This window comes from Mesorhizobium sp. IMUNJ 23033, from assembly GCF_044778005.1.
Classification (GTDB): domain Bacteria; phylum Pseudomonadota; class Alphaproteobacteria; order Rhizobiales; family Rhizobiaceae; genus Mesorhizobium; species Mesorhizobium amorphae_A.
On the sequence record NZ_JBJACT010000025.1, the window covers coordinates 56061 to 110282 of the forward strand.

At 65.1% G+C, this 54222-nt stretch carries 59 protein-coding genes, 1 tRNA gene and 1 pseudogene (2 of these 61 running past the window's edge); 38 read left to right on the top strand and 23 right to left on the bottom strand.

Annotated elements, in window-relative coordinates:
- From ACFX5Q_RS24215 to ACFX5Q_RS24240, 6 genes are all read left to right on the top strand, one after another.
- Positions 1-404, top strand: the 3' portion of a protein-coding gene (locus ACFX5Q_RS24215) for an SDR family NAD(P)-dependent oxidoreductase (protein WP_404282095.1). It extends 364 nt beyond the left edge of the window; 404 of the gene's 768 nt are visible here — the last part of the coding sequence; the start codon falls outside the window, past its left edge; it ends in the stop codon at positions 402-404.
- Positions 401-1345, top strand: coding sequence for a 2-dehydro-3-deoxygalactonokinase (locus ACFX5Q_RS24220; protein WP_404282097.1), 945 nt, complete (start codon positions 401-403; stop codon positions 1343-1345). Before ACFX5Q_RS24215 ends, ACFX5Q_RS24220 begins: the two co-directional genes overlap by 4 nt.
- Positions 1342-1980, top strand: coding sequence for a 2-dehydro-3-deoxy-6-phosphogalactonate aldolase (locus ACFX5Q_RS24225; RefSeq protein WP_404282099.1), 639 nt, complete (start codon positions 1342-1344; stop codon positions 1978-1980). Before ACFX5Q_RS24220 ends, ACFX5Q_RS24225 begins: the two co-directional genes overlap by 4 nt.
- Positions 1980-2855: an SMP-30/gluconolactonase/LRE family protein gene (locus ACFX5Q_RS24230; protein WP_404282101.1), complete on the top strand. Its 876-nt coding sequence runs from the start codon at positions 1980-1982 to the stop codon at positions 2853-2855. The genes ACFX5Q_RS24225 and ACFX5Q_RS24230 overlap by 1 nt, the downstream gene beginning before the upstream one ends.
- A 112-nt stretch (positions 2856-2967) precedes the next feature.
- Entirely contained in the window at positions 2968-4035 is a 1068-nt protein-coding gene (locus tag ACFX5Q_RS24235; RefSeq protein ID WP_404282103.1) for a D-alanine:D-lactate ligase-like protein, read from the top strand.
- Between the two features lie 113 nt (positions 4036-4148).
- Positions 4149-5405 carry a low temperature requirement protein A gene (locus tag ACFX5Q_RS24240; protein WP_404282105.1) on the top strand — a complete coding sequence of 419 codons (1257 nt, stop codon included), beginning with the start codon at positions 4149-4151 and terminating at the stop codon, positions 5403-5405.
- Positions 5406-5509: 104 nt separating this feature from the next.
- Here ACFX5Q_RS24240 and ACFX5Q_RS24245 read toward each other — a convergent pair whose 3' ends face one another.
- The 3 genes from ACFX5Q_RS24245 to ACFX5Q_RS24255 all read right to left on the bottom strand — a co-directional run bounded on the left by ACFX5Q_RS24245 (position 5510) and on the right by ACFX5Q_RS24255 (position 9080).
- Positions 5510-5875: a DUF1850 domain-containing protein gene (locus tag ACFX5Q_RS24245; RefSeq protein WP_404282107.1), complete on the bottom strand. Its 366-nt coding sequence runs from the start codon at positions 5873-5875 to the stop codon at positions 5510-5512.
- Positions 5872-7962: a TRAP transporter permease gene (locus tag ACFX5Q_RS24250; protein WP_404282109.1), complete on the bottom strand. Its 2091-nt coding sequence runs from the start codon at positions 7960-7962 to the stop codon at positions 5872-5874. The genes ACFX5Q_RS24245 and ACFX5Q_RS24250 overlap by 4 nt, the downstream gene beginning before the upstream one ends.
- Positions 7963-8120: 158 nt before the next feature.
- Entirely contained in the window at positions 8121-9080 is a 960-nt protein-coding gene (locus ACFX5Q_RS24255) for a TAXI family TRAP transporter solute-binding subunit (protein WP_404282110.1), read from the bottom strand.
- A 315-nt stretch (positions 9081-9395) separates the two neighbouring features.
- On the opposite strand from ACFX5Q_RS24255, the gene ACFX5Q_RS24260 reads away from it, so the two are divergent.
- The 3 genes from ACFX5Q_RS24260 (at position 9396) to ACFX5Q_RS24270 (ending at position 11494) form a co-directional block, all read left to right on the top strand.
- On the top strand, positions 9396-9764 hold the full coding sequence (locus ACFX5Q_RS24260; protein ID WP_404282112.1) for a YciI family protein: 369 nt from the start codon (positions 9396-9398) through the stop codon (positions 9762-9764).
- A 117-nt stretch (positions 9765-9881) separates the two neighbouring features.
- Positions 9882-10235, top strand: coding sequence for a YciI family protein (locus ACFX5Q_RS24265; protein WP_404282113.1), 354 nt, complete (start codon positions 9882-9884; stop codon positions 10233-10235).
- The gene (locus ACFX5Q_RS24270) at positions 10235-11494 is read left to right on the top strand and encodes an RNA polymerase sigma factor (RefSeq protein ID WP_404282115.1); all 1260 of its coding nucleotides are present in this window, start codon (positions 10235-10237) and stop codon (positions 11492-11494) included. Before ACFX5Q_RS24265 ends, ACFX5Q_RS24270 begins: the two co-directional genes overlap by 1 nt.
- Positions 11495-11508: 14 nt before the next feature.
- Here the strand turns inward: ACFX5Q_RS24270 and ACFX5Q_RS24275 are convergent.
- From ACFX5Q_RS24275 to hrcA, 6 genes and pseudogenes are all read right to left on the bottom strand, one after another.
- Positions 11509-12133: pseudogene (locus tag ACFX5Q_RS24275) on the bottom strand (glutathione S-transferase family protein).
- Between the two features lie 266 nt (positions 12134-12399).
- The gene (gene cysK, locus ACFX5Q_RS24280; protein WP_006205370.1) at positions 12400-13380 is read right to left on the bottom strand and encodes a cysteine synthase A; all 981 of its coding nucleotides are present in this window, start codon (positions 13378-13380) and stop codon (positions 12400-12402) included.
- Between the two features lie 347 nt (positions 13381-13727).
- Complete coding sequence (locus tag ACFX5Q_RS24285) at positions 13728-14345, bottom strand: LysE family translocator (RefSeq protein WP_404282117.1); 618 nt, start codon at positions 14343-14345, stop codon at positions 13728-13730.
- An 85-nt stretch (positions 14346-14430) separates the two neighbouring features.
- Complete coding sequence (locus ACFX5Q_RS24290; protein WP_404282119.1) at positions 14431-15786, bottom strand: PQQ-dependent sugar dehydrogenase; 1356 nt, start codon at positions 15784-15786, stop codon at positions 14431-14433.
- Positions 15787-15882: 96 nt separating this feature from the next.
- Complete coding sequence (locus ACFX5Q_RS24295; protein WP_192179437.1) at positions 15883-16080, bottom strand: hypothetical protein; 198 nt, start codon at positions 16078-16080, stop codon at positions 15883-15885.
- A gap of 142 nt (positions 16081-16222) precedes the next feature.
- A complete protein-coding gene (gene hrcA / locus ACFX5Q_RS24300; RefSeq protein ID WP_404282121.1) occupies positions 16223-17305 on the bottom strand; it encodes a heat-inducible transcriptional repressor HrcA in 1083 nt (360 codons plus the stop codon).
- Between the two features lie 135 nt (positions 17306-17440).
- Here hrcA and rph point away from each other — a divergent pair, with 135 nt between their 5' ends.
- From rph to ACFX5Q_RS24330, 6 genes are read left to right on the top strand one after another with little or no spacing between them, the layout of a single operon-like run.
- Positions 17441-18157 (top strand): ribonuclease PH, encoded by a 717-nt coding sequence (gene rph / locus ACFX5Q_RS24305; protein ID WP_192179438.1) that lies wholly within the window; start codon positions 17441-17443, stop codon positions 18155-18157.
- Between the two features lie 7 nt (positions 18158-18164).
- Positions 18165-18575 (top strand): VOC family protein, encoded by a 411-nt coding sequence (locus tag ACFX5Q_RS24310; RefSeq protein WP_404282123.1) that lies wholly within the window; start codon positions 18165-18167, stop codon positions 18573-18575.
- Positions 18575-19237: an RdgB/HAM1 family non-canonical purine NTP pyrophosphatase gene (gene rdgB / locus ACFX5Q_RS24315; protein ID WP_404282125.1), complete on the top strand. Its 663-nt coding sequence runs from the start codon at positions 18575-18577 to the stop codon at positions 19235-19237. Before ACFX5Q_RS24310 ends, rdgB begins: the two co-directional genes overlap by 1 nt.
- Positions 19238-19247: 10 nt before the next feature.
- Entirely contained in the window at positions 19248-20426 is a 1179-nt protein-coding gene (hemW, locus tag ACFX5Q_RS24320) for a radical SAM family heme chaperone HemW (protein ID WP_404282127.1), read from the top strand.
- Positions 20427-20485: 59 nt separating this feature from the next.
- Complete coding sequence (locus tag ACFX5Q_RS24325; protein ID WP_404282128.1) at positions 20486-20809, top strand: low molecular weight protein tyrosine phosphatase family protein; 324 nt, start codon at positions 20486-20488, stop codon at positions 20807-20809.
- A gap of 25 nt (positions 20810-20834) precedes the next feature.
- Positions 20835-21272, top strand: a complete 438-nt coding sequence (locus ACFX5Q_RS24330) for an EamA family transporter (RefSeq protein ID WP_192179443.1) — start codon at positions 20835-20837, stop codon at positions 21270-21272.
- 73 nt (positions 21273-21345) lie between these two features.
- On the opposite strand, the gene ACFX5Q_RS24335 is transcribed toward ACFX5Q_RS24330, so the two are convergent.
- Positions 21346-21549, bottom strand: coding sequence for a hypothetical protein (locus tag ACFX5Q_RS24335; RefSeq protein ID WP_404282130.1), 204 nt, complete (start codon positions 21547-21549; stop codon positions 21346-21348).
- Positions 21550-21702: 153 nt separating this feature from the next.
- On the opposite strand from ACFX5Q_RS24335, the gene rsmI reads away from it, so the two are divergent.
- Together rsmI and ACFX5Q_RS24345 are read left to right on the top strand one after the other, a co-directional pair.
- Complete coding sequence (gene rsmI, locus ACFX5Q_RS24340) at positions 21703-22611, top strand: 16S rRNA (cytidine(1402)-2'-O)-methyltransferase (RefSeq protein ID WP_404282132.1); 909 nt, start codon at positions 21703-21705, stop codon at positions 22609-22611.
- Entirely contained in the window at positions 22583-22981 is a 399-nt protein-coding gene (locus ACFX5Q_RS24345; protein ID WP_404282134.1) for a YraN family protein, read from the top strand. Before rsmI ends, ACFX5Q_RS24345 begins: the two co-directional genes overlap by 29 nt.
- Before the next feature lie 88 nt (positions 22982-23069).
- Here ACFX5Q_RS24345 and ACFX5Q_RS24350 read toward each other — a convergent pair whose 3' ends face one another.
- Complete coding sequence (locus ACFX5Q_RS24350; RefSeq protein WP_192179447.1) at positions 23070-23876, bottom strand: undecaprenyl-diphosphate phosphatase; 807 nt, start codon at positions 23874-23876, stop codon at positions 23070-23072.
- Between the two features lie 161 nt (positions 23877-24037).
- On the opposite strand from ACFX5Q_RS24350, the gene ACFX5Q_RS24355 reads away from it, so the two are divergent.
- From ACFX5Q_RS24355 to ACFX5Q_RS24405, 11 genes are all read left to right on the top strand, one after another.
- Complete coding sequence (locus tag ACFX5Q_RS24355; RefSeq protein ID WP_404282136.1) at positions 24038-24730, top strand: glutathione S-transferase family protein; 693 nt, start codon at positions 24038-24040, stop codon at positions 24728-24730.
- Positions 24711-25871 carry a tRNA epoxyqueuosine(34) reductase QueG gene (queG, locus tag ACFX5Q_RS24360; protein WP_404282138.1) on the top strand — a complete coding sequence of 387 codons (1161 nt, stop codon included), beginning with the start codon at positions 24711-24713 and terminating at the stop codon, positions 25869-25871. The genes ACFX5Q_RS24355 and queG overlap by 20 nt, the downstream gene beginning before the upstream one ends.
- Entirely contained in the window at positions 25868-26776 is a 909-nt protein-coding gene (locus ACFX5Q_RS24365; protein ID WP_404282140.1) for an SDR family oxidoreductase, read from the top strand. Before queG ends, ACFX5Q_RS24365 begins: the two co-directional genes overlap by 4 nt.
- A gap of 70 nt (positions 26777-26846) precedes the next feature.
- Positions 26847-27938 (top strand): penicillin-insensitive murein endopeptidase, encoded by a 1092-nt coding sequence (gene mepA, locus ACFX5Q_RS24370; RefSeq protein ID WP_404282142.1) that lies wholly within the window; start codon positions 26847-26849, stop codon positions 27936-27938.
- A gap of 85 nt (positions 27939-28023) precedes the next feature.
- Positions 28024-29043 (top strand): glucokinase, encoded by a 1020-nt coding sequence (locus tag ACFX5Q_RS24375; RefSeq protein ID WP_404282144.1) that lies wholly within the window; start codon positions 28024-28026, stop codon positions 29041-29043.
- Positions 29044-29213: 170 nt separating this feature from the next.
- Positions 29214-31025 (top strand): ABC transporter ATP-binding protein, encoded by a 1812-nt coding sequence (locus tag ACFX5Q_RS24380; RefSeq protein WP_404282146.1) that lies wholly within the window; start codon positions 29214-29216, stop codon positions 31023-31025.
- Positions 31022-31843 (top strand): 4-hydroxy-tetrahydrodipicolinate reductase, encoded by an 822-nt coding sequence (gene dapB, locus ACFX5Q_RS24385; protein ID WP_404282148.1) that lies wholly within the window; start codon positions 31022-31024, stop codon positions 31841-31843. Before ACFX5Q_RS24380 ends, dapB begins: the two co-directional genes overlap by 4 nt.
- 33 nt (positions 31844-31876) lie before the next feature.
- A complete protein-coding gene (locus ACFX5Q_RS24390; RefSeq protein WP_404282150.1) occupies positions 31877-32497 on the top strand; it encodes a 2,3-bisphosphoglycerate-dependent phosphoglycerate mutase in 621 nt (206 codons plus the stop codon).
- Between the two features lie 311 nt (positions 32498-32808).
- Positions 32809-32893 (top strand) — tRNA-Leu (locus tag ACFX5Q_RS24395).
- A gap of 151 nt (positions 32894-33044) precedes the next feature.
- The gene (locus tag ACFX5Q_RS24400; RefSeq protein WP_404282152.1) at positions 33045-34724 is read left to right on the top strand and encodes an FAD-dependent oxidoreductase; all 1680 of its coding nucleotides are present in this window, start codon (positions 33045-33047) and stop codon (positions 34722-34724) included.
- The gene (locus tag ACFX5Q_RS24405) at positions 34724-35032 is read left to right on the top strand and encodes a UBP-type zinc finger domain-containing protein (protein ID WP_404282154.1); all 309 of its coding nucleotides are present in this window, start codon (positions 34724-34726) and stop codon (positions 35030-35032) included. Before ACFX5Q_RS24400 ends, ACFX5Q_RS24405 begins: the two co-directional genes overlap by 1 nt.
- Before the next feature lie 50 nt (positions 35033-35082).
- On the opposite strand, the gene ACFX5Q_RS24410 is transcribed toward ACFX5Q_RS24405, so the two are convergent.
- From ACFX5Q_RS24410 to ACFX5Q_RS24440, 7 genes are all read right to left on the bottom strand, one after another.
- The gene (locus tag ACFX5Q_RS24410) at positions 35083-35262 is read right to left on the bottom strand and encodes a hypothetical protein (protein WP_192179457.1); all 180 of its coding nucleotides are present in this window, start codon (positions 35260-35262) and stop codon (positions 35083-35085) included.
- A 108-nt stretch (positions 35263-35370) separates the two neighbouring features.
- Positions 35371-36192 carry an Asp/Glu racemase gene (locus ACFX5Q_RS24415; protein WP_404282156.1) on the bottom strand — a complete coding sequence of 274 codons (822 nt, stop codon included), beginning with the start codon at positions 36190-36192 and terminating at the stop codon, positions 35371-35373.
- A gap of 22 nt (positions 36193-36214) precedes the next feature.
- On the bottom strand, positions 36215-37456 hold the full coding sequence (locus tag ACFX5Q_RS24420) for a D-amino acid dehydrogenase (RefSeq protein ID WP_404282158.1): 1242 nt from the start codon (positions 37454-37456) through the stop codon (positions 36215-36217).
- A 103-nt stretch (positions 37457-37559) separates the two neighbouring features.
- Complete coding sequence (locus tag ACFX5Q_RS24425) at positions 37560-38741, bottom strand: cystathionine gamma-synthase (protein WP_404282160.1); 1182 nt, start codon at positions 38739-38741, stop codon at positions 37560-37562.
- Positions 38738-40177 (bottom strand): pyridoxal-phosphate dependent enzyme, encoded by a 1440-nt coding sequence (locus tag ACFX5Q_RS24430; protein WP_404282162.1) that lies wholly within the window; start codon positions 40175-40177, stop codon positions 38738-38740. Before ACFX5Q_RS24430 ends, ACFX5Q_RS24425 begins: the two co-directional genes overlap by 4 nt.
- A 264-nt stretch (positions 40178-40441) precedes the next feature.
- Entirely contained in the window at positions 40442-41785 is a 1344-nt protein-coding gene (locus ACFX5Q_RS24435) for an FAD/NAD(P)-binding protein (RefSeq protein WP_404282164.1), read from the bottom strand.
- Between the two features lie 25 nt (positions 41786-41810).
- Positions 41811-42287: an RrF2 family transcriptional regulator gene (locus tag ACFX5Q_RS24440; RefSeq protein WP_404282166.1), complete on the bottom strand. Its 477-nt coding sequence runs from the start codon at positions 42285-42287 to the stop codon at positions 41811-41813.
- A gap of 836 nt (positions 42288-43123) precedes the next feature.
- On the opposite strand from ACFX5Q_RS24440, the gene tauA reads away from it, so the two are divergent.
- The 5 genes from tauA to ACFX5Q_RS24465 all read left to right on the top strand — a co-directional run bounded on the left by tauA (position 43124) and on the right by ACFX5Q_RS24465 (position 47028).
- Positions 43124-44137, top strand: a complete 1014-nt coding sequence (gene tauA / locus ACFX5Q_RS24445) for a taurine ABC transporter substrate-binding protein (protein WP_404282168.1) — start codon at positions 43124-43126, stop codon at positions 44135-44137.
- Positions 44138-44220: 83 nt separating this feature from the next.
- Positions 44221-44994, top strand: a complete 774-nt coding sequence (locus ACFX5Q_RS24450) for a taurine ABC transporter ATP-binding protein (protein WP_404282170.1) — start codon at positions 44221-44223, stop codon at positions 44992-44994.
- A complete protein-coding gene (locus tag ACFX5Q_RS24455; RefSeq protein ID WP_404282172.1) occupies positions 44991-45851 on the top strand; it encodes an ABC transporter permease subunit in 861 nt (286 codons plus the stop codon). Before ACFX5Q_RS24450 ends, ACFX5Q_RS24455 begins: the two co-directional genes overlap by 4 nt.
- 21 nt (positions 45852-45872) lie before the next feature.
- Complete coding sequence (locus ACFX5Q_RS24460) at positions 45873-46049, top strand: hypothetical protein (protein WP_404282174.1); 177 nt, start codon at positions 45873-45875, stop codon at positions 46047-46049.
- Between the two features lie 49 nt (positions 46050-46098).
- Entirely contained in the window at positions 46099-47028 is a 930-nt protein-coding gene (locus ACFX5Q_RS24465) for a TauD/TfdA dioxygenase family protein (protein ID WP_404282203.1), read from the top strand.
- Positions 47029-47152: 124 nt separating this feature from the next.
- Here ACFX5Q_RS24465 and ACFX5Q_RS24470 read toward each other — a convergent pair whose 3' ends face one another.
- A complete protein-coding gene (locus tag ACFX5Q_RS24470; protein ID WP_006205332.1) occupies positions 47153-47338 on the bottom strand; it encodes a hypothetical protein in 186 nt (61 codons plus the stop codon).
- A gap of 308 nt (positions 47339-47646) precedes the next feature.
- Between ACFX5Q_RS24470 and ACFX5Q_RS24475 the strand changes: the two genes are divergently transcribed.
- The 4 genes from ACFX5Q_RS24475 to ACFX5Q_RS24490 all read left to right on the top strand — a co-directional run bounded on the left by ACFX5Q_RS24475 (position 47647) and on the right by ACFX5Q_RS24490 (position 50925).
- Positions 47647-48006: a septal ring lytic transglycosylase RlpA family protein gene (locus ACFX5Q_RS24475; protein ID WP_404282176.1), complete on the top strand. Its 360-nt coding sequence runs from the start codon at positions 47647-47649 to the stop codon at positions 48004-48006.
- 233 nt (positions 48007-48239) lie between these two features.
- Positions 48240-49517, top strand: a complete 1278-nt coding sequence (locus tag ACFX5Q_RS24480; protein ID WP_404282178.1) for a polyhydroxyalkanoate depolymerase — start codon at positions 48240-48242, stop codon at positions 49515-49517.
- A gap of 192 nt (positions 49518-49709) precedes the next feature.
- Entirely contained in the window at positions 49710-50327 is a 618-nt protein-coding gene (locus ACFX5Q_RS24485; RefSeq protein ID WP_192179472.1) for a transglutaminase-like cysteine peptidase, read from the top strand.
- A gap of 358 nt (positions 50328-50685) precedes the next feature.
- A complete protein-coding gene (locus tag ACFX5Q_RS24490) occupies positions 50686-50925 on the top strand; it encodes a hypothetical protein (RefSeq protein WP_404282180.1) in 240 nt (79 codons plus the stop codon).
- 108 nt (positions 50926-51033) lie between these two features.
- On the opposite strand, the gene ACFX5Q_RS24495 is transcribed toward ACFX5Q_RS24490, so the two are convergent.
- The 4 genes from ACFX5Q_RS24495 to ACFX5Q_RS24510 form a co-directional block, all read right to left on the bottom strand.
- Positions 51034-51402 (bottom strand): helix-turn-helix domain-containing protein, encoded by a 369-nt coding sequence (locus ACFX5Q_RS24495; RefSeq protein ID WP_006205327.1) that lies wholly within the window; start codon positions 51400-51402, stop codon positions 51034-51036.
- A gap of 24 nt (positions 51403-51426) precedes the next feature.
- Complete coding sequence (locus ACFX5Q_RS24500) at positions 51427-51948, bottom strand: Smr/MutS family protein (protein WP_006205326.1); 522 nt, start codon at positions 51946-51948, stop codon at positions 51427-51429.
- Positions 51945-53051 carry a murein transglycosylase A gene (locus tag ACFX5Q_RS24505; RefSeq protein ID WP_404282183.1) on the bottom strand — a complete coding sequence of 369 codons (1107 nt, stop codon included), beginning with the start codon at positions 53049-53051 and terminating at the stop codon, positions 51945-51947. Before ACFX5Q_RS24505 ends, ACFX5Q_RS24500 begins: the two co-directional genes overlap by 4 nt.
- Before the next feature lie 128 nt (positions 53052-53179).
- A complete protein-coding gene (locus ACFX5Q_RS24510; protein WP_192179476.1) occupies positions 53180-53884 on the bottom strand; it encodes a Tim44/TimA family putative adaptor protein in 705 nt (234 codons plus the stop codon).
- A 199-nt stretch (positions 53885-54083) separates the two neighbouring features.
- Between ACFX5Q_RS24510 and ACFX5Q_RS24515 the strand changes: the two genes are divergently transcribed.
- On the top strand, positions 54084-54222 hold the 5' portion of the coding sequence (locus ACFX5Q_RS24515) for an FxsA family protein (protein WP_404282205.1). It continues 362 nt past the right edge of the window; 139 of the gene's 501 nt are visible here — the first part of the coding sequence; the start codon lies at positions 54084-54086; the stop codon falls past the right edge of the window.

The window sequence follows — 54222 nt, forward strand, 5'->3', positions numbered from 1 at the left end:
TGCGCCCGCATTTCTTTACCGCGCAGGCGGTAGCGCCGGGCATGAAGCGGGCCGGCGGCGGCTCGATCATCAACTTCACCTCGACGTCCTATCTGATCAACCACCCGGACATGCCGGCCTATACGGCCGCCAAGGCCGGCATCCTTGGCCTCACCAAGGGGCTCGCCGGCAAGCTCGGCGCCGACCGCATCCGCGTCAACGCGCTGGCGCCCGGCTGGGTGATCACCGAACGGCAGAAGGAACTCTGGGTCACCGAGCAAGGGCTCGCCGCCCATGTCGCCAAGCAGTGCATCAAGGAGGTCATGCAGCCGGACGACATCGTCGGCACGGTGCTGTTCCTGGCATCCGACGCCTCGCGCATGCTGACCGCGCAGATGCTGATCGTCGATGGAGGCTTCCTGTGAGCGCGCTACCGGCGGTCGCGGCCGTCGACTGGGGCACGACCCGCATGCGGGTCTGGCTGATCGATGAAACAGGCAAGGTTCTTGCTGAGCGTCGCGGCGACGACGGGCTGATCACCGCGCAGCAGAAAGGGTTTTCCCCCATCCTCGAAGGGCATCTGGCGGCTCTCGGTGCGCCGGAAGCACTGCCGGTCATCGTCTGCGGCATGGCCGGCTCCCGCCAGGGCTGGCTCGAGGCGCCCTATGTCACCGTGCCGGCGCCGATCGGCGCCATCCTTGCAGGCGCCGCCCAAATTCCCGGCCAGCGGCGGGATATCCGCATCGTGCCCGGCCTCGCGCAGCGCCTCACCGATGCGCCCGATGTCATGCGCGGCGAGGAAACCCAGCTTGCCGGCTCCGGTTTGCCGGCAAAGGGCCGCCATCTCGTCTGCATGCCGGGCACGCATTCGAAATGGGTCCTGGTCGAGGACGGCGCGGTTGCCGGCTTCGGCACCTGGCCGACCGGCGAATTGTTCTCGGTGCTGGCGGCGCATTCGATTCTGCGCCATTCGCTGGGCGAGCAGCCGAAGCCCGTCGCGCCGGACAACTCGTTCTTCCAGGACTGGTGCCGCACGGCGCTGGCCGAAGGCGGCGATGTCACCTCGAAACTGTTTTCGATCCGCGCCGCCGGCCTGCTGCAAGACCTGAAGCCCGACGATGCCGCCGCCTGCCTGTCCGGCCTGCTGATCGGCGGCGAGATCGCCTCGGCAAAGCGCCGCTACGGCGCCGGTACAGCGCCCGTCGTGCTGGTCGCTTCCGGCGCGCTTGCCATGCTCTATGGAGCAGCGCTCGGCCTTGCCGGACTCGCAGTAAGAGCTGTCGACGCCGACGAGGCGGTGCGGGCCGGCCTGGTCGAGGCCGCGCGCGAAAACGGCATGATCGCCAGAAGTGGAGTTGCAGCGTGACCCGGACCGCACCGTTCCCGAAGGTCAAGCGCGGCCTGGTCGCCATTCTGCGCGGGTTGAAGCCCGAAGAGGCGGTGGCCATCGGCACGGCGGTCTTCGAGGCCGGCATCGAGGCGATCGAGGTACCGCTCAATTCGCCGGACCCGTTTTCGTCGATCGCCGGCATCGCCGAGGCGCTTCCGCCTACCGCGCTGGTCGGCGCCGGCACGGTGCTGACACCGGCCGATGTCGACGGCTTGCACAAGGCCGGCGGCAGGCTGCTGGTCAGCCCCAACGTCGACGCCGATGTGATGCGCCGCGCCATGGACCACGGCATGGTGACAATGCCTGGCGTCTTCACGCCGACCGAAGCCTTCCAGGCCATCCGGCTCGGCGCCTCGGCGCTAAAATTCTTCCCGGCCAGCGTGCTCGGTGCGAGCGGCATCTCGGCCGTCCGCGCGGTGCTGCCGGCGGACACGCTGATCGGTGCCGTCGGCGGCGTCTCGGAAAAAGATTTTGCCGGCTATAAAGCTGTTGGCGTCACTGTCTTTGGCCTCGGCTCCAGCCTGTTCAAGCCGGGCATGCGCGTCGACGAGGTGGCGACCCGCGCCCGTGCCGCGGTGGTGGCCTGGGACATGGCTTTCGGGGGCGCATGATGGACACTGTTTCGGTCTTTTGCGACCACATCTGTCAGCTCGGCGAGGGACCGAGCTATGATCCCGGCACCGATGCTCTGTTCTGGTTCGATATCGTCAATGGCCTGCTGTTGGAGAAGGGCGTTACCTCCGGCGCGCTGAAGATCCATGCGCTAGGCCTGATGGCCAGCGCCATCGCCATCATCGACGACCAGCGCCAGCTGATCGCCACCGAAACCGGCCTGCATGTCCGCGATGTCGCGACCGGCAGCCTGACGCTGCACACGCCGATCGAGGCCGACAATCCGCTCGCCCGTTCCAACGATTCCCGCGTCCATCCCTGCGGCGCCTTCTGGGTCGGCACGATGGGCAAGGGTGAAGAGAAAGGCGCAGGCTCGATCTATTGGTTCTTCAAGGGCGAGTTGCGCAAGCTGTATTCCGACATCACCGTATCGAACTCGATCTGCTTTTCCGAGGACGGAACGGTCGCCTATTACACCGACACCGGCACCGGGCTGCTGATGCGCGTCGCCTGTAACCCGGCGACCGGCCTGCCCGTCGGCGAGCCGAAGGTCTTCGTCGACCATCGCTCGTCCAAGGGCTATGTCGACGGCTCCGTCGTCGACCGCGACGGCGTGCTGTGGAACGCCGTCTGGGGCGGCAAGGCGGTCAAGGCCTATGCGCCCGACGGCACGCTGCTGCGCGAGGTATCGATGCCGGTGACGCAGCCCTCTTGCCCTGCTTTTGTCGGCGCGAAGGCCGACAGGCTGGCGGTGACCTCGGCGTGGAAGGGCAAGGACGACAAGCAGCGCAAGCTCGACCCGCAGGCCGGCATGACCTTCCTGATCGATATTCCCGTCAACGGCCGCTTCGAGCCGCGCGTGCTGATCGCCTGAATCTCCTGATCGGCGGACGCTGTCACGCAACCGTCCGGAGCAGTCGGTTTCGCGAAAGCCGTTGGCAGGCGCCATGCGAAGGTGGGCGCATTGCCCGGGAGCGCGTTGATCAATGTCGAGCCGCCAACCAAAACTGATCCTTGTCCACGAGCCGGAAAAGGCCTGTTTCCATCGGCTCGTCGCCGATGGTCATGCGCCGGAACGCGCCGCCGAGATTTCGTCCTATCTGGCGCAGTCGACCGATCTCGTTCGCGAATTCGATGCGCTTGCCGCCGCCTGCCACAAACGCGGCCTCGCCTTCGTGCCGGTGGCGCTCGACGATGCGACAGGTGTGCTCGCGGGAGCCGATCCCGACACCACGCTGGTATGGACGCTGACCGACGGCATTGCCTATTTCCGCGGCGGCGCGGCCCCTGCGCTGGCGCGGCTGAACGGCCTGGGGACGATCGGCGCCGACGACGCGCTGTTCGCGCTCTGCCAGGACAAGTTCCGCTCCGGCGCCGTGCTCGCCGCGCTCGGCCTGCCGGTGCCGCAGGCCGGCCTGGCGCGCGACGGAAGCTGGCTGGTCGAGCCGCCGGCTTCGGCGGACGGCTGGTTCGTCAAGCCGAACCGTCTCGGTGCCAAGATTGGCATCTGGCCGGATTCCCGCTGCCATGATCTCGGCCACGCGCTGGAGCTTAGCGGGCGTGTTTTTACCGCCTATCGCGATGATGTCGTCGTCCAGCCCTATGTCTCCGGCCGCAATGCTCGCGCCAGTTTCCTTGGGCTGAAGCCGGAGACCGGCGTCGAGGCGCTCGGCATCGCCTTTGTCGATTCAGGTGGCGATTTCCAGACCATGGAAGACAGTCTGGCGCTCTATGGCGAGACCGGCGAGGCGGCGAAGGCGACAGGACGCTATGCCGAACCGGTGCTTGTCCCGGTTGGAGCCAGCCAGCCGGGAGCCGACGCAAAAATCCGCCGTATCGCCGAGAGGCTGATCGTTGGACTTGGCCTGCGCGATGTGTTTTCCATCGATTTCAGGATCGAGGCCGACGACCGCGTCCATCTCATCGAGTTCGAGGTCTGTCCCGGCTTGCCCTGCTTCGATTTTCGCGACTATTGCCGCCAGCAATGGGGCTTGAGCCTGGCCGATGCCATGGCCGAGACGGCGGCGCGCCGGTTGCCTGGCCAGACCGTTTAAACGGCACGGACCTACAAACCCGCCGGGCTTGGTAGCGTGCGGCCGGCTGCGCGCCTTGACGCTTTCTGCCTTGTCTCTAGTGTCGGTCGACGAGGCCCAACGAAGAGCGCGCGATGAATACCAAGCCCGTCAGTTCCGAGACGCTCCATCATCATGTCAGGCGCATGGCTGGACGCCATCCGCATGAGGAGCATCGCGTCGCAACCCCGCTCGAACTTCTGTTCGACCTTACTTTCGTAACAGCTTTCGGCCTTGCCTCATCCCAGCTCGCGCATGCGCTGGCTGAGGGCCACTATGCGGCGGCCCTGCTGGGCTTCGGCTTCGCAAGCTTCGCCATCTGCTGGGCCTGGGTCAATTTCTCATGGTTCTCCTCGGCCTACGACACCGACGACTGGATTTTCCGCCTTGTCACCATGGTGCAAATGATCGGCGTGCTGGTGCTGGCAATCGGCCTGCCGCGCATGTTTGCCTCGATCGAGCATGGCGAACATCTCGACAATTCGGTCATGGTGCTTGGCTACGTCATCATGCGCGTCGCCATGGTGTTCCAGTGGCTACGCGCGGCCAGGCAGGACCCTGATCGGCGCCGGGCCTGCCTGACCTACGCCACAGCGATCTCGGTGGCCCAGGTCGGTTGGGTGGTGCAGATCCTCGCCGATTTCTCGGTCGGCGTCAGCCTTATACTCGCCTGCGTCCTCGCATTGGTCGAATTGGCGGGGCCGGTGATCGCCGAACGCAGGGATGGCGGCACGCCCTGGCATGCCCATCACATCGCCGAGCGTCACAGCCTGTTCGCCATCATCGCGCTGGGCGAGGGTGTCGTCGGCACGCTCGCGTCGCTGTCGGCCGTGGTCGAGGAGCAGGGCTGGACCATGGATGCGGCTCTGGTTTGCATCGCCGGCACCGGGCTGACCTTCGGCATGTGGTGGATCTATTACATACTGCCTTCGGCGCGGATCCTTCATGCCCACCGCGATCGCGCATTCGTGTGGGGTTATGGGCAGATGCTGGTCGTGACCGCCATCGTTGCGACCGGCGCCGGGCTCCACGTCGCGGCCTATTTTATCGAGCACAAGGCTCACATCGGCCCGCTTGCGACGCTGCTTACCGCCGCTATTCCCGTGGGTATCTTCCTGGGGCTGATCTATGCGCTCTACTATTACCTTGTTCCGCGCTTCGATCCGTTTCACATCTGGCTGCTGCTCGCGACCGCGGCGGTCGTCGCGCTCGCCGTTTTCGCCGCGCTTGCCGGCGTCGACATGGCGGTCTGCCTCATCATTCTAATGCTCGCACCGGCCGTGACTGTCGTCGGCTACGAAGCGCTCGGACACCGCCACCAGACGGAAGCGCTCGCAAGCGACGAGCACTGAGGCAATTCGGACCTGGACGTCGATTGCTGGATGGGTCGCGCGCCGGCCAGATATTGGTTGTTGTCAAACGGCTCCGGCCGGTTGTCGGCTAAAAAAGTTCGGGATCATGGTCTGGCGCACGATTCCAGCACGATCGTGTCGCCAGCCGCCTTGCCAAGTTCGCGGCAGCCCTGATCCGTGCACAGCGTCCAGCCTTCGCCGGTCGCGCCGGATGCGGCGAGCACGAGGCGCGGCTGTGGCCCGATCCCGGGCGTGTAGGTCCACCAGCCGTCCCGCAAAACCGCGCCCTCGGGCGGCTCCATGCCTGCGCCGGACCCTTTGACGCGTGCTTCGACGACCTGCAGCCCGGATGGCAGCACGGTCCAGTCTTCCTGCCAGCGCGTCCTTTCCACCGAGTGCGTCCAGGACAGGGTGAAGGCGGCGACAGCGAGCTTGACCGTCTTGCCGGCGGCGAGGATGCAGAGGCTCATGCGGCGCTGGATGCCTGGCGCGCGCGCCAGACATGCCAGCCGATCCACAGCAGAGAGAGCGCCCAGCCGGCCTCGTCGGTGAGCGGAAGTGTCGCGACCAGCAGCACGCCGGCGGCAAAGGCGACCAGGCGTTCCCACCAGACCATGCGCCGGACGACGAAGCCGACGGCGGCCGCACCCCAGAGCACAATGCCCATGCAGGCCTTGACGACGACATAGGCGACTTCGACCGGATAGCCGAACTGCGCGGCGAGCGGGCCGGCATCCTGCAGCATCAGCGCCGGAGTGTAGACCGCCATGAACGGCACGACGAAGCCGGCGATGGCTAGCTTGGTCGCCTGGACGCCGATCTTGAGGCCGCTTTCCTTGGCCATGGGTGCGGCGGCAAAGGCGGCCAGCGCCACCGGCGGGGTAAGGTCGGCCATGATGCCGAAGTAGAAGACGAACATGTGACTGACCAGCAGCGGCACGCCGAGCTCCAACAGTGCCGGTCCGGCCAGCGACGAGGTGATGATGTAATTGGGGATGGTCGGGATGCCCATGCCGAGCACCAGGCAGGTGAGCATGGTCAGCACCAGCGACAGGAACAGATTGTTCTCGCCGATCGAGATGATCCAGCCGATGAAAGTCGAGGCAATGCCGGTCAGCGTCAGCGTGCCGATGACGATGCCGACGATGGCGCAGGCGATGCCGACCGGCAGTGCGTTCTTGGCGCCTTCGGCAAGCGAGTCGACGCATATGGCAAGCGTCTCACGACCGCCCTTGAAGGTGACGCAGGCGACGATGAGCGCGGCGATGACGAGGCTGAGGATATTGACGCCGAACTTCATGAAGGACGCTGCAGCAAGCCCCAGCGCCAGCCAGAAAACGATGCGGAAGGCCAGTGGATCGATCAAGGCAGCCAAAGGCGTGCCGAGGATGAGCACGATGGTCAGCGCCAAGCCCATTGTGCCGGCGAAGATTGGCGTGTAGCCGGCAAACAGAAGATAGACCAGCGCGGCGAGCGGCAGCACCAGCGGCCAATGCTGTCTCACCGCGTCCCAGGGATTGGGCAACTCCGCCTTGGCCATGCCGTGCAGATTCGCCTTGCCGGCCTCCAGATGCACCTGCCAGAAGCAGGCGCCGAAGTAGAGCAGGGCCGGGATGATCGCCGCCTTGACCACCTCGGCATAGGGGATGTTCAGCGTCTCGGCCATGATGAAGGCGACCGCGCCCATCACCGGTGGCATGATCTGGCCGCCCATGGAGGAGGTCGCCTCGACGGCGCCGGCGAAGGCCGAGCGGAAGCCGAAGCGCTTCATCAGCGGGATGGTGAACTGGCCGCTGGCCACCACATTGGCGACGCCGGAGCCGGAGATGGTGCCCATCAGCGCCGAGGACAGCACGCAGACCTGCGCCGGTCCGCCGCGCCACGAGCCGACCAGGCCCAGCGCGAAATCGTTGAACAGGGCGATCATGCCGGCGCGTTCGAGAAAGGCCGCGAAGACGACGAAGATGAAGATATAGGCGGCCGAAACATAGACCGGCGTGCCGTAGATGCCTTCGGTGCCGAAGGCGAAGGTGTCGATCAGCTGGGCGAAATCATAGCCGCGATGGATGAAGGGCGGCGGCAAATGATTGCCGACGAAGCAATAGGCGAGGAAGACGAAAGCGATGACGGCAAGCGGCAGCCCCATCAGCCGCCTAGCGGTCTCGAAAACCAGCACCACCAGCAGCGAACCGACGATCAAGTCGGGCGTGGTGAGGAAGCCGGAACGGCGAATCAAGTCGGCATAGAAAACCCAGTTGTAGAGGCCGGTGCCGAAGCCGAGCAGGCCGAGAACCCAGAAAACGGCTTTCGCCGGCAGGCTGCTGGCGCGCAGATTGGCGATCAGGGCGAAGCCGAGCAACAGCAGGAAGCCGACATGCATGGCACGCACCACCTGGCTGGGCAGGCTGCCATAGGCGGCGACATAGATCTGGAAGACGGAAAAGGCGACGGCGATGAGGAAGGCCGCCTTGCCGGCGAGGCCTTCGCCGAAGCCCGCCGGCAGGACTTCGATGGGCTCTTCGACGGCAGGGGAAAGAACGGTCGGGGTTTCGGTCATTGGCGGGTTCCTGGTGGCATCCCTCCCCCTTGAGGGGAGGGTGCGGAGCGAAGCGAGGCGGGTGGGTCGGTCCGGGCAGCGCGCGGCATGAACCCGACCCCACCCGTCATCCGCCTTCGGCGGCTGTCCACCCTCCCCTCGAGGGGGAGGGAAGGCGCTTACTTCACCAACCCCTTTTCCTTGTAGTAGCGCTCCGCACCCGGATGCAGCGGCACCGGCATGCCGTCGAGCGCCTTGGCCGGGTCGATCGCCTTGGCGGCGGCGTGGGCGGCGGCAAGCTGGTCGAGATGCTCGAACATCAGCTTGGTCATCTGATAGGCGGTCTCGTCCGAGACGTCGGCGCGGGTGACGAGGAAATTGCCGACGGCGGCGGTAGCGACATCCTCGGTCTGACCTTCATAGGTGCCCTTGGGGATAACCACCGAAAGATAGGGCGAGCCGATCTTGGCGACGGCATCCGCCGGCACGGCCACGACGTTGATCGGGACAGAGGTGGCGAGGTCGCGGATCGAGGCGACGCCGAGGCCGGCCGATTGCAGCGTGGCGTCGAGCTGGCGGTTCTTGATCAGCTCGACCGATTCGGCAAAGGGCAAATATTCGACGCGGCCGAGGTCTTCATATTTCAGGCCGGCGGCCGCGAAGATGGCGCGGGCGTTGAGCTCGGTGCCGGAGGCCGGCGCGCCGACCGACAGGCTCTTGCCCTTCAAATCGGCGAGCGTCTTGATGCCGGACTCCTTGCTGGCGACGATCTGGATGTAGTTGGGGTAGATGGCGGCGATTCCGCGCAGCTTATCGAGCTTGCCCGGGAAACCGGCTTCGGTGTTGCCCTCGGCGGCGAGCTTGACGGAGTCGCCGAGCGCGAAGGCGATCTCGCCCTTGCCCTGCTGCAGCAGGTTGAGGTTCTCGACCGAGGCTTTCGTCGCCTGCACCTGGGTGCGGGCGCCCTCGATGCCCTTGCCGTAGATCTCCGACAGCGCGACGCCGAGCGGATAATAGACGCCCGAGGTGCCGCCGGTCAGCACGTTGATGAATTCCTGCGCCCCGGCCGGCACCGCGCCAAGGCCAAGCGACAGCGCCATTGCGCCGACAGCAACAAATTTCGTCCTAAAACTGAACATCACATCCTCCCTGAAATAGTGGTCGTCGTACCGTCTCCCGGCACGAACCGGGGCGAGTTTAGACGGCAGGCGACAAATGCCAACCTGCAATTGCATGCCTTCTATTTGACCATGATCCTTTCCAAAAACCGGCTTCCACTTTTTGGGATCATGGTCTGGGACGAACGGTTGAGTGATGCCACGGTGGGCGCCGGCTTGCGCAGGATGCGACGAAGGCCGAAAGATTTTTCCGGAACCTGTCGAAATCGGCCGAGACCGCACGACATAGGGTCGGCCCGCAACGGAGCGGGCCGTTCGAAAAAGCGGGAGAAGACCATGCGATACATGCTTTTGATCTACAATGACGAAGCCGCGACGGCGAATGCGCCGCGCGAGAGGACCGAGCAGATCCTCGCGGCCTATGGCGCCTATACCGAAGCGTTGAAGACATCAGGCGCATGGCTGGCCGGCGACCGGCTGCGCCCGACCCAGGCGGGCGCCTCGGTGCGGATGGCGGACGGCAAGACCAACGTGCTCGATGGCCCCTATGCCGACACCAAGGAGCAACTTGCCGGCTTCTACATGATCGAAGCGACGGACTTCGACACGGCCAAGAAATGGGCTGAACGGTGTCCGGCAGCCAGCACCGGCACGGTCGAGGTGCGCCCGATCTGGGAAATGACCGAGTACCTGTCTGAGAAATGATCGAAACGCCATGACGAAGCCGAAAGGATTTTCGCGGCGCCTATCGAAATCGGCCGATGTCACGCGACATAGGGTCGGCCAGCAACGAAGCGGCCTTCGAGAAAACGGGAGAAGACCATGCGATACATGCTTTTGATCTACGTCAACGAAGCCGCGATGGCGGCCGCGCCGACCGAGAAGACCTACGAGATCAGCGCGGCCTACGGCGCCTATACCGAGGCGTTGAAGAAGTCCGGCGCCTGGCTCGCCGGCGACCGGCTGAAGCCGACCCAGGCCGCCACTTCGGTGCGGATGGCCAACGGCAAGACCAACGTGCTCGACGGTCCCTATGCCGACACCAAGGAGCAGCTCGCCGGCTTCTACATGATCGAGGCCGAGGACGCCGATGCCGCGATCGCCTGGGCGGCGCGCTGCCCCGCCGCCAGCGCCGGCACGGTCGAGCTGCGGCCGATCTGGGAACAGACCATGTGATGGAAAATGGCCTGGAGATCGCGCGGGCGGCGGCGGAAGCGGCCGCCCGGCAGAGCTACGGCAAGCTGGTCGCCTGGCTCGCCGCTCGCACGCGCGATGTCGCCGGCGCCGAGGACGCGCTGGCCGATGCCTTCGCGGCGGCGCTGGAGCGCTGGCCAAAGGCCGGCGTGCCAGACCGGCCGGAAGCCTGGCTGCTTGCGGTGGCACGGCGGCGCCGGGTCGACGCGATCCGGCGGCGGCTGACCGGCGAGGCGGCCCGCGACCATCTCAGGCTGGTCGCCGAGGAAATGGAGGCGAACATGAATGACGACGAGCTGCCCGACGAGCGTCTGCGGCTGATGTTTGCCTGCGCCCATCCGGCGATCGAACCCGGCGTACGCGCGCCGCTGATCCTGCAGACCATCCTCGGCTTCGATGCGGCGACGATCGCCTCGGCATTTCTGGTGTCGCCGGCAACGATGAGCCAGCGCCTGGTGCGCGCCAAGAGCCGCATCCGCGAGACTGGCATACCCTTCCGCGTGCCCGAACGGGCCGAGCTTGGCGAGCGGCTCGACGCGGTATTGGAAGCGATCTATGCGGCCTTCGCGGAAGGCTGGTCCGATCCGGCCGGCACCGAGACGCAGCGGCGCAACCTCGCCACCGAAGGCATCTGGCTCGGCCGGCTGGTGGCCTCGCTGATGCCGGAGGAACCCGAAGCGCTGGGCCTGCTTTCGCTGATGCTGTTCGCCGAGGCCCGCCGCGCGGCGCGGCGCAGCCCCGAAGGCGATTTCGTGCCGCTTGCCGAACAGGACATCGCGCTGTGGGACGACATGCTGATCGACGAGGCGGAAGCGCTGCTCGGGCGCGCCGCGGCCAAGGCGGTGATCGGCCGCTACCAGCTCGAGGCCGCCGTGCAATCGGCGCATACGGCGCGGCGGCGGAACGGCCGCACCGACTGGGCGGCGATCCGCCAGCTCTACGACGCCCTGCTGGCGATTGCCGGCTCGCCAGTGGTGGCGATCAACCGCGCCGTGGCGATTGCCGAGGCCGAGGGCGCTGCAGCGGGATTGGCAGCACTATACGTGCTGGGTGACGACAAGCGGCTTGCCGACTACCAGCCCTATTGGGCGGCGCGTGCGGGCCTGCTGGCCAGGCTCGGCAACACCAGCCAAGCCGTCGAGGCCTACGACCAGGCGATCGGTCTGGAACGCGACCCGGCCGTGCGTCGCTTCCTGCAGCAACGGCGCGCGGAACTCGGCAACGACGCGACGAAGCACTGAGTCTTCAGTGCGGCTCAGGCCGGCCACATGTCATGCGCAGCGTTCAGCTTCCGCATCAACTCATGATCGCGCAACCTGGCCCACAGCCGCTCGATATCAGGCCAGGCGGCGCGAGCTTTCTCGACCTCGGGGTGCCAGGCCACCAGCATGATGAGATAGATATCGGCCACCGAAAGCCGCTCGCCAACCAGCCAGTCGCGGCCAGCAAGAGCCTTGTCGAGGATAGCAAAGCCGCGATCCATCTCGGCGACCGCTGCCTGCTTCACTGCTTTCACCCCCTCCGCGTCGACCGTGTAGCGATGGGCGTAGTAGAGCCGCAGAATCGCCGGATAGACCGCCGCCGAGATGAAAGCCATCCAGCGCAGGAAGTCGGCGCGGGCGGGCGAACCGGCGGCCGGAGCCAAGCCCGCCTCCGGGTGGCGCTCGGCGAGCAGGATGCAGGTCGCCGCCGATTCGGTGATCGAGCTGCCGTCCGGCAAGGTCAGCACCGGAACCTGGTTCAGAGGGCTGATGTCGAGGAAGGCCGGATCTGGCGGGTCCTTCTTCGGCACGTCGATCTGGTCGAACGGAGCCGGCTAGAGCCAGCGCTGCCTCGACGACGAAGCCGCCGCTGCCGGGGCGTGTGTAGAGCTTGTACATGAGGTCCCTCCGCCAGCCCGAATCTGGCCGGCGGCGATTTGAACCGGAAGCAGCGCGCCGCTCAAGCGGTTGGCGGACGCCACGGGTGCTTTTTCAGCGGTCCAGGGCCGACGCGCAACCTTTTGATGCGGCGGGATAGCGCCCCCCTTTCAAAACGGCTTTCATTTCTGCACCGCGGTATTCCTCGGCCGCGGTCACGGCATGGATCCAGGGGCTGCGCTCCGCTTCGCGTTCGCTCCGCCCTGGGATGACGAAGCGTCGGGGAGCTAAGCCCCCAGCCCGTCGAACAAAATGGTCGACAGATAGCGCTCGGCGAAGGAGGGGATGACCACCACCAAATTCTTGCCCTTGTTCTCCGGCCGCGACCCGACGACGATCGCCGCCTGAAGCGCCGCGCCGGATGAAATCCCGACCGGCACGCCTTCGAGGCGGGCGACGAGGCGCGCATTGGCGACCGAATCCTCGTTCGAGACCTTGACGATCTCGTCATAGATCGAGGTATCGAGGATCTTTGGCGCGAAGCCGGCGCCGATGCCCTGGATCTTGTGCGGGCCGGGCTGGCCGCCGGACAATACCGGCGAGGCTTCCGGCTCGACAGCCACGACATGCACCGAGGGCTTGCGCTGCTTCAGCACCTGGCCGACGCCGGTGATGGTGCCGCCGGTGCCGATGCCGGCGACGAAGATATCGACCTCACCCTGGGTGTCGTTCCAGATTTCCTCGGCCGTGGTGCGGCGGTGGATCTCCGGATTGGCCGGGTTCTCGAACTGCTGCGGAATGATGGCGTCGGGCAGAGTCGCGGCCAGCTCGTCGGCCTTGGCGATGGCGCCCTTCATGCCCTTGGGACCTTCGGTCAGCACCAGCTCGGCGCCGAGCAGCGCCAGCATTTTCCTGCGCTCTACAGACATGGTTTCCGGCATGGTCAGGATCAGCTTGTAGCCCTTGGCGGCGGCGGCGAAGGCGAGCGCGATGCCGGTGTTGCCGGAGGTCGGCTCGATCAGCGTCGTCCTGCCGGGGGCGATCCGGCCCGATGCCTCCAGCGCCTCGATCATGGCGACGCCGATGCGGTCCTTGACCGAAGCGATCGGGTTGAAGAATTCGAGCTTGGCCAGGAGATTGGCGACAACGCCCTTCTCCTTGGCGAATTTGTCGAGCCGCACCAGCGGCGTGTCGCCAATCGTCTCGGTGATCGAATTGTAGACGCGGCCGCGGCCGGGCACGCGCGTGGAAGAGACGGGCTTGTTCATTGGTTTCGCTCCCAGAAGTCAGGCAATTGACATGGTCGGACTAACATAGGCGGACAGAATAGGGCTTTCGGTCGCGCAAGATAGGCTGCAGCTTGAAAATATCCGAGTGGGGCGCTTGCTGAAAACTGCCCTGTCCCGGAAACGCATTTTCCGGATAGGCCGATTTGCGGAATGGATTGGCCGAGAGAAGGCTGATCGTGCACCAAGGTGTATTGAGATTCAGGTCAGGCCGAGCCGAAAATGCTGGCTTGCGAGAACCGGAGCGGAGCGTACTTTTGGGTACGTGAGCGCCGGAAGCGCAGCAAGTCAGCGTTTGCAGGCCGGCATCACCTGAATATCAATGCACCTTACTGGCGGGCGGCAATCGCTGCGGCGGCGCCGACCATGAAGCCGGCGGCGGTGCGGTTCAACGCCTTCAGCGCCCTTGGCGACTTGAGGAACCAGCGCGCCTTGGCGGCGAGCGCCAGATAGGGCACCAGCACCACCAGGAGCACGACGACGGTGAGCGCGACGAGAATACCGTAGTCGACCAGCGTGATGGTCTTCAGGTCGACGATGGTCGGCGTGATGGCGAGATAGAAGATCATCGTCTTCGGGTTGCCGATCGTGACGGTGAGGCCGGCGAGGAAGCTCGCCAGCAATCCGCCCTTGCCCCTCGTCGCCTCGACAGTCTCGGGCGTGATGCCGCTGGTCCAGAAACGCCAGCCAAGGAAGGCGAGATAGGCAACGCCCAGCCATTTGATCGCCAGGAAGACCATGCCGAAGGTCTGAGCGACGAAGGCAAGGCCGAGCACGACGGCGGTGAGATAAATGAGGTCGCCGAGCATCAGACCGAACGACATTGCCAGCGACGAGCGGAAACCGGAACCGAGCGCACGCGCCACAAGCGCGGTGACGCCAGGCCCGGGAATGGCAGCGGCGATGCCGAGGGCGGCGCTGTAGGCGATGAATCCGGTGAGGGTCATAAGTCCAGCCTTGAATGAAGGCGCCTTTTCGCACGAAAGCGCCCAGGCTGTGAACCGGATTCGATTGCGCCAGAGGGCGAACGCCTCAGGTCGGGCCGTCGTTGTAAGTGACGCGCCAGATGGTGCCGTTGCCGTCTTCGGTGACGATCAGCGAACCGTCTTTGGCCACCGCAATGCCGACCGGCCGACCCCAGACCGCGTCGTCGGCGATGACGAAGCCGGTCATGAAATCCTCATACTCGCCGGTCGGCTTGCCGTCCTTGAATTTCAGCCGCACCACCTTGTAACCCGTCCTGATGTCGCGGTTCCAGGAGCCGTGCAGGGCGACGAAGGCATCGCCCTGATACTCGGCGGGGAAGCTGTTGCCGGCATAGAAGGCGATGTTGAGCGGCGCCGAATGCGCCTGCATCAGCACGTCGGGCACGGTCACCTTGCCGGCGAGGTCGGGACGCTCGCCCTGGTGGCGCGGATCCTCGTTGTTGCCGATGTAGTACCAGGGCCAGCCATAGAAGCCGCCATCCTTGACCGTCGTCGCATATTCGAACGGGACATTGTCGCCGAGTTCGTCGCGCTCGTTGACGACGCACCAGAGCGCGCCTGTGGCTGGCTGAACGGTCATGCCGGAACAGTTGCGCAGCCCGGTGGCGAAGCTGCGTCGGTTCTTGCCGTCGGGATCGAAGGCAAGAACATCGGCGCGGCCTTGCTCGGAGCCCCAGACCGCGCCCAGCGGCTGCGATTTCACCCATGGCTCGAGCCCGCCCTCCGGTTCCTTGCCGATACCCTCGGCAACATTCGAGCCGGAGCCGACCGACAGATAGAGCGTCTTGCCGTCGGGCGAGAAGGCGATGTCGCGGGTCCAGTGGTGGCTGGAGGGGATGTCGGCGACAATGGACTCCGGCTCGCCGGCGGCCTTCAGGTCGCCGTCGCGATAGGCAAAGCGCACGACGCTGTTGCTGTTGGCGACATAGACCCATTGCGGCTTGTCGCCCGGCGGGTAGAAGGCGATGCCGTAGGGCCGGTTGAGGCCTTTGGCAAAGGTGGTTTCCTCGGCAGGCTTGGCGCTGCCCTCGGTGAGACGGTAGACGCGTATCTGGTTTGCCTTGCTGTCGGCGACGAAGAGGTCGCCGTTCGGGGCGACGCGTACGACACGCGGACTGTCGATGCCGGAGGCAATCAGCTCTACCGAAAAGCCCGGCGGCAGAATTGGCTTGGCGTCTTCGGGACGGTCGGCCAGGCCGGCTCCGTTGGACGCGGATTCGGTGAGGTAAGGGGCCAGCATATCATCAGGCCTGATCAATCGACGCACCCCCGGCCTGTCGGCCTTCCAGTCGCCGAAGGCGGCTTTCCCCGTCAGCACCGGCTGGTCCGCCTGCTGCGCGAAGCTGGTGGTGGCGACAAACAGAGCCGCGACAACGACCGCCGGACCGAACAATCGGATCATTGTAGTCTCCGGATCACCTTGACCAGCGAAACGGGCAGACCCGCCTGCTTGTTCCGAGCAGGGCCTCGGCACATAGGGATTTGAAGGATCGCCGGTTCAGGTCCCGGCAGCGTAGAAATCGTCGTCGAGACGCTTTTCCAGTTCAACGAGATCGGCCGGCAGCGGCAGGCCCATGGCGCGCAGCTCCCTCAGCTTTTCGCGCAGCTGCTCCTGTACTTCGTGCTGGTCCTCGGGCTGGTTGACCATTTCCTCGAGCAACAGGCTGATCTGGGCTTTTAGCGATTCCAACGCCATTCTTTTTCTCCTCGGCCGCCTGTTTCTTCCAAGGTGTGTTGAGATTCGGGTCAGCACCGGAGTCGAAGACGGGCGCGAAGCGACCAACATGGTGGTTTTCGACCCGCGTTTGCAGGCCGGCCTCACCTGAATACCAATTCACCTAGCGCAGCATGCGCGAAATAAGCTGCGCCGTATAGTCGACCATCGGCACTATGCGGGCGTAGTTCAGGCGCGTCGGGCCGATGACGCCGAGTGCACCGACGACGCGGGCGTCCTTGTCGCGGTAGGGCGCGACGACCAGCGACGAGCCGGACAGCGAAAACAGCTTGTTTTCCGAGCCGATGAAGATGCGCACGCCCGGTCCTTCCTCGGCAAGGTCGAGCAGCTGGACCAGCCCGTCCTGCGTCTCCAAGTCCTCGAACAGATGGCGCAGCAACTCGATGTCGGCCTGGGCGGTGACGTTTTCCAAGAGATTGGCGCGCCCGCGCACGATAAGACGCGCCGGCAGGCCACTGTCGGCGCCGGCCCACACCGCCAGACCCTTCTCGACCAGGTCCTGCGACAGCGTGTCGAGGGCTGCCCTGGTCTCTTCCTTGATGCGGGCGATCTCGATGCGCGCCTCGGCCAGCGTGCGGCCACGGATATGGGCGTTGAGGAAGTTCGAGGCCTCGTGCAATTGCGAGACGGTGATGCCGGCGGGCAGGTCGACGACGCGGTTCTCGACATCGCCGTTCTGCGACACCAGCACGGCCAGCGCCTTGGTCGGCTCGAGCTGGATGAATTCGATGTGCTTGAGCGCTACCTCGTTCTTGGCGGCGAGCACCAGGCCAGCGCCGCGCGACATGCCCGACAGCATCTGGCTGGCCTCGGTCAGCATTTGCTCCAGCGTCGCGCCCGAGCCGGAGGCGCGCACCTGCGCCTCGATGATGCGGCGCTCCTCGTCGGAAAGGTCGCCAAGCTCCATGAAGGCGTCGACGAAGAAGCGCAGGCCGGTCTGGGTCGGCAAGCGGCCAGCCGAGATATGCGGCGCATAGATCAGGCCGAGATGTTCGAGGTCGCTCATCACGTTGCGGATGGTGGCCGGCGACAGCGACGACGGCAGGATGCGCGACAGGCTGCGCGAACCGACCGGCTCGCCATCCCTCAGATAGGAATCGACGATGCGCCGAAAAATGTCGCGCGAACGCATATCCAGTGACTGGAGCACCGGCGACTGCGACGCGGGATCGACTGCCTTGGTCATTCGGGCCAAAAACCTCCGGTTCAAATATAGACTTAGGCCGTGCCGGCGCAACCCGGTCCATTTTCCTTTGCGCCATGGGCCGCATGCGTCTACAAGCCGCCCACGATTCCGGAAAACCAGAAGAAAGAGGCCTGAATGCGCCCCTCCAAACGCCAAGCCGACGAAATGCGCGCCATCTCCTTCGAGCGCGGCGTCTCCAAACATGCCGAAGGCTCGTGCCTGGTGAAGTTCGGCGATACGCACGTCCTGTGCACGGCGAGCCTGGAGGAAAAGGTGCCGGCCTGGATGCGCAATTCCGGCAAGGGCTGGGTGACGGCGGAATACGGCATGCTGCCGCGTTCCACCGGCGAGCGTATGCGCCGCGAGGCTTCCGCCGGCAAGCAAGGCGGCCGCACGCTGGAAATCCAGCGGCTGATCGGCCGTTCCTTGCGCGCCGTGGTCGACCTGCAGGCGCTGGGCGAGCAGCAGATCACCGTCGACTGCGACGTCATCCAGGCCGATGGCGGCACCCGCACCGCCTCGATCACCGGCGGCTGGGTGGCGCTTTACGATTGCCTGCGCTGGATGGAAGCGCGGCAGATGGCCAGCGTCGCCAAGGTGCTGAAGGACCATGTCGCGGCGATTTCCTGCGGCATCCATGACGGCCAGCCGGTCATCGACCTCGACTATATCGAGGATTCTTCCGCCGGCACCGACGCCAATTTCGTCATGACCGGCAAGGGCGGCATCGTCGAGATCCAGGGCACGGCCGAGGGCGAACCCTTCTCGGAAGACCAGTTCGCCGCGCTGATGGGCCTGGCCAAGAAGGGCATCCAGCGCCTGGTCAGCCTGCAGCAGATGGCGGTCGTATAGGTTTTCCATGAGACCTTCCGCCATCCTCGAATCGGCCCTCTACGTCACCGATCTGGCTGCCGCGGAAGCATTTTACGCCGACGTGCTCGGGCTCGAGGTGCTCGGCAAAGTCGAGGGCAGGCATGTGTTCTTCCGCTGCGGCGATGGCGTGCTGCTGCTCTTCAACGCCGAGGCGACCAAGGTGCCGCCCGCGCCCGATGCGAGACTAAAAGTGCCGCCGCATGGCACGGTCGGCGATGGCCATCTCTGCTTTGCCGCGAGCACGGACGAAATCGCCGACTGGCGACAACATCTCCAGTCGAAAAATATCGCCATCGAAAGCGAGTTCGAATGGCCGCAAGGCGGGCGTTCGATCTACATACGCGACCCCTCCGGCAATTCGATCGAATTCGCCGAGCCAAGGATCTGGGGCCTCTGATGCATCAACCAACTTTTCATTCCCTTGAGGGACAAAAGATCGTCGTCGCCAGCCACAATGAAGGCAAGCTGCGCGAATTCTCCGACCTGATGGCGCCGTTCGGCTTCGAGGCGAAGTCGGCCAAGGAGTATGGCCTGCCGGAACCGGACGAGACCGGCACCACCTTCGAGGAGAACGCCTACATCAAGGCCTTTGCCGCCGCCAAGTCGACCGGACTGCCGGCGCTGTCGGACGATTCGGGCCTCTGCGTCGATGCGCTCGACGGCGCGCCTGGTGTCTACACCGCCAACTGGGCCGAAACCCCGGACGGTTCGCGCGATTTCGGCATGGCTATGCAGCGCACGGAAGTGGCGCTGCAGGAAGTCGGCGCGGTCGATCCAGCACAGCGCAAAGGCCGATTCGTCGCCGTCATCTGCCTGGCCTTTCCCGACGGCGATGCCGAATATTTTCGCGGCGAGGCCGAAGGCACGCTGGTGTGGCCGCCGCGCGGCACGCTCGGCTTCGGCTACGACCCGGTGTTTTTGCCAAACGGTTTCGAAAAGACCTTTGGCGAGATGACGGCGCAAGAAAAACATGGCTGGAAGCCCGGCCAGCCGACGGCGCTGTCGCACCGCGCCCGCGCCTTCCAGAAGTTTGCGCGCGCCAGGCTTGGTTCGGAATGATGGGCGCGGCATGATTGGGCACGGCACGACCATGCAGCTCGACCGCAGCCCCGGCTTCGGTGTCTACATCCATTGGCCGTTCTGCGCGGCGAAGTGCCCCTATTGCGACTTCAACAGCCATGTCCGCCACCAGCCGGTCGACCAGGAGCGTTTTGCGCGCGCCTTCGAGACCGAGCTGGCGACGATGCGTGCCCGCACCGGGCCGCGCGAGGTGACCAGCATTTTTCTCGGCGGCGGCACACCGTCGCTGATGAAGCCGGAAACCGTGGCGACGGTGCTCAACGCGGTGGCAAAGAACTGGACGGTGCCTGAAGGCATCGAGGTGACGCTGGAAGCCAATCCATCATCGGTCGAGGCGGAGCGCTTTCGCGGCTATCGCGCGGCCGGTGTCAACCGGGTGTCGCTCGGCGTGCAGGCGCTGAACGACAAGGATTTGCGTTTCCTTGGCCGGTTGCACAATGTCGACGAGGCGCTGCACGCCATCGGGCTCGCGCGGGAAATATTTCCCCGCCTCTCGTTCGACCTGATCTATGCGCGGCCGGACCAAACGCCGGACGCGTGGCAGGCGGAGCTTGAACAGGCAATCGGCCATGCCGCCGACCATCTGTCGCTCTACCAGCTGACCATCGAGGAAGGCACGCCCTTCCATGCGCTGCATGCGGCGAAGAAATTCGCCATTCCGGACAACGACCACGCCGCCGACCTGTACGCGCTGACGCAGGAGGTGACATTGGCGCATGGCTTGCCGGCCTACGAGATTTCCAACCACGCCAGGCCAGGCGCCGAAAGCCGGCACAACCTGACCTACTGGCGCTATGGCGAATATGTCGGCGTCGGCCCCGGCGCGCATGGCCGCTTCGTCGAGCACGGCCACCGCGTGGTGACGATCACCGAGCGGATGCCGGAGACCTGGGCCAATCTGGTCGAAGCCAAGGGCCATGGCGTTACCGGCGGTGAGATCCTGACGCGCTCGGAAGAGGCCGACGAGTTCCTGCTGATGGGGCTGCGGCTGGCCGAGGGCATCGACCTTTTCCGCTACGAGGCATTCTCCGGGCGTGGCCTGTCGAGCGCGCGGCTGTCGGTGCTGCAGGGCGAAGGACTGGTGGCGCCGATCGGCAATGCCCGCCTGCGCGCCACGCCAGCTGGCATGATCGTGCTCGATGCGGTGGTGGCGGACCTGGCGCGGTAGAGCATGATCCTGAAAAGTGGGTGCCGGTTTTCGGATAAGATCATGCTCGAACAATGCACTTGAAGAACGTCCTCTTCGTCTGCAGCCAGAACCGCTTGCGCAGCCCGACGGCGGAGCAGGTGTTTTCCAGGCGCGGGGACATTGAGGTTGCCTCGGCCGGCACCAATCATGATGCCGACACGCCGCTGACGCATGAACTGGTGGCGTGGGCCGACATCATCTTCGTCATGGAAAAGGCGCACCGCACCAAACTGCAGAAGAAGTTCAAGGCGAGCCTGAAGAAGGCCCGGGTCATCTGCCTCGATATACCTGACAACTATGAATTCATGGATCTGGAGCTGACTGACCTTCTGAAGGCACGCGTTTCGCGCTATCTCGGTTGAGACCGCCGCTCGCGAGGCCACCCCAATGAACCTGACCGTATCTTCCTGGCAATTCTGGGCGCTGCTGTCGGCGGCGTTCGCGGCGCTGACGGCGATCTTCGCCAAGGTCGGCATCGAGAACATCAATTCCGACTTCGCGACCTTCATCCGGACGGTCATTATTCTGGTCGTGCTCGCGGCCATTCTCGCCGCCAGCGGCCAGTTCCAGCCGCTGGGCTCGATCTCCGGAAAGACCTGGCTTTTCCTCGGCCTATCCGGCCTGGCCACCGGCGCGTCGTGGCTGTGCTACTTCCGCGCCCTGAAACTCGGCAATGCGGCGCAGGTGGCGCCGATCGACAAGCTAAGCGTCGTGCTTGTGGCGGTGTTTGGCGCGGTCTTTCTCGGCGAGCGCCTCTCCGGAGCGAACTGGCTTGGCGTCGCTCTTATCGCGGCGGGCGCGGTGCTGGTCGCCTATCGGGTGTGATGGGACGCCTTCTCTGGCGCTTTTCGTTTCAAGACGGGTGATGAAGATATCGAAGCGATTGGGCATCGTCCGGTCAGTGCTCCGTCGTGCTGTCGGTTTCGGTCTCGATCTTGGTTCTAGGCTCGGCCAGCAGGCGGCGCAAAAGCCGCTGCCTGACCTCCGCGCTATCGGCATCGTTTTGAGCTTCGACCGGCTGGCTTTTGTCGCGCCGCGCGGCAAAGCGCTTGCGCCCGGCATAATAGGGCTCGAAAACGTCCTGTATCTTCAGGCTGTCCATCCTGTCCTCCTCCCGAGACTCAGGGTAATTCGCCGAGCTTGGTTTCGTTCCGCACTGTGGCAAAGGCATGGCGGCCGCATTACATCGTCGTCACGTTTTGCAACCGGGCGTGCGCCGTGCCAAACAGGACCAAATACACGCAAGAGGGCACCGGTGACCGGCGAAAAACGCAGCTATGTGATCGGGCAGACCGAGATACCGGCGCGGCCGCTCGAGCCGGCGCTCTATCTCGTGGCGACACCGATCGGCAATCTGGCCGACATCACGCTGCGCGCGCTGGAAACGCTGGCCGCCGCCGACATCGTCGCCTGCGAGGACACGCGGGTGTCGCGCGTGCTGCTCGACCGCTACGGCATCCGCCGCCGCACTACCGCCTATCACGAGCACAATGCCGGCGAAGCCGGACCGAAGCTGATCGCGGCGCTCGAAGCCGGGCAGAGCGTGGCGCTGATCTCGGACGCCGGCACGCCGCTGATCTCCGACCCTGGCTACCGGCTGGTCGGCGAGGCACTGGACCACGGCCTTCGCGTCGTGCCGATCCCCGGGCCGTCGGCCGCACTCGCCGCGCTGACGGCGTCCGGCCTGCCTTCCGACGCCTTCCTGTTCGCAGGCTTCTTGCCGGTGAAGACCGGGCAACGGCTGACGCGGCTGGAGGCGCTGAAAGCCGTTCCGGCGACGCTGATCTTCTTCGAATCGCCGCGCCGGCTGGCCGAGACGCTGGGCGCCATGGTCGAGGCCTTGGGCGGCGCCCGCAAGACGGCGATCGGCCGCGAACTGACCAAGACTTTCGAGGAGATGCGGACCGGCACGCTGCAGGTTCTCGCCGACCACTACGCGGCGGCCGACACGCCGAAGGGCGAAATCGTCATCTGCGTCGGCCCCGCTGAGGCCAGGGCCGACCAGCCTGAAGACATCGACCGGCTGCTGCTGTCCCTCGCCGCCGAAATGCCGGCCTCGAAGGCGGCCGCGGAAGCGGCAAAGATGACCGGCGGCCAGAAGCAGGCGCTTTACCGGCGGCTGCTCGAGCTCAGGGATGCCGGTGGAGGCGAGGGTGGCGACTAAGCGTCAGGCCCTTCACCGCCGACAGGCCTATCGACGCGGCCATCGCAGCGAATGGCTGGCGGCGCTGGCACTGATGCTGAAAGGCTACCGGATCCTCGCGCGGCGCCATCGCACCAAACTCGGCGAGATCGACCTGATCGCCAGGCGCGGCGACCTGGTGCTGTTCGTCGAGGTCAAGGCGCGCCGCACGCTGATGGAAGCGATGGAGGCGATCGCACGCGGTTCGGAACGCCGCATCGAGGGCGCCGCCGATCTCTGGCTGTCGCGGCAGCCCGACTATGGCAAACTGTCGGTGCGCTTCGACATGGTGGCGGTGCTGCCCTGGCGCTGGCCGGTGCATGTCGAGAACGCGTTTTACGGGCGGAATTGAGGGTAAGCCCGGCCCTTCGCATGGCTCCGGGCGTTCGTCGCTCGGAAAGCCAAGCAATTGGCTTCCCGTCCGCTTCGCGGACCGCTCCTCACCCCCAGATCATCAGCGCCACCAGCCCGACGCCGCCGATCACCAGCCGCCACCAGCCGAACAGCGAATAGCCGTTGCGCGAGACGTAACCGAGCAGGAAGCGGACGACGAGCAGCGCGGTGATGAAGGCGGCGATGAAGCCGAAGGCGATGATCGGCAGGTCGGCGCTGCTCAGCACATTGCGGTTCTTGAACAGGTCGAAGGCGAAGGCGCCGACCATGGTCGGGATGGCGAGGAAGAAGGAGAATTCCGCCGCCGCCCGCTTGTCGACGCCCAAAAGCAGGGCGCCGACGATGGTGGAGCCCGAGCGCGAGGTGCCGGGAATCAGCGACAGGCACTGGAACAGGCCGATCTGCAGATAGAGCCGGGTCGGAAAGCGCTCGACGTCACGGTAGACGGGCTTGAGGTTCATCCGGTCGACCGTCAGCAACACGACGCCGCCGATGATCAGCATGATGCAGATCAGCCGTGGCGATTCGAACAGGATGGTCTTGATGAAATCATGCGCCAGCGCGCCGAGGATCGCCGCCGGCAGGAAGGCGATGAGGATGCCGATGACGAAATGCCGCGTCAGCCGGTCATGCGGCAGGTCGAGCAGCATTTGCCACAGACGGCGGAAATAGACGCTGAGGATCGCCAGGATGGCACCGAGCTGGATCAGGATCTCGAAGGCCTTGCCGGTCGAGTGGAAGCCGAGAAAATGGCCGGCGAGCAGGATATGGCCGGTCGAGGAGACCGGTATGAACTCGGTCAGGCCCTCCAGAAGACCGAGCAGCAGGGCTTCGACGATGGTCTGGCTTTCCATGGCAACCTCGGGATTCACGTGCGGGCTTGGGAGAAGGGCTTGCTTGTCATGGCGCGGAAGTCCCCCTATAGGTCGCAGCACCCTGACGGTCCGCTTTGCGGGCGGCCAAGACTTACCGGCGCGGCCGGCGATTCGCCAGTGCGCCTTATCATCGCGGGACCATGCTGACGCTCTTCCACCATCCGATGTTCGCCGCCTGCCGGTTCGTGCGCCTCGCCTTCGGCGAATATGGCGAGGAGCTGGCGCTGATCGAGGAAAAGCCGTGGACGCGGCGCAAGGAGTTTCTGGCGCTGAACCCGGCCGGCACCTTGCCGATCCTGCTTGCCGAAGGCGACGTGCCGATCGTCGGCGCGATGGTGATTGCCGAATATCTCGACGAGACGCGCGGCGTCTTGAAACGCGACAAGAGGCTGTTCGCCGAAGACCCGATGGAGCGGGCCGAAATCCGCCGGCTGACCGACTGGTATCTCAGCAAGGCCGAGGGCGAGGTCACGCGGCACCTGGTGCGCGAGCGCGTGCTGAAGCCGATCATGCCGGAGACGGCGGGCGGCGGCTCGCCTGATTCGGGCGCGATCCGGGCGGCGCGCGCCAACATCCGCCAGCACATGAAATACACCAACTGGCTGGCCGGCACCCGCCACTGGCTGGCCGGCAACAAGGTGACCTATGCCGACCTCGCGGCGGCGGCTGCGCTGTCGGTGCTCGATTATCTCGGCGAGATCGACTGGCGCGAACACGCCGCGGCGCGCGAATGGTATACGCGGGTGAAATCGCGGCCGTCGTTCCGGCCGCTTCTGTCCGACCGGGTGCGCGGCCTGTCACCGGTGTCGCATTATGCGGACCTCGACTTCTGACGCCGCAAAACTGCGCGCGCTGATCGACCGCGAGGCGCAGCGCGCCGGTTTCGATGCCGTCGCGGTCACCACGCCCGACGCGATCCCTCTGGCGCCGGCCCGGCTCGCCGAATTCGTCGCCGACGGTTTTCACGGTTCGATGGGCTGGATCGCCGAGACGCTGGAGCGCCGGAGCGAACCGGCGGCGCTGTGGCCCGAGGTCCGCTCGATCGTCGTGCTGGCGATGAATTACGGCCCGGAGCACGATCCGCGCATGCTGCAGGCAAGGCGCGACCGTGGCGCCATTTCGGTCTATGCGCGGAACCGCGACTATCACGAGGTGATGAAGGGCCGGCTGAAGGAGATCGCCGGCAAGATCGTCGCGCGCGCGGGTGGCGACGTGAAAGTGTTCGTCGACACCGCGCCGGTGATGGAAAAGCCGCTGGCGGAGGCCGCCGGGCTCGGCTGGCAAGGCAAGCACACCAATCTGGTCAGCCGCGAACACGGCTCCTGGCTGTTTCTCGGCACCATCTTCACCACCGCCGCGCTTGTGCCCGACAAGGCGGAGGACGATCATTGCGGCTCCTGCCGCGCCTGTCTGGATGCCTGCCCGACCGATGCCTTCCCGGCACCCTACCGGCTCGATGCGCGGCGCTGCATTTCTTATCTCACCATCGAGAACAAGGGGCCGATCCCGCATGAATTCCGCGAAAAGATCGGCAACCGCATCTATGGCTGCGACGACTGCCTGGCCGCCTGCCCGTGGAACAAGTTCGCGCAAGCAGCGTCCGAGGCGAAGCTTGTCGCCCGCGCGGATCTGCGCGAGCCGTCGCTTGCGGAGCTCTTGCTGCTCGACGACACCGCTTTTCGCTCGTTCTTTACAGGTTCGCCCATAAAACGCATCGGCCGCGACCGCTTTGTCCGCAACGTGCTGATCGCCGCCGGCAATTCGGGTGATTTTTCGCTGGCCGGTCCGGTACGCGAACTGCTTGGCGATGCCTCGCCGCTGGTGCGGGGCGCGGCTATCTGGGCGCTGTCACGGCTTGTGCCCGAGATCGAGTTCGCCGAACGTGCCGCAGCCGCGGCGCAAACCGAACGCGACGAGTCTGTGCGCCACGAATGGCTTCTGGCGCAATCAAATCCAATCGAGATGCACGCATGACCGAAAAGCATATCCTCATCTTCGGCGCCGGCTATTCCGGCAAGGCTTTTGCCCGCGCCAGCAAGGATGCAGCCTCGACGATTTTTGGCACGACGCGCTCGCCGGAGAAGTTCGAAGCGCTGCGGCAGGCCGGCATCACGCCATTGCGCTTCGACGGCGCGCTGACCCCAGAGATCGGTGAGGCCTTGAGGACAACCACCCACCTGATCGTCTCGGTGGCGCCGGAAGAGGTCGGCGATCCGGTGCTGAATGCCGCGCGCGATGCGATCCTGACGGATATGCCGGCGCTCGAATGGATAGGTTATCTCTCCACCGTCGGTGTCTATGGCGACCATGGCGGCGGCTGGGTGGATGAGACCGCCGAATGCCGGCCCGTCTCCAAACGTTCGGTGATGCGGGTCTCCGCCGAGCAGGATTGGCTGGAACTGGGCCGGGAGATCGGCCGGCCGGTGGCGATCCTGCGGCTCTCCGGAATCTACGGGCCCGGCCGCAACGCGCTGGTCAACCTGGCCGACGGCACCGCGCGGCGGCTGGTCAAGCCGGGCCAGGTGTTCAACCGCATCCATTGCGACGACATTGCCGGCGCGCTCTGGCATCTGGCCGATGCCAATCGCGGCGGCATCTTCAACGTCACCGACGATCTGCCGGCGCCGCCGCAGGACGTCGTTGCCTACGCCGCCTCGCTGATGGGCGTCACCCCGCCGCCGGAAATTCCGTTCGAGACCGCCCAACTTTCGCCTATGGCGCGCTCCTTCTATGGCGAGAACAAGCGCGTCGCCAACGCGTCGATCAAGGCGGCGGGCTACAGCTTCCGGTTTCCCGATTACCGGGTGGCGCTCGACCATATGTGGGCCAACGGCAACTGGCGCGAGGGCGAGGCGCGCAGCCCGATGAAGCGGTCATGATCGAAGCGCAGCACTGGTCGTGGTATGATTCGCCACGGTTCGCGGCCTGTTGCGGAGGGGATCCGGTTTCATGACGATGTCGATGCGATCATTGCCCGGCAGAAGGCCGTTCCTGACGGCGATGATGTCCATCCTTGCACTCACCGGGCTTGTCGCGGGCGCGCTGACGGCCGAGCCGCGGGCAAAAGACCTGTTCGGCGCCAAGAAGCTGCCGGCGGTGGCAGCGGCGCAATCCTTCGGCTTCTATTCCAAGGGCTGCTTTGCCGGCGGCGTCGCCATCCCCATGGACGGGCCGACCTGGGAAGTGATGCGGCCGTCGCGCAACCGGCGCTGGGGCCATCCGGCGATGATCGCGCTGGTCGAGAAGCTCGCACGTGACGCTCACGCCGACGGCTGGCCGGGGCTTCTGATCGGCGATATTTCGCAGCCGCGCGGCGGACCGATGCTGACCGGCCATGCCTCGCACCAGATCGGCCTCGACGCCGACATCTGGCTGACGCCGATGCCCAGTCGCCCGCTTTCGACCCGCCAGCGCGAAGAAATGAGCGCCACCCTGATGGTCGATGAGAAGACCCACCTGGTGAAGGACGGGCTGTGGAAGCCGATGCATACGCGGCTTCTCAAGCGCGCGGCCAGCTACCCGGAGGTCGAGCGCATCCTGGTCAATCCCGGCATCAAGAAGAAGCTCTGCGACACCGTCACCGGCGACCGCTCCTGGCTGCGCAAGGTCCGGCCGTTCTGGGGCCATGACTATCATTTCCATATGCGCATCGGCTGCCAGCCGGGTTCGCCCAACTGCAAGGGGCAGGAAGCGACCCCGGCTGATGACGGCTGCGGCAAGCCGCTGGCCTGGTGGTTCACCGAGGAGCCGTGGCGGCCCAACAAGAACTCGGATGCGCCGAAGGCGCGCGACCTGATGACGATGGCGAACCTGCCCAGGCAATGCCAGACCGTACTCGACGCCCCGGCTCCGGCCTCGGCGGAAACCGCCACCTATCACGGCGGCGGCGTGCCGATCGCTGTCGCCGCCGAGCCGGCGGTGGCGCTGCCGACGGCACCGGAAGTGCCAAGTGGCGCGGCGGCGCTGCCGGCCTCGGCAAGCGCGTTCGCGCCGACACCCGAGATCGGCATCCCGCTGCCGCGACCGCGACCGGGAAACTGACGCGGAAGCGGCTTTCCCTTTCCGAAGTCATGCGCTAGTCACGAGAAACAGCGGCAGACTGCCGGAATAGGGACGACCAAGAGCCATGCAAGGTGACGACGAGACAGCGCTGCGGTTTCCGGTCCTGATCGGCGACATCGGCGGCACCAATGCGCGCTTTTCGATCGTGCTCGACGCGAATTCGGAAGCGACCGAGCCGCAGATCGTCCAGACGGCCAATTTCAACACGATCGACGAGGCGATCCAGGCGGCGGTGCTCGACCGCTCCTCGATCCGGCCCAATTCGGCGGTGCTGGCGGTGGCCGGTCCGGTCGACGGCGACGAGATCGAGCTGACCAACTGCCCGTGGGTGGTCAAGCCAAGGAAAATGTTCGCCAATCTTGGCCTCAGCGACATCGTCGTGCTCAACGATTTCGAGGCGCAGGCGCTGGCCGTGGTCGCGCTCGGCGAAGAGCATATGGAAAAGATCGGCGGCGGCACGCCGGAAGCCAATGCCGGCCGCGTCGTGCTCGGTCCCGGCACCGGGCTTGGCGTCGCCGGGCTGATCCATGCGCTTAACCACTGGATCCCGGTGCCGGGCGAAGGCGGCCACATGGACATTGGGCCGCGCTCAGCCCGCGATTTCCAGGTTTTCCCCCATATCGAGAGGCTGGAAGGCCGCATTTCAGGCGAGCAGATCCTGTGCGGGCGCGGCCTGGTCAACCTCTATCGCGCCGTGGCCAAGGCCGACGGCAAGCCGGTGCCCTTCACCACGCCGGCCGAAATCACCGCCGCGGCCCTGGCGAAGACGGATCCGGTGGCCGAAGAAGCGCTGTCGATGTTCGTCACCTGCCTCGGGCGCACCGCCGGCGATCTGGCGCTGGTGTTCATGAGCCGCGGCGGCGTGTTCCTCACCGGCGGCATCGCGCAAAAGATCGTGCCGGCGCTGAAAGCCGGCAATTTCCGCGCCGCCTTCGAGGACAAGGCGCCGCACAGCGAGCTGATGCGCGCCATGCCGGTCTATGTCATTACGCACCCGCTGGCGGCGCTTCTCGGCCTTGCCGCCTATGCCCGAAACCCCTCGCTGTTCGGCGTCCAGACGGCGGGACGGCGCTGGCGCGCATAAGGATCGCGCCGCCCCGCGACGAAGTTTCGCCATAGGCAAGCCGCAGACAGGGCGCTAAGAGGGGTGCCGAATTCCAGCCCTTGCGGCATGACCAGACGACGGACCCACGGAACGCCAGCGACTTGAACCAATCATCCCAACACCTTGCGAGAGCTCGTCCGGGCGAGGTCGTGGCGGTCATTCGCCGCATTCTCGAAGAGAACGGGCGCGACTATCGGTGGTCGTACGTTTTCACGATCCTGTGCCTGCTGACCGTGTCGGCGACGACGGCCCTCTCCGCCTGGATCATGAGTCCGGTCGTCAATCAGATCTTCTATGAACGGCGCGGCGATCTGATCCCATGGATCTGCGCCGCACTGCTCGGGGCTTTCATCCTGCGCGGGCTTGCCGGCTACGGCCAGGCGGTGACGATGGCCAGGATCGGCAACAATCTGGTGGCGCGCTACCAGCAGCGCATCTTCAACCATCTGATGAAGCTCGGCGTCAGCTTCTTCAACGACACCCGTTCCGGCCGGCTGGCGGCGCAGGTCAACGAGAACGTCAACGGCATTCGCGACCTGCTGTCGATGACGATCACGTCGACGGCGCGCGACGCTGTCTCGCTGGTCGCTCTGGTCGGCGTCATGATCTACCAGGATCCCGTGCTTTCGCTCAGCTCCCTGCTGATCGGGCCGCCGCTGATCTACACCGTGACCTATCTGATGCGACGGGTTCGGCGCATCACCCGTGAATCGGTGCAGATCAATTCGCGGCTGATCGGCGCCATGCAGGAAGCCACGCAAGGCATCGCCATCGTCAAGGCCTTCACCATGGAGGACGAGCTGTCGCGTCGCATCGGCAAGCTCGCCGACGATGCGCAACAGCGGTCAAACAAGATCGCGCGCGTCTCGGAACGGCTGACGCCGATCTCCGAACTGCTGGCAGGTTTGGCCTTTGCCAGCGTCATCGCCTATTCCGGCTACCGGGCTACCGTTCTCGGCCAGCCGCCGGGCGCGGTCTTTTCCTTCATCACGGCCCTGACGCTCGCCTATGATCCGGCGCGGCGGCTGGCGCGCATGCAGGTCGGCATGGAACGCGCTCTGGTCAATGCGCGCATGATCTATGAGCTTCTCGACCTCCAGCCGCAGCAGGGCGATACGTCGGGCGCGGCCGAAGCCAGGATCACCACCGGCGAGGTGCACTTCAACAACGTCACGTTCGGCTATGTGCCGGAAACGCCGGTGCTGCAGGAGCTGAGCTTCGTCGCCCAGGCCGGCAAGATGACGGCCATCGTCGGCGCTTCGGGCGCCGGCAAGTCGACGCTGGTGGCGCTCTTGCAGCGCTTTTACGATGTCGACCGCGGCAGCATCACGATCGACGGCCAGGACATCTCAAAGGTGACCAAGAAGTCGCTGCGCGGCTCGATCGCCTATGTCTCGCAGGCGCCCTATCTGTTCGAGGGCACCATCCGCGACAACATCCGCTATGGGCGGCTCTCCGCCAGCGATGCCGAGATCGAGCAGGCCGCGAAGCAGGCCGCGGCCGACGAATTCGTCCGCCAGCAGCCGGAGGGTTATGACACGCCCGTCGGCGAAAACGGCGTGACGCTGTCCGGCGGCCAGCGCCAGCGCGTTTCGATCGCCCGCGCCATCGTGCGCAATGCACCAATCCTGCTGCTCGACGAGGCGACCTCGGCGCTCGACAACGAGGCCGAGGCGCGCGTCCAGGAAGCGCTGACGCACGTGATGGAAGGACGCACGACGATCGTCATCGCCCACCGGCTGTCGACCGTGGTCAATGCCGACCACATCATCGTGCTGGAAGAGGGACGGCTGGTCGAGGAAGGCAACCATGCCTCGCTGATGGCCGATCCGGACAGCATCTATGCCCGCTTCCACCGGATCCAGGGCAAGAAGGGTCTGGGGCTTGTCGATGACGCCAAGCCGCTCCAAACTCCGGCGCCGCGCACGCGCGCGAAAAAGGCCGTTGGGAGAAACGCATGAGCGACGCGGGCGATATGGGCCTGGTGGTGGTGGGCGCGGCCGGCCGCATGGGCCAGACGCTGATCCGTGCCATCCATACGATGCCGGGCGCGCGCGTCGCCGGCGCGGTCGAGCGGCCGGGATCGCCGTATCTCGGCAGGGATGCCGGCGAGCTTGCCGGCATCGGCATCATCAACGTGCCGATCGTCGACGATCCGCTGCCGGCCTTCGCCAAGGCCGACGGCGTGCTCGATTTCACCGCACCGGCCGCAACCGTCGAATTCGCCGGCTATGCGGCGCAGGCGCGCATTGCCCATGTCATCGGCACCACCGGCTGCTCGGCCGACGACAATGCCGCGATCGCGGCGGCGGCGCGCCATGCGACGATCGTCAAATCCGGCAATATGAGCCTTGGCGTCAACCTGCTGGCGGTACTGGTGGAACAGGCCGCGAAGGCGCTCGAAGCAGATGATTTCGACATCGAGATCCTGGAAATGCACCACCGCCACAAGGTCGACGCGCCGTCGGGGACGGCACTGCTGCTCGGCGAAGCGGCGGCGCAAGGCCGCGGCATTCCGCTCGCCGGCAACGACGTGCGCGTGCGCGACGGCCATACCGGCGTGCGAAAAGCTAGCTCGATCGGCTTCGCCACGCTGCGCGGCGGTTCGGTGGTCGGCGACCATTCCGTGGTTCTGGCCGGCACCGGCGAGCGCATCACGCTTGCCCACCATGCCGAGGACCGGGCGATCTTTGCCCGCGGCGCGGTCAAGGCCGCACTTTGGGCACGCGGCCGGAAGCCCGGACTGTATTCGATGCGGGACGTGCTCGGCCTGAGCTGAGGCGGCCTGATCCCCAACCTTGAAGGAGCAAACATGTCGGGAACTCTCGTGCTCGTGCGCCATGGCCAGAGCGAATGGAACCTGAAGAACCTGTTCACCGGCTGGCGCGACGTCGACCTGACCGAGCAGGGCCACAAGGAGGCCAAGGAGGCAGGTGCGAAGCTCAGGGCGCGCGGCCTGAAGTTCGACATCGCTTTCACCTCGGCGCTGATCCGGGCCCAAAAAACCTGCCAGCACATTCTCGACGCGGTCGGCCAGAGCGGGCTGAAGACCATCCGCGACCAGGCGCTGAACGAGCGTGACTATGGCGACCTCTCCGGCCTCAACAAGGATGATGCGCGCAAGAAGTGGGGCGAGGAGCAGGTGCATGTCTGGCGCCGCTCCTACGACGTCTCGCCGCCCGGCGGCGAAAGCCTGAAGGACACCGGCGCCCGTGTCTGGCCTTACTATCTGCACGATCTGCAGCCGCATGTGCTGCGCGGCGAAACCGTGCTGGTCGCCGCGCACGGCAATTCGCTGCGTGCGCTGATCATGGCGCTGGATGGCAAGTCGGGCGAGGAGATCGTCAAGCTCGAGCTCGGCACCGGCGTGCCGGTGATCTACAAGCTCAACGCCGATTCCACCGTGGCGTCGAAGGAAGTGCTGGAAGGCTGAGGCGTTCGCTTCCGTCCCCTGCATTCGAGACCAATTTGTTGAAGTCGGCGCTGCCCCTCATCTGCCTGCCGGCATCTTCTCCCCGTAAACGGGGAGAAGGGGCTGGCTGTGATGGCAGCACCCTATTTGCAACGCTGGCGATTGGCGAAATCGGTGATGAGAGCGTCCCTCTCCCCGTCCTTATACGGGGAGAGGATGCCGGCAGGCAGGTGAGGGGCAGCACCAACGCCCGAAACTCAGCCGGCAAGCGGACAGCCCTCAAAAAAGCGCGTTGACACCCGTCGCTTGCCCGCTTACATGAGCCCGCACCAGCCCAGATGGCGGAATTGGTAGACGCGCACGGTTCAGGTCCGTGTTCCGCAAGGAGTGGAGGTTCGAGTCCTCTTCTGGGCACCAAATTCGCGTTTCGAGCCATTCGATATGGTTCAGAGACTTAAAGAAAAAGCCCGGTTCGTCCGGGCTTTTTTGTTGGCGCCAACCTGTCCTCCTGGTCAGGCGCTTAACAAACCGCTTCAAACCGGTCGACCGGTTCGCTACGCTCGAAGCCATGGCTCAATCCGCCCAGCCGATCACAATCGCCCGTCGCGACCAGATGTTCCCCATCCTGGCCGAGGCGGACATCGAGCGCATGCGGCGCTTCGGCGCGGCCAGTGCCTACGCCGCCGGCGAGCACATCGTCACCGCCGGCGAGGTGGCGCCCGGCCTGATCGTCGTCCTGTCGGGAACGGTCGATATCACCCAGGATGCCGGGCTCGGCCGGCGCGAGACGATCGTCACGCATGGCCCGGGCAATTTCATCGGCGAATTGGCGCAGCTTTCGAGCCGCCCGTCGCTGGTCAATGCCGAGGCCACCCAGCCGGTCGAGGCCTTCGTCATCCCCTCGCAGCGGCTGCGCGACCTGATGGTGCAGGAGGCCAATCTCGGCGAGCGTATCATGCGGGCGCTGATCCTGCGCCGTGTCGGGCTCTTGGAAAGCGGCACCAGCGGGCCGGTCATCATCGGCCCCGTCGGCAATGGCGACACATTGCGGCTGCAGGGTTTTCTGGCCCGCAGCGGCCAGCCGCACCGTGCGCTTGATTCCGACACCGATCCTTGCGCAAAAACCCTGATCGAGCGTTTTCATGTCGACCCGCATCACCTGCCGATCGTGCTCTGTCCGAACGGCAAGCTGCTGCTCAATCCAGGCGAGGGCGAACTCGCCCGCTGCATCGGCCTGCTGCGGCCGATCGACACCACCAAAGTCTACGACGTGGCCATTGTCGGCGCCGGACCGGCGGGGCTTGCGGCCGCGGTCTATGCCGCCTCCGAAGGGCTGTCGACGATCGTGCTCGATTGCCGCGCCTTCGGCGGACAGGCGGGCGCCTCATCGCGCATCGAGAACTATCTCGGTTTCCCGACCGGCATTACCGGAATGGCGCTGATGGCGCGCGCCTACAATCAGGCGCAGAAGTTCGGGGTCGAAATGGTCATCCCCGACGAAGCCAGGCTGCTCAGCGCTGCTGTCGACGGCTACACGCTCGATGTCGGCGACGGCGAAACCGTGCGGGCACGCACGGTGGTGATCGCCAGCGGCGCGCGCTACCGCCGCCTCGATATCGCCAACCTGGCGCAATTCGAGGGAACGTCCGTGCATTATTGGGCCTCGCCGATCGAGGCGCGGCTTTGCAGCGGCCAGGAGGTAGCGCTGGTTGGTGCCGGCAATTCGGCGGGACAGGCGGCTGTCTACCTGGCCAGCCAGGTGCGCAAGGTCGCGCTGCTGGCGCGCCGCGGCGGTCTCGATGCCACCATGTCGCGCTATCTGGTCGAGCGCATCAAGGCGCAGCCGAACATCGAGGTGCTGGCCGAGACCGAGGTCGTGGCGCTGGAAGGCCACGAGGGTAATCTCGAGGCCGTGCGCTGGCGCAATCGCGCAACCGGCACGGAAACGACGCGCCCCATCCGCCATCTCTTCCTGTTCATCGGCGCCGACCCGAACACGGACTGGCTGGCGCAATGTAACGTGGCGCTGGACGCCAGGGGCTTCGTGCGCACCGGACCGGACTTTGCACCGGCGCATGGCCTGATGGAAACGAGCCGCAGCGGCGTGTTCGCCATCGGCGACGTGCGCTCGGGCTCGGTCAAGCGCGTGGCTGCCGCCGTCGGCGAAGGCGCCCAGGTGGTGGCGGCATTGCACGCCTATCTCGCGCGCGGCGATGCCGTTGCACCTCAAGCGGCCAGGAGACAGTGATGGCGGACGAATGCAGACATGCGAGCGACATCCAGGACGTGACGCCGAGCGCTCTCGGCTGCGAGGAGTGCCTGAAGAGCGGATCGTGGTGGGTGCATTTGCGGCTCTGCCGCACCTGCGGCCATGTCGGCTGCTGCGACGACTCGCCCAACCGCCACGCCACCAAGCATTTTCACGCCACCAGCCATCCGGTCATCGAAGGCTACGACCCGCCGGAAGGCTGGGGCTGGTGCTATGTCGACGAGGTTTTTCTCGACCTCGGCGACCGCGTCACACCGCAGAACGGTCCGATCCCGCGCTTTTATTGAGCTGCAGCGGTTTGTGCCTACGGGCATTCGGAGCCCGCCGACTGCGCGGTTTATCGCACGGAGCCGGTGACGGTGCGGTCGATGGCATCGGGAACGGATTTGCGTTCGTTGCCGGCAAGTGCCGCTATGATCAGCAGGCTGGCGACGACCGGCACGAACAGGATGGCGACACGGGCCTGCACATAGAAAATGGCGCGCCATTCGTTGCGCTTGTCGGGGCTGTCGCTCATCGTGCTCACTCTGTCATGCCCCCCAGGGCGGGACATAGAGGCGAACCGTTAAGCAACCCCTTCCGATTTTGTTAACCTGCGGATCTAGAACCCCTCGCAAGCCGGCGCTCAGCTCGCCGGCAACCCGAACAGCCTGCCGCCGGCGGGCACGACATCGTCAATCCCCGCAAGCCGCAAACAATGCCAGGCCATGGCATGGTTGCTGGAGGTGACGGGGATGCCGATGCGCTGTTCGAGGCCGGCCACTGCTTCGGCGACGCGCAGGCTGGTGCAGGAGATGAAGATCGCCTCCACCCCCGGTGCCGCCGCCATTTTTTCCGCCGCGGCCTCGATCGAGGCGAGCGAGATACGGGCGGCTTCGCGGTCGTCCTGCCGGTCGAAGGTGGCGACGGCCGCTATATCGAGGCCACGGCCGGTGAAGTAGGCGACGAGACCTTCGTTGATCTTCGGCGAATAGGGCGTCAGCAGGCCGATGCCTTTGACGCCGAGCGCCTTGAAGGCGGCAAGTGCGCCGGTGACCGGCGTGGTGCAGGCGACACCGGGCCTGGCCTTGCGGATCTCGGCGAACACCGCCTCCTCGCCGAGCGTCATCGTCGCCGAGGTACAGCCGAAGCCGACGACGTCGAGCGGGAGGCTGGGCAGGATGAGGTCGACGCATGGCGCGATCCTCGGGCCGATGGCGCGCAGCGTGTCCGGCGTGATGTTGTGGTCGTTGAAGACACGGGCCTCGTAGAAGGCGACACCGGGAATGCGCACCAGGGCGCGGAATTCATGTTCCAGCGTCTGGTCGGTGGCGAGGATCGCAAGGCCGATCGCGGCGCGCGAGGCGAGGCCGCCGTCGAGCTCCGACGGCAGCACGCCGAGATCGATGGGTCCGGAAGAGGGAGAGCGGGCGGCGGCAAGGTTGGCGGACATGGCGTACCTTTTCATTCTTCTCTTCTGGATCATGCTCTCAGTTCAAAAGTCCGTCCATGGAAATGGCCGGCCGGCGGCCGGCGATCAGATCGGCGGTGATGCGGGCCGAGCCGTGCGACATGGTCCAGCCGATGTGGCCGTGGCCGGTGTTGAGGTAGAGGTTGCGCAGGCGCTGCCGCCCGAAGGCAGGCAGATTGTTCGGCGTCATGGGCCGTAGCCCCGCCCACATCTCGGCGCGGTCGTAATCGGCGCCTTCGGGGTAAAGCTCCTCGGTCACGCCTTTCATGAAGGCGAAGTCGGCGGGCTTGTGGCTGGTGTCGTAGCCGGCGAACTCCGCCGTGGCGGTGACGCGGATGCGGTCGCCGAAGCGCGAGATGGCGACCAGATTGTGCTCGTCGACCGAAGCGATGGTCGGCGGCAGCAAGCGGTTGCCGATGGGAATGGTCAGTGAATAGCCCTTGATCGGATAGATCGGCAGGCTGATGCCGATCGTCCTGGCAAGGATCGGACTGTAGGAGCCGAGCGCCAGCACATAGGCATCGCCCTTGAACGGCCCTTTGTCGGTCAGCACCTGGGCGACGCCGTCGCCCGATGTCTCGATGCCGGTGATGGTCGCGCCAGTGTGGATAACGCCGCCGCGCTCGACGACCTTGGCGGCCAGCGCCCTGGTGAACTTGGCCGGGTCGCCGGTCTCGTCGGTCGGGCAATAGATACCACCGGCGATCTTCTCCCTGGCGGAGGCAAGCGACGGATCGAGTGCGACGACGCCGTCGCGGTCGAGCACTTTTATCACCTGCCCATCGGACTCGAGCAGCTTCATATGCTCGACACCCATGTCGAGCGCCTGCTGGCTGCGATGGAAATAGAGGATGCCGCGATCATTGCGGTCGTAGTCGATCGCCTCGTCGGCGATGACTTCGTGCAGCACGGACTGCGAATAGGCGGCAAGGCGATGCTTGAGCAGCGTGTTGCGCCTGGCCTTGTCGGCCGTGCATTCCAGGAGGAACAGCCATGACCAGCTGTAGAGCCTGGGATCGGCCGAGAGTTTGAAGCGCAGCGCCTGATCCTTGAGCACCAGCGATTTCAAAAGGATCATCGGCGCCCTGGGCGACGACCAGACGAAGGAATGGCCCGGTGCGATCATGCCGGCATTGCCCCAGCTGGTCTCAGTGGCGACCTGTGCCTGGCGCTCGAGGAGCACCACCTCGTGGCCGTCCTTCTGCAGCTGATAGGCGGTGGTGACGCCGACAACGCCGCCACCCAGCACGATCACGCGCATCACGCCTCCGGAGATCGCAAAGTCGGCTCACTTTAGAATGGAATCCGGAATTGCAAAGTCCGGACTTGTGGGCCAGGGCGAGAGCTGCCGGGAGGCCGGATGCTCAGCCCTTCAGCGCCTGCTCCAGATCCGCGATCAGATCATCGCCGTCCTCGATGCCGGCCGACAGCCGCACCAGCGAATCGGAAATGCCGATGGCACCGCGCTTTTCGGCGGGGATCGAGCCGTGCGTCATCAGCGCCGGGTGCTCGATCAGGCTTTCGACGCCGCCGAGGCTTTCGGCGAGGGTGAACAGCTGGGTGCGTTCGAGGAAGCGCTTTGTCGCCGCCAGGTCGCGATCGAGCTCGACCGAGATCATGCCGCCGAAGGCATGCATCTGGCGCCTGGCGATGTCATGCTGCGGATGGCTGGGCAGCCCGGGATAGATGACGCGGCGCACATCTTTCCGGCTTTCCAGCCATTGCGCGATCTTCAGGCCGTTCGAGGAGTGCCGCTCCATCCGCAGCGCCAGTGTCTTGATGCCGCGCAGCGCCAGGAAACTGTCGAACGGGCCCGATATGGCGCCGATGGCGTTCTGCAGGAATTTCAGCTGGGCGGCCAGGTCCTTGTTGTCGCCGACGATCGCCACGCCACCGACCATGTCGGAATGGCCGTTGAGATACTTGGTCGTCGAGTGGACGACGATGTCGATGCCGAGTTCCAGCGGCCGCTGCAGATAGGGGCTGCAGAAGGTGTTGTCGGCGACCGAGATCAGGTTTTTGCGCTTTGCAAGTTCTGCCACACCTTCGAGATCGACGACGCGCAGCAGCGGGTTGGTCGGCGTCTCGACCCAGAGCAGTTTTGTCTCCGGGCGGATCGCGGCCTCGACCGCGGCAAGATCGGTGAAGTCGGCGAAGCTGACCTGCAGGCCAGCCGAGCGCTTGCGCACCCGCTCCAGCAAACGGAAAGTGCCGCCATAGATGTCGTCGGTGGCGACGATATGGGCGCCGGCATCGAGCAGTTCCAGCACGGTCGAGATCGAGGCCAGGCCCGAGGCGAAGGCGAAGGCGGCGGTGCCGCTTTCGAGATCGGCCACCGCGCGCTCAAAGGCGAAGCGGGTCGGGTTCTGGCTGCGGGCGTACTCAAAGCCCTTGTGCACGCCGGGCGACTGCTGGCCGTAGGTGGAGGTGGCATAGATCGGCACCATCACCGCGCCGGTCAGCGGATCGTGGCTCTGGCCGCCATGGATGGTGCGCGTCGAAAAGGCCAGTCGGTTCTTGCCCGATGGCGGTGTGCTGGTGGTCATCGTGCGCGCCTCAAATGGTTGATCAGGTCGATACGGGTTATCAGGCCGACGAACTCGTCGCCGTCGAAGATGATGGCGACCTCGTTGCGGTCGAAGACCGGCAATAGCGCGTCGAGCGTCTGGCTGGCCTGCAGTGTGTGCAGGCTGGAGGTCATGGCGGTGCGGACCGGGGCGTTGAAACGGTCCCAGCGGCCGTCATATGGGCCGTCGACCTTGGCCAGGATATCGCTCTCGTCGACGATGCCGACCAGCCTGCCGCCGTCGAGTACCGGCAGCTGCGAGACATCCGAGCGGCGCATGCGGCCATAGGCGTTGAGCAGGCTTTCGTCCGGGCCGATAGAGACCGTGTCGCCGGTGCGGTGCGAGCGCATCACCAGGTCGCGCAGGTCGCCATGCTGTTCGTGCTCGGCAAGGCCCTGCTCGGCCAGCCAGAAATCGTCGAACACCTTTGACAGATATTTGTTGCCGCTGTCGCAGACGAAGGTGACGACGCGCTTGGCAACGGTCTGCTCGCGGCAATAGCGAAGGGCTGCCGACAGCAGCGTGCCCGACGACGAGCCTGCCAGAATGCCTTCCCGGGACAAGAGATCGCGCACCGCCAGCATGCTTTGCTTGTCGGGGATGGAGTAGGCTTTTTTGACCAGCGACAGGTCGGCATTGGGCGGCACAAAGTCCTCGCCGATGCCTTCCACGGTCCAGCTGCCGGCCTCTTCCATCTTGCCTGTCTTGATCAGCGGCGCCAGCACCGAGCCGACCGGATCGGCCAGCACCATCTCGGTCTTCGGCGACACTTTCGCGAAATAGCGGCCAAGCCCGGTCAGCGTGCCGCCGGAGCCGACGCCGACCACCACCGCATCGATGTCGCCTTCGAGCTGGGCGAAAATCTCGGGGCCGGTGGTGGTCTCATGCGCCAGCGGGTTGGCCGGATTGGCGAACTGGTTGGCGTAGAAGGCGCCGGGCAGCTCTGCCGCGATCTTCTCGGCCATGTCCTGATAATATTCCGGATGGCCCTTGCCGACATCGGAGCGCGTCATGCGCACCTCGGCGCCGAGCGCGCGCAGATGCTGGATTTTTTCGCGCGACATCTTGTCGGGCACGACGAGGATGATGCGATAGCCCTTGGGAATGCCGACCTGGGCAAGGCCGAGTCCGGTATTGCCGGCGGTCGCCTCGACGATGGCGCCGCCGCGCTTGAGCTTGCCCTGCTTTTCGGCGGCGGCGATCATCGACAGCGCGATGCGGTCCTTGATCGAGCCGCCGGGGTTCTGGCTTTCGAGCTTGATGAACAGCCGGCATTTGCCGGTGTCGAACTTGGTCAATTCGACGACGGGCGTTTGCCCGATCAGGTCGAGCACCGAGGCATAGGGCGGGCGCAGCCGGGACATTGCGCTGTCCGAGGGGGCACTGCCGGGTGCAGCGGTTCTATGCGCGCTCATGTCGGATGCTCCATGGGTCAACCTAGCGTCTTTTCCAGCCGATTGCCGTTGGAAAGAAGATAGACCGTGCCAATCCGACGGCCAGACGAGGAATGAAATTCCACGACTCTCGCACCGGCTCCAGGGTGTGCTGAGATTCAGGTCAGGCCGAGCCGAGAAAGGTGGTTTCCGAGAACCGGAGCGGAGCGTACTTGAAGTACGTGAGCACCGGAAGCGCAGGAAACCACCATTCGCAGGCCGGCATCACCTGAATATCGGCGCACCCTATCCCAGCAGCTGCTTGCTGAGCCTCGCGCACTGGACGCGGATATCCGGGATGGCGTCGATCTCGAAGAAGGTGCCTCTGGTCAAAGGCCCGACGGCGAGGATCTTGGCCGATACACTCCCGTCGCTGCCGATGATCTCGCAACTGGCCGATACGTCGAGGCCAAGCCGCAGCGGGTCCGGCCGCGCCAGCCCGCGCTCGACCAGCGAGCGCACGACGCTGTTCGAGGTGGTCGAGATGTCCCTGGCGATGCCGGTGCAATCATAGAGGCGGGCGACTTCCAGCGTTTCGAGCGCCTGCGTGTGGCGGGACTGGACCTGTACCGTGAATTGATCGCCGGCCTCGATGCCGACGACGCGGCCGGCGACAGGACGGATGCGGCCCGACTGCACCGCCTCGGTGACGCGGGCATGCACCTGCGGCGCCAGGCGATGCCGGTGGATGTCCCACCAGGCCTTGGTGTGCTCGACGAAGCGGCGCTTGGCGGAGGACGGCCAGTTCTGCCAGATCTTCTGGTTGAAGGGCCGCAGACCGTCGACGACATCGCGCCAGTCTATGCCCGCTTTTTGGTTCTCGCGGATCAGGTCGCGGAACCAGCCGACGAAATAGGAAAGCTGGGTTCCGAGCGGGATGTCGGCGACGTCGAGCTTGATCGGATTGCCCTTGCGGTGCGGCGACGGCAGCAGGCCGCGCCGGGACACGGCGATGATCTCGCCCTTGTGACCGCGTTGCTCGAGCGAGAGAAAGGCATCGACCATGCTGAGGCCGGTTCCCAGCACAAGGACTCGGGCGTCCGCATAGAGCGCGGTGTCGGCTTCCGTCCCCATCCTGATCGCGTGGCCCTGGCCGGCGCCAGGCTGCTCGTCATGACCGGTGGCAAGCACGGCGAGATGGGCAACCACACTGGTGCCGTTGGCCAAAGCCACCTCGACGCCGGAGGCAGTGGGCGAGATCGACAGGCTCTCCTCGCGGATCAGGCGCAGGCGGCCCGTCTCGCGTTCACGGGCCTCGAGCTCGTCGAGCAACTCCTTCAGGTAGCGGGCATAGAGGCTGCGCGGCGCATAGTACGGCCCTTGGTCCGGATTGGCCAGGCCGCGCTCCAGCAGCCAGCGCGCGAAATTGCCTGGATCGTCGGCATAGGCGCTCATGCCGGCGGCGCTGACATTGAGCACATGCGCCGACAGCAGCGTCGAATAGGCCATGCCCTGGCCGAAATGCGGACGCTTCTCGATCAGCGTGACGCGCAGATCCGGATTGGACGATTTCAGCAGATGCGCGGCGAGCACGACCCCGCTGGCGCCGCCGCCGACGATGATGATCGAGTTGGCGCGCCCGATGGTCATGCGCGCACCGCCTGCCTTGGCGTGTTCAGGCCTGGATCTTCGCCGCAACCGGAAGGTCGTTGATGTCCCTCGCGACCGCAAGGTCGTCGAGGCCGATATCGCGCATCTCGGCGAGGCTGCGCTGATCCAGCACCTCGGCGATCGCCTGCCGCACCTCGAGCATCAGATGTCGGACTTGGCATGTCGCCTCGTTGCAGTCTTCGCAGCGATGGTACTGGGTGCGGCTGGCGCAAGGGATCGGCGCAAGCGGCCCGTCGAGCACGCGCACGACATGGCCGACCTTGATCTCTTCGGCCGGTCGCGCGAGGCGATAACCACCCTCCTTGCCCTTGCGGCTCTGCACGAAGCCGGCATTGCGCAATTCGCCGAGGATGGCGTCGAGAAATTTCTTCGGAATGTTGTTGCCGGTGGCGATATCGCCGACGAAGGCGAGCTGCCCAACCGGCAATTGCGCGAGATGAACGAGCGCCTTGAGACCGTACTTGCCCTTTTTGGTGAGCATGAGCCGAACGTTTCTCTATCCTGCGATGGCCTGAGGCCATCAATTGCGAAACGCCTGGCGTGCCTCCCCGCCGCGTCCAAGCTGCCATGATACATAAATTCTAGTGACATGATATACAAGCCGATCGCTGTTGATTTTGTTTGGTTTTCAAGCCGCAGGAGCGATATTAGGCCAGGCTTGTGACGCCGAGGACACAGAAACGCGGCTCGGACTCGATGCCACGAGCGATCGCCGGGATGCGGTGGGTATGGTCGCTCATCGGATCAACTCCCTAATGTCGATAAGAATACTATAGTTACTCCCGAAGACAGGGAATGGGGTTTCAATTCGGCGTAAGTTTGAAGCATGGATTTTTCGAATGAGGCTTTCTCCTGAAATCTCGGTTCTTGGCAGGCGATTGTCTCATCCGCTTCGTCATCCCAGGGCGGAGCAGGAGCTAAGCGACGTGGAGACCCTGGGATCCATGCCGTGACGGCGGCCGAATAATGCAGCGACGCAGAATGAAGGCTGCTCCTCCACCCTTCCGGGCATCAAAGAAAGTCCGGCACCGTGGCGACGCCTTGGTGTCACGGCATGGATCCCAGGGGTCTGCGCTCCGCTTCGCGTCGCTCCGCCCTAGGATGACGAACTCGGACGCTTCGGCCAGTCTTGACGGTCCAGTGCCATCTGCCGCGGTCGCGCCCGTGGCAGCCGCGCTTTGCGCTTCGCTAGCCTATCACCAGTGGCTTTTTTCCACTCAACCCGTCCTGGTTGGAAGGATTTAACTCTACAAGAACGATAGAATTAGCGGACTATGAAAAGGCAATCCAGTTTTTCGCCTTTTCATGGAGCCCATCATGTCGATCATTTCACGACGCATCATCCTGCTCTCGTCGGCGGCACTTGCCGGCGCCGCATTCCTCGGCCCGGCCTCTGCCGACGACCTCAAAATCACCATCGGCTACCAGACCGTGGTCGAACCCTCGAAAGTGCCGCAGACCGACGGCGCCTATGAGAAGGCCACCAAGGCCGCGATCGACTGGCGGAAATTTGATTCCGGCGCCGATGTCATCGCAGCGGTCGCCTCCGGCTCGGTCGATATCGGCTATGTCGGATCGAGCCCGCTGGCGGCCGCGGCCAGCCGCGAGCTGCCGATCCAGACCATCTTCGTCGTCGGCCTGATCGGCGAATCCGAAGCGCTGGTCGCCCGCAACGGCGCCGGCATTAAGAACATCGCCGACCTTGCCGGCAAGAAGGTGGCGGTGCCGTTCGTCTCGACAACGCATTACAGCCTGCTGGCCGCGCTGAAGCATGAAGGCGTCGATCCGAAGTCGGTCGAGGTCCTCAATCTCAGGCCGCCGGAGATCGCCGCCGCCTTTACGCGCGGCGACATCGACGCGGCCTATGTCTGGGATCCGGCGCTCGGCCAGATCAAGACCACCGGCAAAGTGGTGCTGGATTCCTCGCAGGTTGCAGCCTGGGGCGCGCCGACCTTCGATGCCTGGATCGTGCGCACCGACTTTGCCGAAAAGCACCCGGAAGCGGTGCGCGACTTCGTCAAGGTGACGGGCGCCGCCTATGCCGAGTTCCTGGCCAAGCCCGACGCCTGGTCGGTTTCGTCGCCGCAGGCAGCTAAGATCGCCAAGATCACCGGCGCCAAGCTGGAAGAGGTGCCGCAATTGCTCAAGGGTTACGTCTTCCCGACGCTTGAGGAGCAGGCCTCCGCCAAATTCCTCGGCGGCGGCACGGTCAAGGCGATCGAGGCGGCATCGGCCTTCCTCAAGGAGCAGGGCAAGATCGACGCCGTGCTGCCCGACTACTCGAAATACGTGTCGTCGAAATATGTCAGCGAGGCGCTGGCCTCGAACTGACGCGCGACGCGTGCTGCCTGCCCGGACCGCTGACGAGGAGTGGTCTCGGGCAGGTGGATTTGTAGAACCTACTGCGAGGGACCATGCCTCAACTCGTGCTTGATAAGGTCTCGGTGCACTACGAAGGCCAGGCAGCGCCAGCCGTCGAGCGTGTCTCGATCAACGTCGCCAAGGGCGATTTCGTCGTGCTGGTCGGCCGCTCCGGCTGCGGCAAGACCTCGCTGCTCAACGTCGCCGCCGGGCTGGTCGAGCCGGTGCGCGGCAGCGCCAGCATCGCGGGCCGACCGATCACGGCACCTGGCCCGGACCGCGCCGTGGTGTTCCAGAACGATGCGCTGTTCCCGTGGCTGACCGCGCGAGAGAACGTCGCTTTTGCTCTCAGGCTGCGCGGCGTGCCGTCAGGTGAGCGGGCACAGCGCGCGGACGAGCTGCTCAGACTGGTCAAGCTCGATGGTGCCGGCGACAAGCGCATCTGGGAGCTTTCCGGCGGCATGCGCCAGCGCGTCGGCCTGGCCCGCGCACTCGCCGCCGAACCCGAATTCCTGCTGCTCGACGAACCACTCGGTGCGCTGGACGCGCTGACGCGCGAACGCATGCAGACGACGCTGCTCGATCTGTGGGCGGCGGCCCAAGTCGGCGTGCTGATGGTCACGCACGGCATCGAGGAGGCGCTGGTCCTGGCCACCCGCATCGTCGTGCTGGCGCCCGTGCCGGGCCGCGTGGTGCAGATTTTCGAGATCGGCTTCAGCCGGCGCTACTCGGCCGGGGAGGCCATTCGCAGCATCAAGGCCGATCCCGCCTTCGCGGCGGCGCGTGGCGAACTGACCGACGCGATCTTCGAAGGAGAGGCGGCGTGAGCGTTACCTCTTACAGCGAACGGCCGACCACAAGGACCGACGAAAGCAGCGCGCTGTCGGTGCCGTGGTCGCGGCCACGCCCGAAACGGCGCGGGATTTCGGCACGCGCAGTCAGCGCCATCACCATCCTGGCGGTGCTCGCGGCATGGGCGCTGTCGGCCCGCCTGCAGCTGGTGTCGCCGGTCTTTCTTCCATCGCCTTTCGCCGTATGGAACAAGTTCGTCGTCGTCGCCCGTGACGGCTTCGTCGACGCGACGCTCGCCCAACACGTCGTCGCCAGCCTGGGCCGCGTGTTCGCAGCGCTGATCGCCGCGCTTCTCGTCGGCGTTCCCGTCGGGCTCGCCATCGGCATCAGCACCATCGGGCGCGGCATCTTCGATCCGCTGCTGGAATTCCTGCGGCCGATCCCGCCGCTCGCCTATCTGCCGCTGGTCATTATCTGGTTCGGCATCGGCGAACCGTCGAAGATCCTGGTGATCACCATTGCAATGCTGGCGCCGGTGGCGCTGTCGACGGCGTCAGGCGTGCGCGGCGTCTCGCAGGAGCGCATCAATGCGGCGCGCTCGCTCGGCGCCAGCCGCTTCCAGCTTGTCCGCCATGTGATCCTGCCCAGCGCGCTGCCCTCGATCCTGACCGGGCTGCGTATCGCGCTCGGCGCCGGCTGGTCGACGCTGGTCGCCGCGGAACTGGTGGCAGCGACGCGCGGCCTCGGCTTCATGATCCAGTCGGCCGCCCAGTTCCTGGTCACCGACGTCGTGGTGATGGGGATTTTGGTGATCGCTGCAATCGCCTTCGTGCTGGAATTCATCATCCGCCGGATCGAGCGCGGGCTCGTTCCCTGGGCGGGACGGGAATAACCGAAGCAGGAGAGAATGACGATGACCCATTCCACCGCCATGCTGTTTGCCCATTTCGGCAACTGGCTGCTCGCCTGGACGAGGGAGCCTGAACGCCAACCCAGAACGCCGGCACCCGTGCAGCTCGATGCCGAGCACGACCGCCTGCCGCCGCGCGACGAAGGCTTTTACTGGGCCTGGCAATGTTGGTCCCAGTGATCAACCTCAGTCGACCTGCCTTCCCCCAAACAGAAACGAGGAGATTCCCATGAGCAACCCGGCCCCTACCGACCAGATCATTCCTGCGACCGACGCTGTTCCGCTAACCGCCCGCGTGGGAGCGGAGATCAGAGGCATTCGCCTCGGTGGAAACCTGTCGGATGCCACCATAGCATCGATCAATCAGCTTCTTTTGCAGCACAAGGTCATCTTCTTCCGCGGCCAGCAGCATCTCGATGATTCCGAGCATGAACTGTTCGCGCGGCGCCTGGGGGATCTTGTGCCTCATCCGACGCAAGGGCCGATTGCGGGCACCGCTTCGATCCTCAATCTGGATTCGAGCCGCGGCGGCGGTCGCGCGGACCAATGGCACACGGACGTGACCTTCGTGGACGCCTATCCGAAATTCTCCGTGCTTCGCGGCGTCGTCATTCCTCCGGCCGGAGGCGATACGATCTGGTCGAACACCCATGCCGCATATGAAAGCCTGCCGGCGCCGCTCAAACTGCTGGCGGACAATCTCTGGGCCATTCACAGCAACGCCTACGACTACGCAGCCGTGCGTCCTCGCGCTTCCGCCGAGGAAAGGAAACATTTCGAGGAGGTCTTCACCTCGACCGTCTACGAGACCGAGCACCCCGTCGTGCGCGTGCATCCGGAAACCGGGGAACGCTCGCTGCTGCTCGGCAATTTCGTCCAGCGGTTTGTCGGCCTATCCAAGAGCGACTCCGCAAAACTCTACGAGTTGTTCCAGGCCTATGTGACCACCCCCGAAAATACCGTGCGGTGGCGGTGGCAGGCCGGCGACGTCGCGATCTGGGACAATCGCGCCACCCAGCATTATGCGGTGAATGACTATGGAAGCCAGCAACGGATCGTGCGCCGTGCCACCGTCGACGGCGATGTGCCGATCAGCGTCGACGGACGCCGTAGCGTGACCCACGTCAAGGCGGCCAAGCCGGCGGCAAAGGCTGCCTGACTCTATCGGGCGCCGTCCGTCCAGCCGGACGCACGGCGCCAGCCTTGCCGACGGTCATGGTCATCAGCGGCGGCAAAGGTCGCGTTTGATGTCGTGCCAGTGGGCGAAGCCGCAGGCGGCCCAGTCAGATGCGCGAGCGGTTTGCCCAGCCCAGACCGAGCAAGCCGACCAGCATGGTGAGGAGACCGATACAGAGCCATTGCGACTGGCCGGTCATGAAGCTTCCCGGCACAAGACCGATGCCTTGCAGCGACCACAGCAGGCCGATGGCGAGCACGATCAGCGCCAGCAAATTCCTCATCAACCGCATCGGCGGAATTCCCTTTCCAAGTCGATCGTCAACAGCGTCACTGCGGCAATGAAAGAGCCAAAAGGAAGCGATCCGATCGCGTCCATCTCTACTTGCTTATTAACGCTCGATCTTGCCAGAACTGGCTGGGAAGCGGCGTGATGTTCATCACAGATACGCGGCCCGATGCGGGAAGACTCATGACAAACTGTTTCCCGCCGACTCCAAACGTGTGCTTCCGCCACGGAACCGACAGATGATTGCCGCATTTGGTGCCTTAATCGTTCCTTAACGGCTGGGGTCTGTCTAAACGGAGCCATTCCCCCAACATGATGAAAACCAAGCAAACCGCGCTTGTTGCGGTAACGGTAGCGGCTGGCCTGATGGTCGGCGCCTCCACCTCCTCCGCAGCTGCCCAGTGCGGCCGTGCCTCCTGGTACGCGCTGCACTCCCGCACGGCCTCCGGCGAGCGCATGAACCCCTCGGCGATGACCGCCGCGCACCGCACCTTGCCCTTCGGCACCAAGCTGAAGGTGACCAACAAGAACAATGGCCGCAGCGTCGTCGTGCGCATCAACGATCGCGGTCCTTTCATCAAGGGCCGTGTGCTCGACCTGTCGAAGGGCGCCGCCAGCCAGCTTGGCTTCATCGGCTCGGGCCACACTTCCGTCTGCATGGCCCGCGTCTAAAATGTCCGATATGTCAGGCTAGAGGGCCGGACACATTTCCTACACACATCGCAACGCACAGTGAGCCGGCTCGGCCATTCAAGGCGGATTTTCAAGGCCTTGGACAAAAGAACCATTTGTCAGACCAATTGACGTATTGCATCGCAACAATATGTTGTTAACCTCGCCGCGAGAGATTCAAGGCTCGGCGCTGCTCGTCGTCCCTTCGGTCGCATGCAGCAGCGGGGTTCTTGATGTTCTACCAGCTCTATGAAATGAACCATGCGGCGCTGCAGCCCGCCCGCTTCTATGCCGATGCGGTGCGGATGTTCTACATCAATCCGCTCAACCCGATCTCGCACACGTCCTTTGGGCGCTCGGTCGCGGCGACCGCCGAATTGTTCGAGCGCACCACGCGCCGCTACGGCAAGCCAAAGTTCGAGCTGGCTAAGACCGTGGTCGACTGGAAAAGCGTCGAGGTCACCGAAAAGACCGTCTGGTCGAAGCCGTTCTGCAACCTGGTCCGTTTCGAGCGGGCTGTCCCCGCCGGACGCAAGCCCGATCCGAAGCTTTTGATCGTGGCGCCGATGTCGGGCCATTACGCGACGCTGCTGCGCGGCACGGTCGAAGCGATGCTGCCGCATGCCGACGTGCACATCACCGACTGGGTCGACGCCCGCATGGTGCCGCTGGCCGCCGGCAGCTTCGACCTCGACGACTATATCGACTACATCATCGACATGTTCCATGCGCTAGGCCCGGACACCCATGTCATGGCGGTCTGCCAGCCTTCGGTGCCGGTGCTGGCGGCGGTGGCGCTGATGGAAAAGCGCGGCGACCCCTTCGTGCCCTCGACCATGACGCTGATGGGCGGTCCGATCGACACCCGCCGCAATCCGACCGCGGTCAATCTGCTGGCCGAGGAAAAGGGCATCGGCTGGTTCCGCGACAACGTCATCATGCGGGCGCCCTGGCCGGTGCCGGGCTTCGGCCGCGAGGTCTATCCGGGCTTCCTGCAGCTGTCGGGCTTCATGAGCATGAACCTCGACCGCCACATCATCGCCCACAAGGACTTCTTCATGCATCTGGTCAAGCATGACGGCGACAATGCCGAGAAGCACCGCGATTTCTACGACGAGTACCTGGCGGTGATGGACCTGACGGCGGAATTCTACCTGCAGACCGTCGACACCGTGTTCGTGCGCCACGCTCTGCCCAAGGGCGAGATGATGCATCGCGGCGAGCTGGTCGACACCTCGGCGATCCGCAATGTCGCACTGTTCACCGTCGAGGGCGAGAATGACGACATCTCCGGCCTCGGCCAGACCCAGGCCGCGCACGATCTGTGCGTCAACATCCCGGCCGACAGGCACGCCCATTATATGCAGCCGGCGGTCGGCCATTACGGCGTCTTCAACGGTTCGCGCTTCCGCTCCGAGATCGTGCCGCGCATCGCCGACTTCATCACCAGCTATGGCCGCCAGAACCGCGTTGCCGCAAAGCCGAGGCTGGTGCGCTCCGCCAAGAGCTGACGCAACCAGAAGTGAGACGCGCAACCGAACCGCGCAACAGGACCGTCCGGCGTGCCCGGATGGTCCTGTTGCACAATGGCCGCTGTCAGGATGGTGAAAGTAACCATGCCATCAATCGGACCACAGTCATAATTGACACGGACTGTAAATCGCTCTTAACGTTTCGTTAACAACAAGGGGCGAACGGGGACAATGATTTCCTCACCGATGGCACGGACGCTGCGCTTGTGCGCAGTCGCAGGGCTGGCGATTTCGGGATGCTGGGCGGGACCGGCGTCGGCTGCGGGGGCGATGGCGACCGGCGGGATGACGTCTCAACCGATCGGACATTACGATTTCTGCAAGTCCAATCCCGGCGAATGCTCGATCCGGCCGCGCAGCCTCGCGCCAGCCAGGATGACCGATGCGCTCTGGCGCAAGCTGACCAGCGTCACCGCCAAGGTGAATGCCGCCGTCAAGCCTCTGAGCGACTACGACATCTACGGCAAGGATGAAGTCTGGGCCTATCCGGATAACGGCCTCGGCGACTGCGAGGATTATGTCCTGGAGAAGCGCCGCGACCTCTATCGCATGGGTATATCGCTCGCCGATCTCCTGATGACCGTCGTGCGCAAGCCGGACGGCGAGGGCCATGCGGTGCTGACGGTGCGCACCGACAAGGGCGATTACGTCCTCGACAATCTCACCGACAAGGTCCGCTCGTGGGATGAGACCGGCTACCGCTTCCTCAAGCGCCAGGCGATCGACAACACCGGCCGCTGGGTCTCGATCCGCGATGGCCAGCAGGTTTTGGTCGGCGCGGTCCAGTAAAGGCAGGCGGGACGCGTTCGAAGCACGCCGCGTCAAGCGCCTCACAGCTATCGTAGGTCGGCGCCGCCCCTCATTGCCCTGCCGGGCATTTCTCCCGTATAGTAACGGGGAGAAAGACGCCGTCATCGATATTTTCGCCAATCATCGACGCTGCAGAATGGGCGCTAACGCGGCGGCCATCTCTCTTCTCCCCGTCACTATACGGGGAGAAGGTGCCGGCAGGCGGATGAGGGGCAGCGCCGCCCCTCAATGTGACTACGGCTGGCCACGCACCGCCTCCGACATATTCCGCAGTCTCCGTGAACCATTTCCTCCCGGCCGGCGACACACGGCCGTAAACCAACCGTGGAGATTTCAAATGACTGCCTTTCTGCGTACGACCTTTCTCGCCGCCGTCGCGATGTCGGCGCTGGCCGGGCCTGCTCTGGCCGATCAGACCGTCACCAGCTGCGCCAGTACGTCGACCAACGATCTGTGGAGCGGCCGCTGTTGCGGTGCCGGCGACTCGAACTGCCTGGGCGGCGGAAACAATGGCCACGACCATGACCGTGGCGATAATGGCCGTGGAGACAATGGCGGCCAGGCCGGCAAGAAATGATCTCACCACAGCTGCCCGCTGGCTGTCCGCCGGCGGGCATCTGTTCAGGTGAAGCGAACGTCGGCGCCAGCGCGGGTGAACGCGCGTCCCCTTGGCGTAAATTGCGTACTACACCCGCCGACCAAGTGCTGCGCGGATCGATGCGGTGATGCGGCGAAGCTCGGCTTCGTCCAGCTTCTCGATGTTTTCGGCCAGAAGATTGGCCAGCTCGGTGGCGGCTGGCGAAAGACCCGACGTGTCGATCCTGACGCGCGGATGCGAGGCCTCGGCAAGGCGGGCAAGCTCCTCGGCATCGTCCCAGATGACGTTGAAATAACCGATGATCTTCTGGATCAGCGTCCAGGTCGGCGCGCCGCGGCGGCCATGCTCCAGGGCCGACAGATAGGCGGCGCTGACGCCGATGGCCTCGGCCATCGCCTTCTGGCTGAGGCCGCGCTCGTTGCGCAGTGCGCGCAGCTTTTCGCCAAACGGCGTCATGGCACCATCTTCATGGCCGCGCCCTCACGCGCGCACCCGCCGCAAGCGCACATAGAGCGCGCCCGAACCGCCATGGTTGCGGGCGGCGTGATCGTGGCTGGAAACCAGCGGCCGGAAGGCGGGCGTCGACAGCCAGGCGGGCACGGAGCGTCGCAGCACGCCGTCGCCGCCCGACGAGGAGCCCTTGCCGGTGATGACCAGCACATAGCGGATGCCGCCGGCATGCGCCCGGTGCAGGAACGCAAACAACAGCGAATAGGCCTCGTCCTGGGTCATGCCGTGCAAATCGACGCGGCCTTCGATCGGCAGCCGGCCCTTCTTCAGCTTGTCCAGCGTCGGTTCGTCGAGCGCATGCGAAACATGCTGCGTCTTCGGTTTCGCGGCGACGACCGGACTGCCGACAGCAGGTACGGGCGTTGGCTTTGGGTCGACAACGATGTCCGGAATGACAATGGCGGCCTTACCCTTCAGCGGCTTGGCCGTGCGCGCCACCAGGTTCCACAGGACGCGATCGTCCTCGCTCAGCCTGTCGATGCGGCGGGTCATGGCACCGCACCCGAAACGAGCGCTCTCGGGAGCAGCGCATAAAACTCGGCGGCATTGCGCACGACGCCGGCGATCTCGCCGGCGGCGTCACCCGAGCCGGCGAACAGGTCGCCGCGGGCCGGACCGGTGATGGCCGAGCCGGTGTCCTGCGCGATCATCAGCCGCCGGAACGGTTTTGCGTCGAAGGCGGTCAGCGACGGCGCGTCGATATAGAAGGGCGTGCCGAATGTGTGGAGCAGCCGGTCGACGGCGATCGAGCGGCCCGCCGTCAGCGGCACCTTGGCGGCGGCGATCGGGCCGAGCCCGGCATCGTCGACCGCCGCCTCGCGGAAGAAAATGTAGGAGCGGTTCTGCCAGAGGATCTCGTCGACGCGATCCGGATGCGCCTTGAACCAGGCGCGGATCGACTGCATGGTCACTTTTTCCAGCGGGATTTCGCCGTTTTCGCTCAGCACCTTGCCGGGCCCGGTGAAGCGCTGGCCGGATTTGGCGGCATAGGTGACGCGGCAGAGCCTTCCGCCGGTCATCTTCAGCCGCGCCGCGCCCTGGACGTGGACGAAGAAGGCGTCGACCTTGTCGGCGACCCACGCGATCTCCAGGCCCTTGCCATCAAGCGCGCCGCGCTCGATCGCGCCGCGATCGAAATACTCGACCGGCCCGTTCGGCGTATCGCGGGCGAAAGCGAGATAGGGGTCCATGCCCGCCGGCCGGTTGGCGTCATCGATATCGACGAGATCGGCGGGGCGCGACAGAAGCGGCACCGAAAACCGCTCGGTCCATACCGGCGAGGCCTCGACCTCCGGCTCGTAGAAACCGGTGACGAGGCCGGCTCCGCCATTTTCAGCGCCGATGCGCGCCGGGACGAAGTGACGTTCGAAGAAGCTTCGGGATTCGGATCGATTCGGCTGCGAAACAGCGCGCGCTTCCTCATAGGCCGCGGCGAAGGCGGTGAAATCGACACCGAGCGCGCCGGTGCGATAGGGCTTTGTCAGCACATGGAAGGCCGAACGGCGAAAGGCGGCAAAGGCAGCCGGATGATCGTCATCGGCCCAGCCGGGCAGCCGGTCAAAGGATGTTTCGTCGAAGGCCGGAGATAGCGACACGACAAGGCCCGCCGCTGGTTAAAGCGCGTCGCGTTTGAAGAGAGTCATGCGACGCGCTTCCAGTCTTTGTTTTCATGCATGTCGTTGTCCCAAAACCGCTTCGCACTTTTGGGCGACTTGCATCCGGTTCAGTCTTCTTCTTCGGTGGCGACGAGCTTCCAGTTCGGATCGCGCGAGCGCGTGTCGCGGGCAAAGGTCCAGACGTCCTTGACCTCGGCGACGGTTTCGGGATCGCCGTCGATGACGGTGCCGGCCTTGTCGCGCGTTGCCGAGATCAGCTCGCTGACGATGCGCAGCGTGATGTGCGCCTCGCCGCCCTTCATCTCGGCGGCGACGATATCGGCCTTGTCGATGCCGACGAACGAGGACTGGATCTTTTCCGATTTCGCCTCGCGGTCGCCGATCGCGGCGACGAAGCCGTCATAGACCTCGCGCGACAACAGGTTCTTCAGCGTTTTGCGGTCGCCGTCGGCATAGGCCATGACGATCATCTCATAGGCCATCTTGGCGCCGTCGACGAAGGTCTTCGGATCGAAGGACGGATCGTTATCCTTGATCGTCCGCAGGCCCTTGTTGAGATCGCTGTCGGGCTTGGCGAAGGCGTCGATCGCCACATAAGTGTCGGCGGCCGGTTCTCCGGGCATGCGCTTGCGCGGCAGCGAAACCACGTTTTCGGATTTCTGCGCCGCGTCGTCGCGGGTGCGGCTTGCGGAATAGGGGTCGAAGGGCGGGCGTTCGCTACCCGTGCGGCGGCCGAGCACGTTGCGCAGCTGGAAAAAGATCACAACCGCCGCAATCAGAAAGAAAATCGTGCCGAAGTCGAAGAATCCCATATCTTCCGCCAATTCGATCCCTGTCCAGGCCGGACCGCCGGCCAACAGAAGGCCACAGTCGCATAGCGTTCAACATTCAAAGCATATAGAACGCAAGGCGCAATCATTCAAATTAAAGGCAGGCATACCTATCTAACAGCTCCGGTGCCAGCGGCGATTGCGTGCTGGCCGGCAAAACATCGACATGATCGGCCAAGATTTGCGTATTTCGTTGCTTCCCCCGTTCCTGCTCGCGCTTCCCCTGCTGGAAATCGCCGGTTTCGTCATTGTCGGCAGCCAGATCGGCGCGCTGGCGACGGTCGGCCTGGTGCTGGCCTCGACCATTGCCGGCAGCCTGC

Coding starts and splice junctions, on each gene's coding strand:
- ACFX5Q_RS24230 (WP_404282101.1), top strand. CDS start 1,980: ATGGACACTGTTTCGGTCTTTTGCGACCACATCTGTCAGCTCGGCGAG.
- ACFX5Q_RS24235 (WP_404282103.1), top strand. CDS start 2,968: ATGTCGAGCCGCCAACCAAAACTGATCCTTGTCCACGAGCCGGAAAAG.
- ACFX5Q_RS24240 (WP_404282105.1), top strand. CDS start 4,149: ATGAATACCAAGCCCGTCAGTTCCGAGACGCTCCATCATCATGTCAGG.
- ACFX5Q_RS24245 (WP_404282107.1), bottom strand. CDS start 5,875: ATGAGCCTCTGCATCCTCGCCGCCGGCAAGACGGTCAAGCTCGCTGTC.
- ACFX5Q_RS24250 (WP_404282109.1), bottom strand. CDS start 7,962: ATGACCGAAACCCCGACCGTTCTTTCCCCTGCCGTCGAAGAGCCCATC.
- ACFX5Q_RS24255 (WP_404282110.1), bottom strand. CDS start 9,080: ATGTTCAGTTTTAGGACGAAATTTGTTGCTGTCGGCGCAATGGCGCTG.
- ACFX5Q_RS24260 (WP_404282112.1), top strand. CDS start 9,396: ATGCGATACATGCTTTTGATCTACAATGACGAAGCCGCGACGGCGAAT.
- ACFX5Q_RS24265 (WP_404282113.1), top strand. CDS start 9,882: ATGCGATACATGCTTTTGATCTACGTCAACGAAGCCGCGATGGCGGCC.
- ACFX5Q_RS24270 (WP_404282115.1), top strand. CDS start 10,235: ATGGAAAATGGCCTGGAGATCGCGCGGGCGGCGGCGGAAGCGGCCGCC.
- cysK (WP_006205370.1), bottom strand. CDS start 13,380: ATGAACAAGCCCGTCTCTTCCACGCGCGTGCCCGGCCGCGGCCGCGTC.
- ACFX5Q_RS24285 (WP_404282117.1), bottom strand. CDS start 14,345: ATGACCCTCACCGGATTCATCGCCTACAGCGCCGCCCTCGGCATCGCC.
- ACFX5Q_RS24290 (WP_404282119.1), bottom strand. CDS start 15,786: ATGATCCGATTGTTCGGTCCGGCGGTCGTTGTCGCGGCTCTGTTTGTC.
- ACFX5Q_RS24295 (WP_192179437.1), bottom strand. CDS start 16,080: ATGGCGTTGGAATCGCTAAAAGCCCAGATCAGCCTGTTGCTCGAGGAA.
- hrcA (WP_404282121.1), bottom strand. CDS start 17,305: ATGACCAAGGCAGTCGATCCCGCGTCGCAGTCGCCGGTGCTCCAGTCA.
- rph (WP_192179438.1), top strand. CDS start 17,441: ATGCGCCCCTCCAAACGCCAAGCCGACGAAATGCGCGCCATCTCCTTC.
- ACFX5Q_RS24310 (WP_404282123.1), top strand. CDS start 18,165: ATGAGACCTTCCGCCATCCTCGAATCGGCCCTCTACGTCACCGATCTG.
- rdgB (WP_404282125.1), top strand. CDS start 18,575: ATGCATCAACCAACTTTTCATTCCCTTGAGGGACAAAAGATCGTCGTC.
- hemW (WP_404282127.1), top strand. CDS start 19,248: ATGATTGGGCACGGCACGACCATGCAGCTCGACCGCAGCCCCGGCTTC.
- ACFX5Q_RS24330 (WP_192179443.1), top strand. CDS start 20,835: ATGAACCTGACCGTATCTTCCTGGCAATTCTGGGCGCTGCTGTCGGCG.
- ACFX5Q_RS24335 (WP_404282130.1), bottom strand. CDS start 21,549: ATGGACAGCCTGAAGATACAGGACGTTTTCGAGCCCTATTATGCCGGG.
- ACFX5Q_RS24345 (WP_404282134.1), top strand. CDS start 22,583: ATGCCGGTGGAGGCGAGGGTGGCGACTAAGCGTCAGGCCCTTCACCGC.
- ACFX5Q_RS24350 (WP_192179447.1), bottom strand. CDS start 23,876: ATGGAAAGCCAGACCATCGTCGAAGCCCTGCTGCTCGGTCTTCTGGAG.
- ACFX5Q_RS24355 (WP_404282136.1), top strand. CDS start 24,038: ATGCTGACGCTCTTCCACCATCCGATGTTCGCCGCCTGCCGGTTCGTG.
- queG (WP_404282138.1), top strand. CDS start 24,711: ATGCGGACCTCGACTTCTGACGCCGCAAAACTGCGCGCGCTGATCGAC.
- ACFX5Q_RS24365 (WP_404282140.1), top strand. CDS start 25,868: ATGACCGAAAAGCATATCCTCATCTTCGGCGCCGGCTATTCCGGCAAG.
- mepA (WP_404282142.1), top strand. CDS start 26,847: ATGACGATGTCGATGCGATCATTGCCCGGCAGAAGGCCGTTCCTGACG.
- ACFX5Q_RS24375 (WP_404282144.1), top strand. CDS start 28,024: ATGCAAGGTGACGACGAGACAGCGCTGCGGTTTCCGGTCCTGATCGGC.
- dapB (WP_404282148.1), top strand. CDS start 31,022: ATGAGCGACGCGGGCGATATGGGCCTGGTGGTGGTGGGCGCGGCCGGC.
- ACFX5Q_RS24390 (WP_404282150.1), top strand. CDS start 31,877: ATGTCGGGAACTCTCGTGCTCGTGCGCCATGGCCAGAGCGAATGGAAC.
- ACFX5Q_RS24400 (WP_404282152.1), top strand. CDS start 33,045: ATGGCTCAATCCGCCCAGCCGATCACAATCGCCCGTCGCGACCAGATG.
- ACFX5Q_RS24405 (WP_404282154.1), top strand. CDS start 34,724: ATGGCGGACGAATGCAGACATGCGAGCGACATCCAGGACGTGACGCCG.
- ACFX5Q_RS24410 (WP_192179457.1), bottom strand. CDS start 35,262: ATGAGCGACAGCCCCGACAAGCGCAACGAATGGCGCGCCATTTTCTAT.
- ACFX5Q_RS24415 (WP_404282156.1), bottom strand. CDS start 36,192: ATGAAAAGGTACGCCATGTCCGCCAACCTTGCCGCCGCCCGCTCTCCC.
- ACFX5Q_RS24420 (WP_404282158.1), bottom strand. CDS start 37,456: ATGCGCGTGATCGTGCTGGGTGGCGGCGTTGTCGGCGTCACCACCGCC.
- ACFX5Q_RS24425 (WP_404282160.1), bottom strand. CDS start 38,741: ATGACCACCAGCACACCGCCATCGGGCAAGAACCGACTGGCCTTTTCG.
- ACFX5Q_RS24430 (WP_404282162.1), bottom strand. CDS start 40,177: ATGAGCGCGCATAGAACCGCTGCACCCGGCAGTGCCCCCTCGGACAGC.
- ACFX5Q_RS24435 (WP_404282164.1), bottom strand. CDS start 41,785: ATGACCATCGGGCGCGCCAACTCGATCATCATCGTCGGCGGCGGCGCC.
- ACFX5Q_RS24440 (WP_404282166.1), bottom strand. CDS start 42,287: ATGCTCACCAAAAAGGGCAAGTACGGTCTCAAGGCGCTCGTTCATCTC.
- tauA (WP_404282168.1), top strand. CDS start 43,124: ATGTCGATCATTTCACGACGCATCATCCTGCTCTCGTCGGCGGCACTT.
- ACFX5Q_RS24450 (WP_404282170.1), top strand. CDS start 44,221: ATGCCTCAACTCGTGCTTGATAAGGTCTCGGTGCACTACGAAGGCCAG.
- ACFX5Q_RS24460 (WP_404282174.1), top strand. CDS start 45,873: ATGACCCATTCCACCGCCATGCTGTTTGCCCATTTCGGCAACTGGCTG.
- ACFX5Q_RS24465 (WP_404282203.1), top strand. CDS start 46,099: ATGAGCAACCCGGCCCCTACCGACCAGATCATTCCTGCGACCGACGCT.
- ACFX5Q_RS24470 (WP_006205332.1), bottom strand. CDS start 47,338: ATGCGGTTGATGAGGAATTTGCTGGCGCTGATCGTGCTCGCCATCGGC.
- ACFX5Q_RS24475 (WP_404282176.1), top strand. CDS start 47,647: ATGATGAAAACCAAGCAAACCGCGCTTGTTGCGGTAACGGTAGCGGCT.
- ACFX5Q_RS24480 (WP_404282178.1), top strand. CDS start 48,240: ATGTTCTACCAGCTCTATGAAATGAACCATGCGGCGCTGCAGCCCGCC.
- ACFX5Q_RS24485 (WP_192179472.1), top strand. CDS start 49,710: ATGATTTCCTCACCGATGGCACGGACGCTGCGCTTGTGCGCAGTCGCA.
- ACFX5Q_RS24490 (WP_404282180.1), top strand. CDS start 50,686: ATGACTGCCTTTCTGCGTACGACCTTTCTCGCCGCCGTCGCGATGTCG.
- ACFX5Q_RS24495 (WP_006205327.1), bottom strand. CDS start 51,402: ATGACGCCGTTTGGCGAAAAGCTGCGCGCACTGCGCAACGAGCGCGGC.
- ACFX5Q_RS24500 (WP_006205326.1), bottom strand. CDS start 51,948: ATGACCCGCCGCATCGACAGGCTGAGCGAGGACGATCGCGTCCTGTGG.
- ACFX5Q_RS24510 (WP_192179476.1), bottom strand. CDS start 53,884: ATGGGATTCTTCGACTTCGGCACGATTTTCTTTCTGATTGCGGCGGTT.